Origin of the sequence: Streptomyces sp. NPDC048483 (assembly GCF_040651455.1) — a bacterium.
In the GTDB taxonomy this organism is placed as follows: Bacteria; Actinomycetota; Actinomycetes; order Streptomycetales; family Streptomycetaceae; genus Streptomyces.
Window position 1 is genome coordinate 1 of the sequence record NZ_JBEZJZ010000026.1, and the last position, 55598, is coordinate 55598.

The following is a 55598-nucleotide window of genomic DNA, read 5'->3' on the forward strand; positions in this document are numbered from 1 at the left end:
ACTCATAATCGAGTCCCGGTCCGAATTTCGGCATGCCGAAATCGTTCCCGGTGAGGGGCCGTGCAGTAGTGGTGTGCCGCGAAGCGGCGGGATGGTCGCCCGGGGCCTGTCGGCTCCGGGGCAACTCGGAGAACACTACACGAGGGGGTGGGGTGCTTCAAACCCGTGCGGAGTGGGGGGTGTGCCGGTACTTTGGGGCCCATGACTGCGCATGCGCTCGTACAGCAGTGGTGGCCCGCCTGACGGCGGCCGACCACCTGCGCATGCATGACCACGGCCGCCGCTTCGGCGGCCGTTCGCGTATCTCCATCTCGTAGCCGGCCGCTGAGGTCGGCGGCCCCGTGACGTATCGGCGAAGTAGACGACGTAGGGGAGAGATGGATGTTGGGTACGCGGGCGAGCGGTGCTGCCGGGCCTCGGATCTTCAGTGGGGTGCAGCCAACGGGGCATCTGACGCTGGGGAACTACCTGGGGGCGATGCGGCGGTGGGCCGAGGTGGATCAGCACCGGGCCGAGGCGTTGTTCTGTGTGGTGGACATGCATGCGTTGACCGTGGAGCACGATCCGGCACGGGTGCGGCGGCTGAGTCGGCAGGCGGCGACGTTGATGCTGGCGATGGGGCTGGATCCGGAGCGGTGCACGGTGTTTGTGCAGAGCCATGTGGATGAGCATGCGCGGCTGTCGTATCTGATGGAGTGCACGGCCGCCGATGGCGAGATGCGGCGGATGATCCAGTACAAGGAGAAGGCCGCGGCGGCGGCGCTTCGGGGCGAGAGCGTGCGGGTGTCGTTGCTGACGTATCCGGCGTTGATGGCGGCGGACATCCTGGCGTACGGGACGCAGGAGGTGCCGGTCGGGGCGGACCAGGCGCAGCACGTCGAGCTGACGCGGGATCTGGCGGAGCGGTTCAACCAGCGGTACGGGCCGACGTTTGTGGTGCCCAGGGCGACGCATCCGAAGGTGGCGGCGCGGGTGATGGATCTGCAGGAGCCGACGTCAAAGATGGGGAAGTCGGGGCAGGGACGGAAGACGGGGGTGGTTTATGTGCTGGATGAGGCCGAAGTGGTGCGGAAGAAGGTGATGCGGGCTGTGACGGATGGGGGGAGTGATGTGGCGTACGAGCCGGATGAGCGGCCGGGGGTGGCGAATCTGCTGAATGTGCTGGCGGCCTGTACGGGTGGGGACCCGGAGAAGCTGGCCGGTGCGTACGGCTCGTACGGGACCTTGAAGAAGGACGCGGCGGACGCGGTGGTGGAGGTGTTGCGGCCGGTGCGGGAGCGGCATGCTGCGCTGGCTGCGGATCCGGCGTATGTCGATGGTGTGTTGCGGGATGGGGCCGAGCGGGCTCGGGGGCTGGCTCGGCCTCGGGTGGATGCGGCGTATCGGGCTGTGGGGCTGTTGGCGTAGCGGCCGGCCGTGGCGGGGTGGCCGTCTCCCTGGGGGACGGCCACCCCGTCGTGGGGCTGTTCGCTCGGCGCGGGTGCCGGGGTCAGCCTTTACCGGAGGCCAGTTCGCGGCTGCGGTCCCGGGCGGCTTCCAGGGCGGAGATCATCGCGGCGCGGACGCCGTGGTTTTCGAGTTCGCGGATGGCGTTGATGGTGGTGCCGGCCGGGGATGTGACGTTCTCGCGGAGTGTGACGGGGTGTTCGCCGCTGTCGCGGAGCATCACGGCGGCGCCGATGGCGGCCTGGACGATCAGGTCGTGGGCCTTGTCGCGCGGGAGGCCGAGGAGGATGCCGGCGTCGGTCATCGCCTCGACGAGGAAGTAGAAGTAGGCCGGGCCGGAGCCGGAGAGGGCCGTGGCGGCGTCCTGCTGGGTCTCGGGGACGCGGAGGGTCTTGCCGACGGTGGAGAAGATCTCCTCGGCGAGGGTGAGGTGGGCGGCGGTGGCGTGGCTGCCGGCGGAGATGACGGACATGGCCTCGTCGACGAGGGCCGGGGTGTTCGTCATGACGCGGACGACCGGAGTGTGGGTGGCGAGGCGTTCCTCGAAGTACGAGGTCGGAATGCCTGCGGCGCCGCTGATGACCAGGCGGTCGGCGGGGACGTGCGGGGCCAGTTCCTCGAGGAGGGTGCCCATGTCCTGGGGTTTGACCGTGAGGATCAGGGTGTCGGCGGACTTGGCGGCCTCGGCGTTGCTGACCGCCGCTACGCCGTAGCGGTCGTGGAGTTGGGCGGCGCGTTCCTGGCGGCGGGCGGTGACCAGGAGGTCGGAGGGGGCCCAGCCGCCGCGGATCATTCCGCTGAGGAGGGCTTCGCCGATTTTTCCGGTGCCGAGGACTGCGACCTTCTGGGTCATCGCGCGGGGTTGCCTTTCCGCTGGTGTGGGGCCTGTGTGGTCATCCTCGCATCGTGGGGGGTGCGGGTGGGGGTGCGTTTCGCTGGGTGGACCCGTTGGGGGCGGCCACCACGCCGTGGGTGTGTGGTCAGGGCGTGCGGCGGCGGAGGGTGGCCGCGCCCAGGACGAGGACCAGGAGGGCGCAGGCCGTGACGGTGGCGGTGTCGCGGACGAAGGCGGTGGTGATGTCGGGGTGGGTGAGGACCTCGGTCATGCCGTCGACGGCGTAGGTCATGGGGAGGACGTGGGAGATGGCTTCCAGGACCGGATGCATGGTGTCGCGCGGGGCGAAGAGGCCGCAGAGGAGGAGCTGGGGCATCAGGACGGCCGGCATGAACTGGACGGCCTGGAATTCGGAGGCGGCGAAGGCCGAGACGAAGAGGCCGAGGGCCGTGCCGAGGAGGGCGTCCAGGACGGCGACGAGCAGGAGCAGCCAGGGGGAGCCGACGATGTCGAGGCCGAGGACCCAGACGGAGAGAGCGGTGGCCACGGTGGACTGGAGGATCGCCAGGAGGCCGAAGGCCAGGGCGTAGCCGGTGATCAGATCGGCCTTGCCCAGGGGCATGGCGAGGAGGCGTTCCAGGGTGCCCGAGGTGCGTTCGCGGAGGGTCGCGATGGAGGTCACCAGGAACATCGTGATCATCGGGAAGATGCCGAGGAGCGAGGCACCGATGCTGTTGAACGTGGCCGGGTGGGCGTCGAAGACGTAGCGGAGGAGCGTGATCAGTGCGCACGGGACGATGAGCAGCAACGCGAGGGTGCGGGGGTCGTGGTGCAGCTGGCGGAGGACCCGGGCAGTGGTGGCGAGGGTCCGGGACGCCGAGAGGACGCGGGGCACCGGGGCGGGGGCGGTGGTGGTCATGGGGTGGGCTCCTCGGCGGGGATGGGGGGCTGGGGGCCCTGGGCCGCCGCTCGGGCTTCGTCGACGAGTCGGAGGAAGGCGGCCTCGACGGTGGGGGCGCCGGTGCGGTCGCGGAGGGCGTCGGGGGCTTGGTCGGCCAGGATCCGGCCCTCACGCATCAGCAGGAGGCGGTGGCAGCGCTCGGCCTCGTCCATGACGTGGGAGGAGACGAGGAGGGTGGCCGCGCGGTCGGTGGCGAGGGTGTGGAAGAGCGTCCACAGGTCGCGGCGGAGGACGGGGTCGAGGCCGACGGTCGGCTCGTCCAGGACGAGGAGTTCCGGGGTGCCGAGGAGGGCCACGGCCAGGGAGACGCGGCTGCGCTGGCCGCCGGAGAGGTTGCCGGCCAGGGCGTCGGCGTGGCGGGTGAGGTCGACGTCCTCGATGGCGCGGGTGACGGTGGCGCGGCGGGCGGCGCGGCCGGGGTGCAGTACGGCGGCGAAGTAGTCGAGGTTCTGGCGGACGGTGAGGTCGTCGTATACAGCCGGATTCTGGGTGACGTAGCCGATGCGGGGGCGCAGGCGGGGGTGGCCGGCGGGCCGGCCCAGGACGTCGAGGGTGCCGGTGACCTTGGCCTGGGTGCCGACGACGGCCCGCATCAGGGTGGATTTGCCGCAGCCGGAGGGGCCGAGGAGGCCGGTGACCTGGCCGCGGGGGACGGCGAAGGCCAGGTCGTCGAGGACAGTGCGGCCGCCTCGGGCGACGGTGAGGTGGCGGGCGTGGACAGCCGGGTCCGAGGCCGGCCGGTCGGCGGGGGCGGGCAGGTCGGCAGGGGCGCGGGAGTAATTCATCACGCGATGAATAATCCTGCTGGGTGGGGTGGACGTCAAGCGGTTGAGGGCGGCCACCGGTGCCGAGGGGCGCTTGGGGAGCCGGGCCGCGCTCCGGCGGGCGCCGGGTTGATCGGAGCTGATCATTCCTATTCGGTAGTTCCGGGTTTACAGGGCGGTTACATGCCGAGTTGCGGCAGAGCGTGTCCTCTTGGACACAATGGAGGGCACTGTCCAGCCACACCGAAACGCGCCGGAACGCGCCGGAATCGGAAGGGGCGATGATGACCGACAGTCGGATTCGCGGTCTCGGCCGGTTCCTTTTGATGATGGTGATCGCCGTTCTCGTCGTTCCGGCCGGCGCCGCAGGGGTGTACAGGCAGGCGTACGGCCAGGGCGCAGCGGTCTCGCGGACCGAGGCCGACGGGGCCCGCGCCCCGACCACCACCCCGGTGGCGCACGCATCCCATGACCATCCGGAAGCCGCCACCGACCGCAGCCGGCCGCGCCGTGGCGCGCGGTCGGCCGCCGCCGTGTCCGCGGCGGCGCCGCAGTCCACTCCCCTGTCGACCGCCGGCCCCGTACGCGACGGCGACGGGCTGCCCGTGTCCGTACCGCTGACCGGGCATCAGGCCGTCCCCCTGTCGAGATCCGGCGAACTGTCGGGCCGCCATCACGTCTTCCGCTGCTGAGAGCCACGAGCCGAGCTGCCCCAGGGCCTTCCCCGGCCCGCGCATTTTCCGACGGATCCAGCCGTCACGTTCATGGCGTCATGTCGCGCGCGCCCGCATGCGCGCCGCCGCGTCGCGCGCCACCGCATCTCGTCACGCTGGAGGCACCCTCATGCAGAAATTCCGGCAGATGTTCTCGAATTCCCCGCGGAAATCCGGCCGCATATCCGGGCGGCTGTCCCGGCGGATGCTGCCCGTCTGGCGGGCCGACTTCACCGCGTCGCTCGTGGTCTTTCTCGTCGCCGTCCCGCTGTGTGTCGGGGTGGCCGTCGCCTCCGGGGTGCCGGCCGAGCTGGGGCTGGTCACCGGGATCGTCGGGGGGCTGCTCACCGGGCTGCTTCCCGGAAGCAGTCTGCAGGTCAGCGGGCCGGCCGCCGGGCTGACCGTGCTGGTCTACGAGGCCGTGCAGGAGTACGGGCTCGGCACGCTGGGGACACTGGTGCTGGCCGCCGGGATGCTTCAGCTGGTCATGGGGGCGCTGCGGCTCGGGCGGTGGTTCCGGGCCATCTCCGTTGCGGTGGTGCAGGGGATGCTGGCGGGCATCGGGCTGGTGCTGATCGGCAGCCAGCTGTACACCCTGGTGGATGCGAAGGCGCCCGGTAACGGACCGGCCAATCTGGCCGGCCTGCCGGAGCTTGCGGCCGAGACGGCCGGGTCCGACACCGGGCTTGCGGCGCTGGCTGTCGGCGCGGCGACCATTTTCGTCCTGCTGCTCTGGCCGCGCTGGCGGCGGGCGGCGGAGCTGCTGCCCGCGGCCCTGGTGGCGGTGGTGCCGGCGTCGGCCGTCGTGTTCGTACTGGATCTGCCGGTGGCCCGCGTCGAGGTGGAGGGCCTGCTGGAGGCCGTACAGCCGCCGGGTCTTGCCGACATCGGGCGGCTCGCCGAGATCGGGGCGCTGGGCACGGTGCTGGCGTTCGCGCTGATCGCGTCGGCGGAATCGCTGTTCAGCGCGGCCGCGGTGGACCGGCTGCACGACGGGCCGCGGACGGACTACGACAAGGAGCTGATGGCCCAGGGGGCCGGCAACGCGGTGTGCGGGCTGCTCGGGGCGCTCCCGATGACCGCGGTGATCGTCCGCAGCGCCGCCAATGTGCGGGCGGGCGCACGGACCAAGGCCTCGCGGGTGCTGCACGGCGTCTGGCTGCTGGTGTTCGCGGCGGCGTTCCCGGCGGCCCTGGGGGTGGTGCCGGTGGCCGCGCTGGCCGGCGTCCTGGTGCATGCGGGCTGGAAGCTGATCCCGGTGCGCGAGCTGCGTCCCCTGTGGCGGGAGCACCGGGGCGAGGCGGTGGTGCTGGCGGCGACGGCGGTGGCGATCGTGGCCACCAACATGTTCGAGGGGGTGCTGCTGGGGCTCCTGATGGCGATCGCCAAGTCGGCGTGGGAGACCTCGCACGTCCACCTGGAGATCGTGGGGATGGACGGCGCCGATGCGGCAGAGGAAGCCGGCGTGACTCCCGCGTCCCAGCGGCCCGTTCGCGTACGGGCCGTCGGGCATGCCACGTTCCTGCGGCTGCCGAAGCTGCTCGACCAGTTGGAGGCGCTGCCCCGGGACCGGGAGATCGAGCTGGATCTGTCCGGGCTGCGGCATCTCGACCATGCCTGTGCGGCCGCGCTCGGCAGCTGGGCCGAGCAGCGGCGCCCGGCCGCGGCGGGGAGCGGCGGCGGTGGACGGCCACCGGGCGGCGCACATGCCGTTCGGAGGACGTAGGCCGGACCGGCCGGACCGCCCAGGAACGGAACCCTTTGCTCCATAACGGCCGCTAAAGGAAAGGACCGGCGTTCCGCCGGAAAGGGCCATAGGGTCGGGGGACTTGTTGACCTTCGACCCTGGGAGTGCTGTGACAACCCGCCGGCCCCTGCGTCACTGCGGTGCGACCGCCGCGCTGTCCGTCGCCCTGCTGCTGTCCTCCTGTACGGGAGGGGCCGCCAAGGGGGCGGCGGGCTCCGGCGGGGTCGGTGACCCCCTCTTCCCGTCGCTCGGCAACGGCGGTTATCAGGTCACCCACTACGGGCTCGCTCTCGACTACGACGTCAAGAAGCGGCATCTGGACGCGACCGCCCGGATCACCGCCAAGGCCCAGCAGAATCTGCGGTCGTTCAAGCTCGATCTGCGGGGACTGGAGGTGTCCGGCGTGCAGGTCGACGGCGAGGACGCCGCCTTCTCCCGCAAGGGCCACAAGCTGACGGTCACGCCGGGCGCCGGGCTCGAGAAGGGCGCCACCTTCCGTACCACCGTCACCTACCGCGGGACCCCGCAGGAGATGACGGACCCCGACGAGTCGCACGAGGGATGGGTCAAGACTCCTGACGGCGCGTTCGTCGCCGGGGAGCCGGGAGGGGCGATGACCTGGTACCCGGTCAACAACCACCCCAGTGACAAGGCGACCTACGACTTCACGATCACCGTGCCGGCGAAGTACACGGCCGTCGCCAACGGGGAGTTGCGGTCGAAGAAGACCGCCAAGGGCCGGACGACGTACGTATGGCACAACGGCCTGCCGATGGCCAGCTATCTGACGACCGCCACCATCGGGAACTTCCGCTTCACCGAGTCCCGTACGGCCGACGGGCTGCCGCTGTACGAGGCGGTGGATCCGGCGGAGGAGGCCGGCAGCAGGAAGGTGCTGAACCGGCTGCCGGAGATCATCAAGTGGGAGCGCGGGCTGTTCGGCCCGTACCCCTTCCGGTCCGCGGGCGCGATCGTCGACAACACCCCGGAGCGGATCGACTGGCAGGCCCTGGAGAGCCAGACCAAGCCGATCTACGCCGGCGCGCCGGACACCGTGACCGTGGTGCACGAGATGTCCCACCAGTGGTTCGGCGACTCGGTCACGCCGAAGACCTGGCAGGACACCTGGCTCAACGAAGGCTTCGCGACCTACGCCGAGTGGCTGTGGGACGAGCACGAGGGCGGCAAGACGCCCCAGCAGCAGTTCGACGCGCTCTACAAGAAGGGCAAGAAGGACAAGCTCTGGGCCTACCCGCCGGGCAGGCCCGGCAAGGCGGCGCAGGTGACCGGTGATCCCGTCTACTACCGCGGCGGCATGGTGCTCCAGCAGCTGCGGAACGCCGTCGGCGACAAAACGTTCTTCCGGATCCTCAAGGAGTGGCCGGCCGAGCACCGCTACGGCACCGCCGATTCGGCGGAGTTCATCGCCTTCTGCCAGGAGCAGACGGACAAGGACCTGAAGGAACTCTTCGACGTCTGGCTGTACGGGAAGGGCAAGCCGGACCGGACGTTCTGAGGAGGCCTCCGACGCCCGGCAGGTGCGGCCAGTGCAGAGGCCGCTCCCCCGGCCCCTCGCCCGGCCCCTCCCCCTCTCTCACCCGATCCAGGGGACGAGGCGGACGGCGCCGGGGCGGCGGGCGGCCAGCCGCAGAAAGGCCACGGCAGAGCGGCAGACCCGTTCCTTGACCCGGGCAGCCGGACGGCCCGTCAGCACCCGCTCGCGCGGTGAGTCGTCGGGCCGTACGGACTGGATGAGCCCGTCATGCCGGCCCAGGCTCACGCACTGCACCATGAACGAGAACGCCAACGGGCGGGGCTCGGCGCCGCGCGACTCGGCGGCGATCGCGGCGGCGGCGTGCGCGCCGGTGGGCAGGGCGGTGGCGCAGGCCATCCGCAGGGCACCGGCGCGGCGGGCGTGGGCGGCGGCCGCGTCGCCCGCGGCGTAGATGTCGGGGTGGCTGACGGAGCGCAGCGCGGCATCGACGCGGAGGCGGCCGGTGGCCGGGTCGGTGTCCAGGCCGGCGTCCTTGGCGAGGCCATCGGCGGCGGTCATGGCAGCCGTCCACAGCACGGCTTCGGCGTCGACGGCGTCCGCGTCGACAACATGGCGGCCCTCCTCGACCTGTACGTGCAGGCGGTCCAGGACCGTACGGACATGAGCGCGGCCGCGGGCGGAGAGGCCGGCGCCGATCTCGCCGCCGGTGAGCAGGCGCACCGCCCACTGCGGGTGGGATTCGGCGATCTCGGCGGCCATTTCGATGCCGGTCAGGCCGCCGCCGACCACGGCCAGCGTGCCTGGTGTGTCCAGCAGGCGCTTGTGGAGCGCGGTGGCGGTCTCGGCGGTAAAGCCCCGTTCACCCGCGCCGCGAGGGTCGGTGTGGCTGCCGAGGGCGTAGACGAGGCGGTCGTAGAGGAGGGTGCGGCCGGAGTCGGTGTGGACGGCGCGGGCATCCGGGTCGAGGGACGTGGCGCGGGCGGTGAGGTGCTCGACGCCGGTGCCGCGCAGCATCCGGGCGCGGGAATGGCTCACGTCGGGGCGACCGGCGGCCAGTTCGTGCACCCGCACCCTCTCCGTGAACCGATCACTGGGATCGACGAGAGTGACCTGCGCGTACGGAGCGAGGCGGAGGGCGGCCATCATGCCCGCGTAGCCGCCGCCGAGGACGACGACCCGCTGCCCTGGCCGCCGGTTCGCCACGATCTTCATGCTGTCCTCCTGGGACGAGAATTCCGGGGCGCCGCGGCTGGGTGCAGCGGCGCCGTTGCGTGTGCCGGAAGGGGGACGGTGTGGGGTGGTGGGGTGTGACATCGGGTGCCCGATGGATTTCCCACGGATGCCCAAAATGACGCCGTCAGCAAGAAGTTGATGGCATGTCAGCCCTGCCCTCACGGTCACGTGCTCACCGTCACGTGCACACCGTCACGCCCTCACAGCTGATCGAAGTCGAGATGGCCGAGCTTGTCCGGGTTGATGACGGCGTCCACCTCCGTGATCCGACCGTCGTGGACCGTGAAGGCGAAGACGCCCGTGCGGTCGCCCGCGGTGTCGACGAGGACCAGGCCGGTGGCGCCGTTGACGTCCCGGAGCCCGAGCCGCACCGTCGACGGGTCGAAGCCGCGAGTGACCATGCCGAGGACGTAACGGGCGACCTTGTCGCGGCCCAGCACGGGGCGGCGGGCGGCGGACACCCTTCCGCCGCCGTCGGAGCGCCAGACGACCTCGGGGTCGAGTACGGACAGCAGCGCCTCGAAGTCGCCGCCCATCACGGCGGACAGGAACGCCTCGACGGTGCGCCGGTGTTCCGCCGGGTCCACGGTGCGGCGCGGGGCCTCGGCGCGGACCCGCTTACGGGCGCGGGAGGCCAGCTGCCGTACGGATTCCGGGGTGCGGCCGACCGCCTCGGCGATCTCCGGGAAGGGGACCGCGAAGACGTCGTGGAGGATGAAGGCGGTGCGTTCGGCGGGGGTGAGGCGTTCCAGGACGGTCAGCAGGGCCATGCCGACGGATTCGTCGAGGGTGACCCGGTCCTCGGGGGCGGCACCGATGGCGTCGCCACCGGTGGCGTCGGCACCGGCGAGCAGCGGCTCCGGGAGCCAGGGCCCGACGTACCGCTCGCGGCGGGCGCGGGCCGAGCCCAGCAGGTCGTAACAGATGCGGCTGACCACGGTGGTGAGATAGCCGCGCGGGTTGGCCACCGGCGGGTCGTCGGGCAGCGACTGCCAGCGCAGCCAGGTCTCCTGCACGGCGTCGTCGGCGTCGGTGACGGTGCCCATGATCCGGTAGGCGACGGCCCAGAGCCTGCTGCGCTGCTCCTCGAAGTGGGCGAGCCGGTCGTCGGCCATGCCCTCGGTGTCGTGCGGGTTCGTCACGGGTTGCTCCTCTGCCTCGCTGTTCCGTCGTCGCCCTTAGGACGACCCCGCCGGGCGGAGTGTGACAGTGAGGTCGACCCCGTACTCCTCCTGGACGATGCCGCCCGGGAAGACGTCCAGGAGGGCGGCCCGTTCATCCTCCAGGACGGAGGCGGCCGTTACGGGGGCGAGGACGGCGAACTGTGAGTGGCTGCCGAGCATCGCGAGGTGGGTGTCGAGGGGCACCGGCCGGATCCAGTCCACCGCCCGGAATGCGGGGCGCAGGCCGTGGCGGCGGAAGAGGGTGTCGGGGTCGTCCGTGACGCGGTGGCGGTCGTAGCCGGGCAGCCGGCGGGCGAGCCGGGCGTCCTGGTCGACGGCCCAGCCGGTCTCCCGGTGGGGGATGTTCCACCAGAGGGCGAGCGCGCCGCCCGGGCGCAGTACGCGCATCGCCTCCGGGACCGAGCGGGCCGGGTTGGTCCAGTGCCAGGCCTGGGCGTAGCAGACCAGGTCGAAGGCGGCGGCGTCGGAGAAGGGCAGGGCGTCGCCGGTCGCCCTCACCAGCGGGGTGGCGGGGAGGTCGGCACGCAGCTGGGCGGCCATTCCGGCGCCCGGTTCGACGGCGGTGACCTGGGCGCCGCGCGCGGCCAGCAGCGCGGTGGCGATGCCGGTGCCCGCCCCGACGTCCAGCACCCGTGCCCCCTTGAGCGAGCGGCCGGCGCGCTCCTCGATCGCGTCGAAGAGCTCCGGGGGATAGCCGGGGCGCGATGCCGCGTACTGGGCGGCCACCGCATCGAAGGAGCGGGCGCGGGCGGCACGGGTGGGGGGCCGGGACGAGCGTTCCTGGTGGGGGCGTTGGGGCATACGGGTCATCCTGCCTGCGATACGGGGCGGGCGCCCGGAATTGATGAACCGTTGGCCCTCCACCGGCATGCGTGAGGGCCGCTGCGCCGGAGCGCGGCGGCCCTCATGCGGTCAGCGACCGCGCCGGCCTTCCGGTGACTGCGCGGCAGGCCTCAGTCCTTGAGCGGGTTGGAGACCAGGTCGACCAGGTTTTTGCGCGGGTCGGACGCGACGTACCGGTTGAACTGCGCGAGACAGGAGAGCACCAGGAGACGGCTGACGCGGGGGTCATGCACCGTGACCACGTAGCTGGAGCGGATCCCGGCGGGCCGGGAGAACTCGAAGCCTGCGGACTCGTCCGACCGGAACCGCAGGCGGTGTGAGAGGACATTGTTGACCTGTGCGGCGTCGAAGGCCATCCGCAACGGGGAGGCGTGACGCAGCCGACTCCCGGCGCCCGCCGGCTCACCGGCCAGTTCCCCCAGGTCGTGCTGAGCGAATGTCCAGCGGTCCGCGCCGTTCGTGCGGCTTTTGCGCTCCACGGTCCCCACCGTCGTGCGGTCGGGCAGCAATGCCTTCCACTCGTTGACGTACCCGACGCACTCCGTCAGACCCGGTCCTGCGGTGACGGTGTAGGGGCGCACGCCCTCGTAGTGCACCTCCCTGTGCATACGCGCCACCGGCTCCCGCTGCCCGTCCACCTTGACCAGGAAGGTGGTGTGGGCGCGGGCGTACTCGACACTGACGGTGAAGGAGCCGAGCGACTGGATCACGGACGTCGCCCCTTGGCCGCCTCGCCGAGCGGCCGGTTGGCCGCGTCCTCGGTGCCCGCCCGGCTCAGCTTGGCGATGAGGTGTTTGATGTCGTCCACTTCCGATCCCGCTCGGAGCTGCTCGTAGATTTCCCGGGTCACCTCGTCCTGGCGCTCGGTCTTGCTCTCCAGCAGGTCGTCGCCGAGCCGGTCCGTGGCCGCCAGGCGCTCTTCGTCGGCGGGGTCCAGCGGCGGGTGGGACGGGCCGGGGTACTGGGCTGGGAAGGAATCGTACGACGACATGGTGCGCTCCCTGCGGGGCGAAGGGTCAGGAAAGGTCAGGAAGGGGGACGGCGTCGGCCGGGCGGACCCGGCCGAGTGCGTCAGGCCGCGGGGAGCATGCCGATGCGTGCGGCGCCCGCGGTAGCGCTCCAACCGCCGCTCTTTTCGAACTCGAAGCCCCGCTGCTCCACATCGTTGATGAGGCTGTCCACCGTCGGCATCGGGGAGTGCAGCGCCTCGCTGACCTTCTTGACCGATTCCTCGATCCCCTTGATCGCCGCTTCGATCGCCTTGTAGATGCCCTCGATGATGTTGATGGCAGTGATGATCTTGCTGATGATCTTGTACATCTTGTAGAGCTTGTAGGCCGAGTAGATGCCGACGCCGATGTCTGCCAGCGGATCCTCGGGACCGAGCCCGACAGCCTCGATGGCCGCGTCACCCGCCAGCATCTCCGCGCCCTCCTTGGCGAGCGCCTCGATCTCCTCCTCGATCAGCTCATTGAGCTTCCGCAGCGCCTGGTGGACGAGGACGATGACGATGTCGTAGCCGACCTTGTACGCCTTGGCCACCGTCTTGGCGGCGTCCCCGACCCCACCGATGCCCATCGTCCACCGGAACAGGTAGGAGTCGAAGGCGGTGCCGGTGTCCCCCTTCCACTCGCTCCCGAGGGCCCAGGAGCCCTTGCGAAGGGTTCCGGCGACGGTGTAAGCGGCCTCGCCCATGGTGTCGTAGGCCTCGTGCAGAGACATCAAGCGGCCGTAGTCACCGGTCAGGGGCTTGAGGAGGAGTTCGACCAGGCTCTGCCCGGTGAAGAACTTGAATACCTTGTCGGCGGTCTTCAGTTCGCTCTTCAGGCCCAGCAGCCTGAGCTGGTGGTGGATGTTCTTCGCGGTGGCCTCTTCCGCGTTGACCGGCTCCTTGAGGGACACCGCCTCGTCGGTGAAGTTACCGACCCGGGAGGCGCCCGGGAGGCTCGCGATGTTCGGGAAGTGGGAGATCGCTCCCGGGTAGATGGCGTGCAGGTCCGTCATGGCCTGATGGTCGGCCGAGGCGTAGTCGCTGCTCGTCCGGTGAACCTTGTCCCCGATGACACCCATGCCCCGATGGCACTGGGCGAGCTTGCCGGAGAAGAAGTCGGCCGTCTGCGGGACGAGCAAACGCAGGGGCAGAAGAAGGCCGTCCAGGTCATCGTCTTTACTGCAGTGGTGGCTGGTATAGCTCTGAATGTCGTGGAGGTGATGGGCCTGTTTGGCCGTCAGGCCGGAGTATTCATGGAACTCGTCCTGTGATGGCGCATGAAATCCGGACATCAAGGGCCTCCCCGTTGGGTGTTGCATGGAATGCGTCCGGCCATGCCGGAAAAAGGCACGCAGCCGATGACCTGCTGCGTGTCCTGCGAACCGCGGTTCACCACGAGACTAGGCATCCCAGGTCGTGGCCTGACCATGGGTTTCCCTTGACGGAGTTTTCGGAACTTCAACGATTGTTTAATTATCCATTTACGGCCCTATTGCATTCGGGGCGGTGGCCAACCGGCCGGCACTCTTTGTGGCAATAAGGGCCGTGTGGTGATGCGGGCCAGGATGCCGCGCTGTCGAGGTTGGTCACTTGACGGCACAACCCGGCCAGCGGTCAGCCGGCCCGACCGACAAACGGCCTAGCGGCACTGGACCAACAACGGCCTAGCGGCGCTTCTTGCCCTTTGGCTTGGGCTGCTTCGCGGCCGGGTTGCCGGTGCGGGCGTTGCGGCGGCGCTCGTGGCGTTCGCGGGCCGCCTCGTACTCGGCGCGGCGGAGTTTCTCTCCGGGGGCCTCGGTCAGGCTGCGGCAGAAGTAGGCCAGGAGGGAGCCGATGAAGCCGATGAGCATCAGACTCTGGGCGGATTTGTCGGCGGCGCTCGCGGTGGACGGATCGGGGCGCCGGACGAAGCCCTCCCAGGTGCGGCGGAACGCGAGAGCGCTGCAGACGGCGAAACCGGCGACGACGAGGATGCTGACGAGCGGGCCGACGTTGCCGAATTCCAGACCCTGGAAAGCGAAGCGCAGGACGAGCGCCCCGACGGCGGCGAGCACGAGCGAACCCACCGCGACACCGGCCCGGCGCAGGGCGTAGCCGCCGTCGTGGTGGACCCAGGTGGTGCCGAAGAACCGGATCTCCTCGGGCTCCGGGCCGCCGGCTCCCTCGTCGTCCCGCTTCGGGCCGCCGGGCGTCTGCTCATCACTATCACTCATGGCATCGATTATCCGTTGCGTGAATCTCAGCGATTCCTTCGCTGATCATCTTCCTGCTTCATCGACCGCCGCCGACTCCGGAGAGTGAGGTCTTACGTGGTCTCCACGAGGCGTTTTTCCTCTCCGGGGAACTTCCCGGCGAGGGTTTTGATGTCAGTCTTGCTCGGTGCGCATCGCGGCGAGGAGGTTGCCGGCCGCGTGGTGATCTCTGTCGTGGACGGCGCCGCATCCGGGGCAGACCCAGGTGCGATCTGGCGGACGAACTTGCCGAACCCGGCATCACTGATGGCGCGGGCCAGCCTGCGGTTTTTGACCATGCCCTGGACGTTCAGGGTCTCCACGGCGATGGCCGACCTGGTTCTCGTCAGCCTGGTGGTGGTCTTGTGCAGGAAGCCCCTGCGCCGGTCGGCGACGCGCAGGTGGAGCTGCGCGACACGGCGCCGGGCCTTGGCCCGGTTGTTGGAGTCCTCCTTGCTGCGGGCGAGTTTGCGGTTGGCCCGCTTCAGGGCACGCTGTGCGGCCTTCAGCGGCTTCGGAGCGTGGATCTCTTCGGTGCTGCCGTCGCTGTTCTTGATGACCGCGAACGTCTTCAGCCCGAGATCGATCCCGCACGCCGGGGCCTCCTCGGCGGCCTGGTGCCGCTTGTTGATGTCGTCGCGGTCCACCTCGATCTGAAAGGAGACCCACCACCGTCCGGCCTGCTCGCGTACGGTCGCGCCGAGGATGCGGGCGTGGCCGGCTGCCATGCGGTCGGTGAGCCAGGACATGTTTTCTCGGGTGGCCACGTCGCCGATGGCAGGCAGGCGGACAGTGCAGGCATCGAGCGGCTTGGCGCGGTCGGCGTCGTAGCGGAAACGGGAGCCGTGCTGACGCTTGCGCCACTTCGGCCAGCCCAACCGGACGCCGTTGCGCTTTCCGGCACGGGAGTCGAAGTAGTTCTTCAGCCCTGCAGCACGCACCCGGCAGGCTTCCTTCGGCACACGAGAGGACATCTTGCCCTCGGAGAACCACGGGTAGCGCTCCGGATGGGCGGTTCGCCCTTCCTTCTCCACCGCCGGCGCCGACCACGGAACCTTGGTGAGCTGATTCTCCGGGATGCCGTAGGTCTTCAGTGACGCCCCATGAGGGCCGCCTGCTCCGAGGTGGGGGCCAGTTCGAACCGAAGCCCCTGCTGATGACGCACCTGACCAGCCTATAGACCACCACTGACAACCGGCCCGCCGGCAACACAACTTGAGGGACACAGTGCTTCGATGACCAAGCTCCCAGCAGATAGCAGCCCCGGCGACGGGAGCCGGGGCCGGAGAGCGGCCCCGGCGGCCCCAGCGGCCCCGGCGGCCCCGGCGGCCCCGGCGGCCCCAGGCTCCCGCGGGGTTCAGTTCATGCAGCTCTGCGTGACCATCCCGCTGCTGCCGGTGCGGACGTAGGCGTCGGAGACGTACTCGCCCGGTGCGATGTTGTCCCAGATGTTCGAGGTGCCGTACGGGCCGCTGACCCGCTGGCCGCGGGTCTGGCAGCGGATCTGGATCCGGGCGCCCTCGGCCAGCCGCCGCACGACCGGCGTATCGGTGCCGGGGCCCTGGCGGACCTTGAGACGGTAGCCGGGGGCGGTGGCGTAGGAGCTGTGGTGCAGGGCCGCCCGGGCGGCCGGCGCGGTGCCGTCCGCGTCGCCTGCGGTGCTCGCGTCCGCGCTGTCGTCCAGGCTGCCGACGATCGCGTCCAGGTCCAGGTAATCGTCCCGATGATCCTGTGTGGTCATTTCGTGTTCCCCCGTTGGTGACTCATGCGTTCCTGTTGGTGCCCGTTCCGCCGGGCATTTTCGGACGTGCAACGGGCACGCTAGCAAGCCTCGTTCATCTCGCACGTGGCATCGACTAGGCTCCGCGCGTCGCACCTGCGACCGAATTGCACACGGCAGGACACGGGGGTGGAGCGATGCCGCCGCTGCGTGATTCCGGGGCCGGCCCGGAAGCGGAGCGTCCGGAATACGCCGGTCACTATCGCCTGGAGGCACGGCTGGGCTCCGGCGGTATGGGCGTGGTGCATTTGGCGCGCTCGTCCTCGGGGCTGCTGCTCGCGGTCAAGGTCATTCACGCGGAGTTCGCCCAGGACCCGGAGTTCAGGGGGCGGTTCCGACAGGAGGTGGCGGCCGCCCGCCGGGTCAGCGGGGCCTTTACCGCGCCGGTCGTGGACGCCGATCCGGACGCCGAACGGCCCTGGATGGCGACCCTCCACATTCCTGGCCCGACCCTTTCCGACCATGTGAAACGGAAGGGGCCGATGGCACCCGACGAGGTGCGCCGACTGGCCTGTGGCCTCGCCGAGGCGCTGCGCGACATCCATCGCGCCGGGGTCGTGCACCGCGATCTGAAGCCGGGAAATGTTCTGCTGGCCGCCGACGGCCCGAAAGTCATCGATTTCGGTATCTCGCGTCCGTCGGACAGCGAAATGCGCACCGAGACCGGCAAGTTGATCGGCACTCCCCCTTTCATGGCGCCCGAGCAGTTCCAGCGGCCACGCGAGGTGGGCCCGGCGGCGGATGTGTTCGCACTGGGGTCGGTGCTGGTCCATGCGGCGACCGGGAGCGGCCCGTTCGACTCGGAGAGCCCGTACCTGGTGGCGTATCAGGTGGTGCACGACGAGGCGGATCTGACCGGCGTACCGGATGAGCTGGCGCCGCTGATCGAGAGCTGCCTGGCGAAGGATCCGGCCGACCGGCCGACGCCGGACCTGCTGATGCGGCTGCTGCACAGCGAGCTGGACCCCGAGCTCCATGCCGGTCTGCCCACGGAGCTGCACGACCGGCTGCTCGCGCCGGCCCCGGCTCCGGACGCGCGGATACCGGCCCAACGGCAGCCGGTCCGCGCCGAGTCCGCCCCGTCGCGGGCCGAGGCCACCCATGTCCGGGCCGGTTCGGTGCTCCGCAGCGGGGTCGGTACGGACGCGGAGACGGATACGGGGGCGGACGCGGGGTCGGCTGCGGAATCGGCTGCGGGGGCGACCGCACGGGGCGGCGTCCACACGGATTCCCCCGCTTCCCGTCCGGGCTCCCCCACCTCCCGTGCGGATTCCCGTACGGGCACCGCCGCAGGCGACGCCGCGCCCTCCGCAGGCGCCCCGGCCACCCGCCCGGCCCGCCGCCACTGGCCCCTCTGGGCCGCCGTGGCACTGCTCCTCGCCGGTGCCGGCGGCTTCATGGGCGTACGCGCGCTGATGCCCGGCGCCGCGGACCACGACCCCGCGCTACAGACCCATCCGCCCAGCGAGCCCCGCACCGCCTTCCACCCCTGGCGGACCACGCTCCTCAAGCGCCCGGCCGGCCACCGCGCCGAGATCCCGTTCTGCACGGCCGGCTCCGGCGCCGTCTTCTGCACCCAGCCCGGGGTGCGGGCCGCCCGCCTGGACGCGGACACCGGGCGCGTGGTGTGGCGGAGCACCGGCGGACCCGCCACGGCGCGGGCGCCCAGGCCGCCGGTCCTGTCGGGCGGACTGCTGTATGTCTTCTCCCCCGACAGCAAGCGGGTGACGGCGCTCGACCCGTCGGTCAAGGGGAAGGGCGCCGTCCGCTGGAGCCAGGACCTGACCCGGTACGAGGGCGGGGCCCGCGTCGTCGGCGACCGCGTCCTGCTCGCCGACGGGGACGGCACGGTGACCGCGCTGGACAGCGCGACCCACCGGCAGCGCTGGCACAAACGCTTCGCCGGCCACCAGCAGGCCTTGTTCACCGCCTTCGGCGACGCCCGTACCGCCCGTACCGCCTACGCCGCCGACAACGCCGTCGACAGCTCCCACACCCAGGTCACCGCGATCGACCCGGAGGACGGTTCGGTCCACTGGGCGCGGCGGCTGCCCGGCTCCCTCACCCTGGCGGGCACCGGCTCCTCCGGCACGCTCTACTTCATCGCCGTCGACCCGCAGTCCCCCTTCATCACCACCGCCGTCGTCAGCTACGACCCGCACACCAAACGCACCCGGCGCATCCCCCTCACCGCCCCGCTCGAGGGCACCGTGGCGGCCGTGGTGCGCGGCGAGACGGTGTACCTCCTGGCCGAGGGCGGCTCACTGCGGGCCGTCGGCGAACGGGCCTGGGACGTGGAGACCTCGGTCAGCCGGGTCTCGGCGCCCGTGGTCAGCGGCAACCGCCTGTACTTCACCGCGGGCGACGGACGGCTGCTGGCCCTCGACACCCGCAACGGCTCCCTGCTCGGGCAGACCCCGCCACAGCTGGCCGCCGACCGCCACAACGGCTTCCTGTCGTCCCTGCCCGCCCCGGTGGTGGATGCCCGCGGCGGCCAGATCTACGCGACGGCGCCCAACGGGACGGTTTTCGGGACGGCGACCAAGGACCCGGCCGACTGGTGACGGCCGGACCGTAGAGCGGCATGGCAACAGCAGGCGCACGCCTCGCGCCGGAATCCTGGCACCGTGGTGGCAGCTTCCGGGGTGCCCTTGTCACACTTCGCGTGTGTGCCGATGTGGCACGCCGGGGAGATGTACGGGCTGATGTCCGCGGGCCGTCGGCCGGCCGTCTCAGGCCGCCGCCAGGTCGTACGTATCAACGTCGGTGCCGATGCCCGTGTCGGTATCCGTATCCGTGAGTACGTAGGGGCGTACGGAATTCCGCGTGTCCAGCAAAGGCCTGTTCTCGGCCGCGTCGCGGGCGTAGGGGCTCTTGTGACGCGGGAGGCGGCTGCGGTGGTGCCCCAGGGGCGGGGCGGGGGCCGGCTGCGGGGTGGCGGTGGCACGGTGCCTGCCGCCTGCGGGGAGAAGCAGCGCAAGGAGTCGCCGTCCGAGGCGCGGTACGAGGCGCGCAGTCACCGGTCCACCGCCCTCTTCAGCACGCCGATGAGCTGGTACGTCGTCTCCAGGTTGCACCGCCCCAACTCGACCAGCACGCGGGGCCGTTCGTAGCTGTACGACACCGGGTCCAGCCCCAGCGACGGCAGCACGATGCCCGCCCGCGCGAGCGCCGCCGCCAACTCGTCGCATGCCGCTGCCGCTTCTGCCAACTTCTCTGCCGTCATGGTGCCGTTCCTGTCTGCCGTCTGCCGTTTCCGTATGTGAAGCACCGGCACGCAACTACGCTGCGTGGTCCGGGCGTTACGAGAATGCACCAGGAGAAGGGCGCAAATGCCCCTTGCGGGCCCGTAGTTCCACGCCCCGGACCGCAAATTCCACACCTTCCACGGAGGAGGAGCGCCCATGCCGCAGAGGAGAACGGTCACGGGTCGGAGCCAGGAGCCGCGCCGACGGCTTGCGGAAGAGCTGCGCTTACTGCGCGTGCAGCGAGGGGAGAGCCTGCGGCAGCTCGGCAAGGCGCTGGGCTGGGACTCGTCCCTTTTCGGGAAGATGGAGAAGGGGCAGACGATCGGGGGCCCGGAGGTCGCCGAGGCACTTGACCAGCACTACGGGACGCCTGGACTGCTGCTGGCGCTCTGGGAGTTGGCGGCCGCGGATCACACCCAGTTCAAGGAGCGGTACCGCCGCTACATGTACCTGGAGCGTGAAGCGGTGAACCTCTGGCATTACGGGGTCAGCACCCTGCATGGGCTGCTGCAGACGCCGGGCTACGCACGCGAGCTGCTCTCGGCTGGAGGCCTCAGCGGCGACGCACTAACGCGGCAGGTGGATGCTCGCACAGGACGCTGCGAGGTGCTGCACGCAGACAATGCGCCGCAGTTCCGCACCATCCTGTCCGAGACTGTGCTGCGCACGCCGCTGGCCGACGCCAACGAGTGGCGGAGTCAGCTTGAACACCTCGTGGCCATGGGGGAGCGGCCGAACATCACCGTTCAGGTGGTGCGCTATAGCGTCGGACTCCACGCCCTGTCGAACACCGACACCATGTTCCTGCGGCTCCCGGGCGGCCGCACCGCGACATGGGTGGAGACCGGATATTCGGGCGAACTCGTCGAGGAATCGGCTTCCGTCGAACGGCTGCAACACGCGTACGATGCGGTTCGCGACCTGGCGTTGAGCCCGGCCGACTCACGGAAGTTCATTGTTCAGATGTTGGAGGAAGTGCCGTGCGAACCATCGACCTGAGCACCGCCACCTGGCGCAAGTCCAGCTACAGCAACCAAGACGGCGGCGCCTGCATCGAGGTCGCCGACGACTTCCCCACTGTCGTCCCCGTCCGCGACAGCAAGAACCCCCACGGCCCCGCGCTCCTCTTCGAGCCGGCCGCCTGGTCGTCGTTCGTCACCGCCGTGAAGGGCGGGGCGCTGCCCGGCGTCTGACGCACCAAGCCCCAAATAGACCGGCCCCCGTCACTGACGCGACGGGGGCCGCTGCCTGGTTTCCCGTTCCGTCAACCATGATCCCTTGACCCCTGAGCCACGGCCTCGGGAGCATCGAGTACAACGCCGCGAACCAGCGGCACGGCAGAGGGGAACCGGTGACCATGAAGGTGACCAAGCTGGTCAGTACGTGCGACAAGAAGGATTGCCCGACGCTGTACGCGACGGACCGCGACACCCTCCTGGTACAGGGGGAAACCCCGACCAACCACGGCTTACGGATTCCCGCTCACGAAACCCTCGTGGAGATCCCGATCGACCTCATTCGGAAGGCCATCCGTGACCAGCTCATCTAAGACCCTCGGAGACCTCTTCGACACGTTCGAGCAAGAGGCGTTCCGGCTGGAATCCCTGGACGACTACAGCAACTCCGGGAATGTCGACGCCTATCGGACGTTCCTGTCCGGGCAACCGCAACCACAGGACTACAACTCCCGCTGGGTGGCTGAGCTTCGGTCGCATACGAGCCAGGGAAAGCGCATTCATCGCGTACACATCGTGACCCGCCCGCTGACGGACTATCTCAGGTTCGAACTCGGGTGGGGGTATCAGAAGAACATGACCGGCGGGGAAGAGTTCTTCATCCTCGACGTCACCGAACAACCCAACCCGCTGGCGGGCGTCCCCGATTTCTGGCTTTTCGATGCAGAGAGCGCCGCCGTCATGCGCTACGACGATCACGGCGCATTTCTCGGGGCTGATGTGCTGCCGCCCGGCCGCGCGGCAGAGTTCGTCGGCCACCGGGACGAAGCGCTCGCCCGTGCGGTGCCGTTCACTGATTGGTGGGCCAAGCACGGCGAATGAACAGAGCACAGCTCGGGGCCGCGCTGCGGGCACTGCGCATGGCATCCAAAAAGGAGGCCAAAGCAGTGGCCCGCAGCGCACTCATGTCGCCGTCCAAGCTTTCCAAGATCGAGAATGCAAAGCTGTCGCCGAGCCCGACCGACGTCGAACGCATCCTGAGCGCAATCGGCGTATCCGACGAGGTCAAAGCGGAGTACACGAACGCGGCACGCGCCGCCGCGACCGAGGTGACCGCCTGGCGGCTGCTGCAGCGGGCCGGCCTCCACAAAGGTCAGCAGGCCACCAAGGCGCTCGAAGCGCAGATGACGACGCTTCGGCTCTTTCAGTCCGCCCTGGTTCCCGGACTGCTCCAGACACCGGAATACGTCAAGGCCGTTCTGCAGCGTCACGACCTGAGCGAGGATTCTCTGGCGCGCACCATCGCCGGGAGGATCGACCGTCAAGCCGTCCTCTACGACGGCACCAAGTCATTGCACTTCATCATCACGGAACCGGTTCTCCGGTGGCGGATCGTCTCGCCGCAGATGATGGCCGCTCAGCTTGACCGGATCGTCTCCATTTCCCGGCTGTCCCACGTGGACATACGAGTCGTCCCCCTCGAAGTGCGGCAAAACGATGTAGCGAACCACTCTTTCGTCATCCGGGATGACCGCATGGTTACGGTCGAAACGGTTCACGCAGAAGTGACCGTGACCGACCCGCGGGACGTCGACCTCTACGTTCGAAAGTTTCAGGGTTTCGAGCAGATGGCCCTGTCCGGCGATGGAATGCGCGACATGGTCGAACGCATCAGGGACGGATTCTTGCGGGAACAGGAAACACGCTAGGCCGTGCGCTGACCGCTGCCGAAGATATATCCGTGCCGACAGACGGTCGGCACGCGGCAGACGATCAGGAAGGCACACCGATGCACAACGGAACCGACCTGTACGCACTCACCATCGATGGCGCCGTATTCACCACAGCATGCGGAGGCAACACCCACCCGGACGGGGAATCCTGCGTGACCCTCGCGCGCATCGGCCCGGACGCCTGGGCAGTTGGCGACAGCAAGCGACCGGGTAGCGAGCCCCTCCGATTCACCACGGCTGAACTGGACGCGGCGGGTCTCAACCCAGCGCGGTTCGGGCTCTCGGCCTGACGCTGCCCCTCAGCTCCAGCCGGTCTCGGCCCTTCCCCGGGGGGGGGCCGAGACCGGCTTGGTCCCAACAACCCCATCTGAGCCGAACGGGACGACGACTGTGCACCACCATGGGTATCTGTGGACGGGCCCGAAACAGCGCTTCGACGAAGAGGGCCTACGGCGGCCTCCGCATCCCGAGCCGCCCCCGGCAGCAGGGCCTGACGACGGGGAGCGCTACCGGCTGCACGATCGGTACCGGGACGTTGTAGCGGAATTCCCGCATACCAACCTTCCCCCCATCGAGACAGCTCACTGGCTGATGAAGCCCGTGACCTCCGTCCTGGGGACATGGGAAGGGGCGCGAGAGGCAGCAGCCTGGCTCGGGGAGCAACTGGCGCAGTACGCCCCTCGCTTCGATTCCGGCGCTCACCGAGGCACAGCCCATCTGGCCACACTCGGCAGCTCTGCCGCAGAGCGACTCGGATGGGGTGGTGACGTGTCTCTGGGCTTCTACCTCGAACGCCCTTCGTTCCTGTCGCTGGCCTTGGTGACGTGCTCTCCGAACCGTTCCCTTCCCGAACTGCGCTGTCCCATCGGGTAGCCGAAACACAAAGGACCCCGCCCGCCGGTAAATCCAGCGGACGGGGCCCGTACGGCTCCCGCGCGACTGCGTCGGCTCAGCCGAGCTTGCTCACAACGCTCAGCCGAGGTTGCTCACATCGCGCACCGCGCCCTTGTCCGCGCTGGTTGCCATCGCCGCGTACGCCCGCAGGGCCGCCGAGACCTTGCGCTGGCGGGACTTGGGGGCGTAGACGCCGCCCAGGGCCTCGCGGCGGGCCGCCAACTCCTCGTCGCTGACGAGGAGTTCGATCGTTCGGTGGGGGATGTCGATACGGATCCGGTCGCCGTCCTCGACGAGCGCGATGGTGCCGCCGGAGGCCGCCTCGGGCGAGGCGTGGCCGATGGAGAGGCCGGAGGTGCCGCCGGAGAAGCGGCCGTCGGTGACCAGCGCGCAGGCCTTGCCGAGGCCGCGGCCCTTGAGGAAGGACGTCGGGTAGAGCATCTCCTGCATGCCGGGGCCGCCCTTGGGGCCCTCGTAGCGGATGACGACGACGTCGCCTTCCTTGATCTGCTTGGTGAGGATCTTGTCGACGGCCTCTTCCTGCGATTCGCAGACCACGGCCGGGCCCTCGAAGGTCCAGATGGACTCGTCGACGCCGGCGGTCTTCACGACGCAGCCGTCCTCGGCGATGTTGCCCTTGAGGACCGCCAGGCCGCCGTCCTTGGAGTAGGCGTGCTCGACGGAGCGGATGCAGCCGCCCTCGGCGTCCACGTCGAGGGACTCCCAGCGCTCGGACTGGGAGAAGGCCGTGGCGGAGCGCTTGCAGCCGGGGGCCGCGTGCCACAGTTCGAGCGCCTCGGCGGAGGGGGAACCGCCGCGCACGTCCCAGGTCTTGAGGTGCTCCGCGAGCGAGGCGGAGTGGACGGAGTGCACGTCCTCGTTGAGCAGTCCGCCGCGGTAGAGCTCGCCGAGGATGGCGGGGATGCCGCCGGCGCGGTGCACGTCCTCCATGTAGTACGTGCCGCCGGGGGCGACGTTCGGCGCGACCTTGGCCAGGCACGGGACGCGCCGGGAGACCTCGTTGATGTCCTTGAGGTCGTAGTCCAGCTCGGCCTCCTGGGCGGCGGCGAGCAGGTGGAGGATGGTGTTGGTGGAGCCGCCCATGGCGATGTCGAGGGCCATGGCGTTCTCGAAGGAGGCGCGGGTGGCGATGTTGCGCGGCAGGACGGACTCGTCGTCGTCCTCGTAGTAGCGCTTGGTGATCTCCACGACCGTACGGCCGGCGTTCTCGTACAGGGCGCGGCGGGCGGTGTGGGTGGCGAGCACCGAGCCGTTGCCGGGCAGGGAGAGACCGATGGCCTCCGTCAGGCAGTTCATCGAGTTGGCGGTGAACATGCCCGAACACGAGCCGCAGGTGGGGCACGCGTTTTCCTCGATGCGGAGGACGTCCTCGTCGGAGACGTTGTCGTTGACGGCGTCGACGATGGCGTTGATCAGGTCCAGCTTGCGGACCGTGCCGTCCACGAGGGTGGCCTGGCCGGCCTCCATGGGGCCGCCGGAGACGAAGACCGCCGGGATGTTCAGGCGCATGGCGGCCATCAGCATGCCCGGGGTGATCTTGTCGCAGTTGGAGATGCAGATCAGCGCGTCGGCGCAGTGCGCCTCGACCATGTACTCCACCGAGTCCGCGATCAGGTCGCGGGAGGGCAGGGAGTACAGCATGCCGCCGTGGCCCATGGCGATGCCGTCGTCGACGGCGATGGTGTTGAACTCACGGGGGACGGCACCCGCGGCCAGGATGGCGTCGGAGACGATCCGGCCGACCGGGGCGAGGTGGGTGTGTCCGGGCACGAACTCGGTGAACGAGTTGGCGACCGCGATGATCGGCTTACCGATGTCCGAGCCCGCTACACCCGAGGCCCGCATAAGGGCGCGGGCGCCCGCCATGTTGCGGCCATGGGTAACGGTCCGGGACCTCAGCTCGGGCACGATGGTCACTCCCTCGGGATACGTACTACGGACGGCAACGGCGCCATACAGCAGCTGATCCCGAGGTTACGCTCTTGATCCAAGATCCGGACACTGACTCCGGTATGTGAGATGCCTGACCGCAGTACGGACACCGCCGGAGCGGCCGCCCGGCCGTACCGCCGGCCCCTGGACTGCGGACCTACTCGTCTAGGGCTGGGTCAGATACCGCTGAAGCGTCGGCGTCACCATCGCGACGATCTCCTCCAGGTCCGCGGACGCCATCGGCTCCATCTTGATGACGTAACGGAGCATGGCAATGCCGATCAGATGGCTTGCGGCCAGCTGCGCCCGGAACTCCGGGTCGGGGACGTGCAGTTCGCCCGCCACCCGCTGGAGGAGACGGCGCTCGACCAGGCCGCGCAGCACGGTCGCCGCGGTCTCGTTGGTCAGCGCCGAGCGCATGATCGCCAGCAGCGGCGGCCGGCTGACCGGGTTCTCCCAGATGCTGAACATGAAGCGGGCCATCCGCTCGCCCGCGCCGGCCTCGCCGCCGCCCGCGATCGCGTCCGGGATGGTCAGCGCGGGGGCGAAGGACAGCTCGATGGCCGCCGCGAAAACCTGCTCCTTGGTGCCGAAGTAGTGGTGCACCAGCGCGGCATCCACCTCGGCCGCCTTGGCGATGCCGCGTACCGACGTCTTGTCGTAGCCGCGCTCGGCGAATTCCGTACGGGCCGCCGCCAGGATCCGCTCGCGGGCGCCGGGTCCCTCGGCCGCCTCGGCGCGGGCAGGGCGGCCCCGGCGGCGGGCGGGCTTCACGGGCTCCTCCGAGGGTGCCCCGCTCATGCCGATACCTCGCTGCGCCCGCTCACGACCCCGGCACCCAGGTGGGCGAGGCCAGATGCAGCCGGGTGAAGGCCAGTGCCTCGGCGAGGTCGGCCTCGCGCTCGGCGGCGGACATCGCGCGGCGGGTGTTGACCTCGACGACCACATGCCCGGCGAAGCCGGTGGCCGCCAGCCGCTCCAGCACCTCGGCGCAGGGCTGACTGCCGCGCCCCGGCACCAGGTGCTCGTCCTTGGCGGAGCCGTTGCCGTCGGCGAGGTGGACATGCGCCAGCCGGTCGCCCATCCGCTCCACCATCTTCACCGCGTCATTGCGCGCCGTGGCGGTGTGCGAGAGATCGACGGTGAAGTGCCGGTAGTCGTCGTTGGTGGGGTCCCAGTCCGGGGCGTACGCCAGCATCTCGCGGTCCCGGTAGCGCCACGGGTACATGTTCTCGACGGCGAACTTCACCTCCGTCTCGTTCTCCATCCGCCACACGCCGCGCACGAACTCCCGGGCGTAACTGCGCTGCCACCGGAAGGGCGGATGCACGACCACCGTCGAGGCGCCCAGCTTCTCCGCGGCGTTACGGGCCCGCTGGAGCTTGACCCACGGATCGGTGGACCACACCCGCTGCGTGATCAGCAGACACGGCGCGTGGATGGCCAGCACCGGCACCCCGTGGTAGTCCGACAGCCGGCGCAGCGCCTCGATGTCCTGGCTGACCGGGTCGGTCCACACCATGACCTCGACGCCGTCGTAGCCCAGGCGCGCGGCGATCTCGAAGGCCGTCGCCGTCGACTCCGGATACACCGAGGCCGTGGACAGGGCGACCTTCGCATCGGGGATGCGCACCACTGGCTCTGTCACGAGGGACAGCGTACGGGCCAAGGCTGTGCCCCGGGCACGAGGTCCGGGCCGCCGCGTTACTCCGTCGCCGGAGCCGGCAGATGGTCCAGCCGCCGCAGGATGACGCCCTCGCGCAGCGCCCACGGACAGATGCCCAGCGTCTCGACCCCGAACAGGTCCATCGCCGCCTCCGCGACCAGTGCCCCGGCCAGCAGCTGCCGCGAGCGGCCCTCGGACACGCCGGGCAGCGCGGCCCGCTCCGCCGCCGCCATCCCGGCCAGCCGCGGCACCCACTCCTCCAGATTCTTGCGGGTCAGCTCCCGCTGGACGTACAGGCCCTCGGCCGAGCGCGCGGCGCCCGCGATCCGGGCCAGCTGCTTGAAGGTCTTGGAGGTGCCGACGACGTGGTCGGGCGTTCCGTAGCGGGTGAATTCGCTCACTACGCGGGCGATCTCGGCCCGTACGCGGCGGCGCAGCGCCCGTACGGCCTCCGTGTCCGGCGGGTCGCCGGGCAGATCGCGGTTGGTCAGCCGGCCCGCGCCGAGCGGCAGGGAGACCGCCACATCCGGCTCCTCGTCGAGCCCGTACGCGATCTCCAGCGAGCCGCCGCCGATGTCCAGTACGAGCAGCCGCCCCGAGGACCAGCCCAGCCAGCGGCGGGCGGCGAGAAAAGTCAGCCGCGCCTCGTCCTGGCCCGAGAGCACCCGCAGCTCCACGCCGGTCTCCGCGGCGACCCGGCGCAGCACGTCCTCGCTGTTGGTGGCCTCGCGGACCGCGGAGGTGGCGAACGGCAGCACGTCCTCGACGCCCTTGTCCTCGGCCACCTGGAGCGCTTCCAGGACGGTGGCCACCAGCCGCTCCACCCCGTGGTCGCTTATGGCTCCGTCGTCGAGGAGTTCGGCAAGGCGCAGCTCCGCCTTGTGCGAGTAGGCGGGCAGCGGGCGTGCGCCGGGGTGTGCGTCCACCACCAGGAGATGGACTGTATTCGAACCCACATCGAGGACACCGAGTCTCATGAGGGGAAACCTACTGCCGCGGCAGGTATCTCTTGCGGCCCGCCTTAGGCTGGAGTCGTGGCAAAGACGAAAAAGGCGAAGAAGACGAAGCACACCAAGCAGGAAAAAGCGGTGGCCGCCGGGGCGTCGCCCGACGAGGTGGGCCTCGACTTCGCCCGTGCCTGGGTCACGTTCCCCGACCCGGCCGACGACGAGCAGGTCTTCCGCTGCGACCTGACCTGGCTGACCTCGCGCTGGTCCTGCATCTTCGGCAGCGGCTGCCAGGGCATCCAGGCGGGCCGGGCCGACGACGGCTGCTGCACGCTCGGCGCGCACTTCTCGGACGAGGAGGACGAGGAGCGGGTGGCCAAGCATGTGGCACGTCTCACGCCCGACCTGTGGCAGTTCCACGACGTCGGCACGCAGACCGGCTGGACCGAGGAGGACGAGGACGGCGAGCGGCAGACCCGCCGCTGGCAGGGCTCGTGCATCTTCCAGAACCGCCCCGGCTTCGCGGCCGGCGCGGGCTGCTCGCTGCACATCCTCGCGCTGCGCGAGGGCCGCGAACCGCTGGAGACCAAGCCCGACGTCTGCTGGCAGCTGCCGGTGCGGCGCACCTACGACTGGATCGAGCGGCCCGACGACACCCGGATCCTCCAGGTGACGATCGGCGAGTACGACCGGCGCGGCTGGGGTCCGGGCGGCCATGACCTGCACTGGTGGTGCACCTCGGCGACCTCGGCGCACGGCGCGGGCGAGCCGGTCTATGTCACGTACAAGCCGGAGCTGACCGAGCTGATGGGCAAGAAGGGCTACGCCAAGCTCGCCGAGCTGTGCGAGGAGCGGCTGGCGGCGACGCTGCCGATGGCGCCGCATCCGGCGGATCCGAAGCCGGCGGGGGCGAAGGCTTCGGAGGCGAAGAAGTAGGTCGGGGCGGGGGCCCTGGGCCCCCGCCGGAGTGCTGCACGCCTGGCCGTGACGACCGCCGCCCGCTGGGCCGCGATCGCGATAAAGGAGATGCCTCACCCCGGCACCCCGCCGTAATGCGCCCTCCCGGAAGTTGCCTATTACTTCGGGAGGGCACGATGGGGTCGATGGGGTCGATGAGCTTGACGGGTTCGACGGGTTCGACGGGCTTGACGGACTCGATCGGCTTGATGGTTCCGGAACTGGTCAGCACCTGGGTGTCCGGCTGGGCCGTGTCACGCGGCACACCGCCGCCGCTGGAGAAGCCCTGGGGCTTCTCCAGCGAGGTGGGCGATCCGGACCACGGGCGCCATGTACTGCCCGCCGCCACAGAGGCCTCGGTACGCCGGGCCGCCGCGTCCGTGAACGTGCCGCACACCTGGCTCAAGGTCCCCATGGAACCGGATGAGGTCGCGGGCTGGCTCCCCGAGGGCTGGGTCGTGGACAAGGAGGAGACGGGCCATCTGATGGCCGTGGAGCTGAGGCCTACGGACCCGGCGCCACCCGAGGGCTACACCGCGTCCGTGGAGACCCGGGACGGTGTCACCTACGTCCAGGTGCGCGACGCAGCAGGCGGACCCGCCGCCACGGGGCAGATGGCCGTCCTCGGACAGGCCACCGTCGTGGGCCGCGTGGTGACCGAGGAAGCCCACCGCCGCCGCGGCCTGGGGGACTTCGTGATGCGCACCCTCGCCGACCACGCCGCGGCCGAGGGCGCGAGCCTCGGCATCCTGGGCGCGACCGACGACGGACGCGCGCTGTACGAGACGCTGGGCTGGAGGAGGCACACGTCGCTGGCGGCGTGCGTCTGCCGGGCCTAGGGGTGCGTGTACCTGGCCTGGGGGCTCGGGGTGGGGGGGCTCGGGGCGGGGGCCCTAAGGGGCGGGGGCCCTAAGGGGCGGGGGAACAGATCACCTAGGGGGTGTGAGCGCCCCCTGCGGGGCCACAACGTGACCGGGCCGGGCGGTATTCCAGGAGTTCCCGAGGTCCCGAGGTCCCGAGGTCCCGAGGTCCCGAGGTCAGCGGGCGGGGTTTGCCGTGGTGGACGGCTGCGGAGTCGGGGACGTGCTGGGCGGCGAGTCCGTCGGCTGCGGCGTCGGGGTCGGGTCCGTGGGCGTCGGGGTCGGTGCCGGCGGGGTCGGGGTCGGCTTCGGTGGGGTCGGCGTCGGGTCCGTGGGTGAGGGGGCGCTCGGGTCGGGGTCCGGCTCGGTCACGCCGTGGCCCTCCATCGTGACGGCGGTGCCGCCGGGCTCGATCGCGATACGGGTGCGCCAGTGGCCCTCGGGCTCCCGGTCGTGATCGACATAGACCGTGATCGTCGTGGACTCCCCCGGCCGCAGCACCCCGGCCGTATGGCTCATCTGGATCCAGGGCGCACCGGCCGACGCCGTCCAGCGCACCGGGGCCCCGCCGGACGCGCTGAGCGTGATGACCGTCGTCCCGCCGCTCGGCTGCGCCGTGACGGTCAGCCGCCCGGGCCCGGTCCGGTCCCGGGCGGGCCCGGGCAGCCGCAGCGGGGTGCCGTCCGCGCCGATCACCTGGGCCGACACATCGGACGTCGCGCCGGGCGAGAAGGCCGGGCCGGGGGTTGTTTGGGCGTTGCCGGCGTTCTCGTAGCGGCGGCCGTTGAGCCGGCCGCCGTCGCTCTCGGGCTCATTGGCCGTCACCGCGGGGGTGCCGTCCGTCGTCTCCTCGGTCGGCGGGGCCTGGCGGTACGCGGCCCATACGGCGAACACCGGCGCGGCCAGCACGGTCGCGACGACGGTGGTGGTCAGCGCCCGGTTGCGCAGCCGTCGGCGGCGGGCCGCCCGGTCGGTGGGGCCTACGGGGAATCCGCTGCGGTCATAGCGAGGAGAACCGTTTGCCCCAGGCACCCGGCCCGCGCGCCCGCCGCCCGCCGCCACGCCCGCGCCCGCCACGCCCTCCGCACGCCCCGACCGCGACCGCCGGGCCGCCGCCATCGCGGCCGACACCGCCTCCCGCGGCGCGGCGACCAGCGGCAGCGAGCCCGCCGCCGCGGGCGCGGTTCCCGGCCACGGCCCGGTGGCGGTGGCCCGTTCCGCGGTCCGCCGGCACTCGGCGCAGTCGTCCACATGCCGCACCAGCTCCCGGCGCAGCGCCGCGCCCAGCAGCATCTGGGAATCGCCCGCCACCTGCGCGACCTCGGGACATCGGCCACGTTCGACGACGGCCAGCGCGGCCCGGGTCCGCTCGACCTCGCAGCAGGCGGCGGCCAGCAGCACACGGGTGGCGGCCGGTTCGGCGCCGAGCACCGCCGCGACCTCGCCCGACGGGAGGTGGTGGCGTACCGAGAGCTCCAGCACCTCGCGCTGCTCGGGGGTGGTCCCGGCCGCCTCCGGCCAGGCCAGCGCGGCCAGTTCGCGCTGCCGCGCCTCGGCGTCGGCGGCGGTTTCGGCGTCGGCGTCGCCGCTGCGTTCCGCGAGGCGGCGCAGGCAGGCCCAGCGGGCCAGGGCGTAGAGCCAGGGGCGGTAGAGGTCCGGGGCGGACGGGCGCCGGCCGTGGTGCCGCTCGGCCAGCGCCAGCGTCTCGCCGAGCACCGCGGTGGCCGCGTCGTGCTCGCACAGGACGGACAGGCAGTAGGTGAACAGCCCGTCCAGATAGGCGTCGTAGCGAATCTGGCGGTCCTGGCGACCGGACCGTTCCCGCGGCTGCGCGCCGCGCGACCGGTGTGCGCCGGTGGTGTGCGTGGGGTGCTCAGGCCTGCTGCTCATCACCCGGCGACGGTAGGCGGATGATGCAGCCGCTCTCGCTCCCCTTCGACACTTTTAACCCGTACGGGTGACCATCTCCCTCAAAAGGGGACACCAGCCCGGATTCCCGGCCGCACGCCCCACCCGGTCGGCGCAACGGCCGACGGCGGCAGGCGTTGTCGGTGCCCGCCGATACGGTGACCCCATGGCAACCCGTAAAACGTCGGCCAAGGAGCGCCCCTCCTACCGTTGCACCGAGTGCGGCTGGACCACCGCGAAGTGGCTCGGCCGCTGCCCCGAGTGCCAGGCATGGGGCACGGTCGAGGAACACGGCGGCGCCCCCGCGGTGCGCACCACCGCGCCCGGCCGGGTCACCACCGCCGCGGTGCCCATCGCCCAGGTCGACGGCAGGCAGGCCGCCGCCCGCACGACGCACGTGCCCGAGCTGGACCGCGTCCTCGGTGGCGGGCTGGTCCCCGGCGCGGTCGTCCTCCTGGCGGGCGAGCCGGGCGTCGGCAAGTCCACCCTCCTCCTGGACGTCGCCGCCAAGGCCGCCTCCGACGAGCACCGCACGCTCTATGTCACGGGAGAGGAGTCCGCGAGCCAGGTGCGGATGCGCGCCGACCGCATCGGCGCGCTCGACGACCACCTCTATCTGGCCGCCGAGACGGACCTCTCCGCCGTCCTCGGCCACCTGGACGCCATCAAGCCGTCCCTCCTCGTCCTCGACTCCGTCCAGACCGTCGCCTCCCCGGAGATCGAGGGCGCGCCTGGCGGTATGGCCCAGGTCCGCGAGGTCGCCGGCGCCCTGATCCGGGCGTCCAAGGAACGCGGGATGTCCACCCTCCTCGTCGGCCATGTCACCAAGGACGGCACCATCGCCGGGCCCCGCCTCCTCGAGCACCTCGTCGATGTCGTCCTCCACTTCGAGGGCGACCGCCACGCCCGCCTCCGCCTGGTCCGCGGCGTCAAGAACCGCTACGGCACGACGGACGAGGTCGGCTGCTTCGAGCTGCACGACGAGGGCATCACGGGCCTCGCCGACCCCTCCGGCCTCTTCCTCACCCGCCGCGACGAGCCGGTGCCCGGCACCTGCCTGACCGTGACGCTGGAGGGCCGCCGCCCCCTGGTCGCCGAGGTCCAGGCGCTGACCGTCGACTCCCAGATCCCGTCCCCCCGCCGTACGACCTCCGGCCTCGAAACCTCCCGGGTCTCGATGATGCTCGCCGTCCTGGAACAGCGCGGCCGGATCAGCGCCCTGGGCAAGCGGGACATCTACAGCGCGACGGTCGGCGGCGTGCGGCTCACCGAACCCGCCGCCGACCTCGCCGTGGCCCTCGCGCTCGCCAGCGCCGCCAGCGACACTCCCCTGCCCAAGAACCTGGTCGCCATCGGCGAGGTGGGCCTCGCGGGCGAGGTCAGACGGGTCACGGGAGTCCAGCGCCGCCTCTCGGAAGCCGCCCGGCTCGGCTTCACCCACGCCCTGGTCCCCTCCGACCCCGGCAAGATCCCCGACGGAATGCGGGTCCTCGAGGTCGCCGACGTCGGACAGGCGCTGAGTGTGCTGCCCAAGCGGGTACGCCGGGAGGCCCCACGAGAGGAGGATGTGCGCCGGTAGACTTTGCCCTGGTCTCGCCCGTCACCGCAGTCGTGTTGCCGACCGGGACCCCGGCGTACTCTCGCTGAGTACGTCATCGCAGCATGGGCCGGGCGGCCTGCGGACCGATTGACCTTGCGACGGAGGAGTGCAGTGGCAGCCAACGACCGGGCATCGGCTTCCGGCAGGTCCGGGAGCTCCGGCACCGATCGCCTGATGCGCGCCTCGCTGAGCGCCGTCGCGCCCGGCATGGCCCTGCGCGACGGCCTGGAGCGCATCCTGCGCGGCAATACGGGCGGCCTGATCGTCCTCGGCTTCGACAAGACCGTCGAGTCCATGTGCACCGGCGGCTTCGTCCTCGACGTCGAATTCACCGCCACCCGCCTGCGGGAACTGTGCAAGCTCGACGGCGCCCTCGTCCTCGACAAGGACATCACCAAGATCCTGCGGGCCGGCGTCCAGCTCGTCCCCGACGCCTCCATCCCCACGGAGGAGACCGGCACCCGCCACCGCACGGCCCAGCGCGTCTCCATCCAGGCGGGCTTCCCGGTCGTCTCGGTCAGCCAGTCGATGCGCCTGATCGCCCTGTATGTGGACGGCGAGCGCCGTGTCCTCGAGGAGTCCGCCGCGATCCTCTCCCGTGCCAACCAGGCCCTGGCCACTCTGGAGCGCTACAAGCTCCGCCTGGACGAGGTCGCCGGCACCCTCTCCGCCCTGGAGATCGAGGACCTGGTGACGGTACGGGACGTCACCGCCGTCGCCCAGCGCCTCGAAATGGTCCGCCGGATCGCCACCGAGATCGCCGAGTACGTCGTCGAGCTGGGCACCGACGGCCGCCTCCTCTCCCTCCAGCTCGACGAGCTGATCGCCGGCGTCGAGCCCGAACGCGAGCTGGTCGTCCGGGACTACGTCCCCGAGCCCACCGCCAAGCGCTCCCGCACGGTCGCCGAGGCGCTCGCCGAGCTGGACGCCCTCACCCACACCGAACTCCTCGAACTCCCCGCCGTCGCCCGCGCGTTGGGCTACAGCGGCGCCCCCGAAACCCTCGACGCCGCCGTCTCCCCCCGCGGCTTCCGCCTCCTGGCCAAGGTCCCCCGCCTCCCCGGCACGGTCATCGACCGCCTCGTCGACCACTTCGGCGGCCTCCAGAAACTCCTCGCCGCCAGCGTCGACGACCTCCAGGCCGTCGACGGCGTCGGCGAGGCCCGCGCCCGCTCGGTCCGCGAGGGCCTGTCGCGGCTGGCGGAGTCGTCGATCCTGGAGCGGTACGTCTGAGGGGTGCCTACCGCCGGCCCCCTCTTCACGGCACCGCCCCTAGCGGAGCGCCGCCGCCTCCTTCTCCGCCGGCAGCCCGATCGCCGGGCGGTCCGGACGCAGTGGCGCCTCCCCGCCGATGCGGCGCAGCCAGGCCCATGTGTCGGCCACGGTTTCGCTGACAGGGCGACAGCGCAGCCCGGCCGCCAGGACCTTGGACACATCGGAGCCGTAGAGCGCGTCCCGTACCTCGCCGGGCGGCAGCCAGACGGGGAGCTCGGTCCAGGGGGCGATGCCGGCGGCGAGGACGTCCTCCGGAGGCGTCCAGCGGAGTGCGGCGTCCGCCCCGGTGGCCGCCGCGCAGCTCTCCAGCAGCTCGCCCATCGTGGCGTGTCCCAGCTCGCTGACCAGGTTGTACGGGCCGTCGAGGCCGTCCCGTACGGCATCGAGCGTCCACTCGGCGAGGTCGCGGGCGTCGATGTACTGGAGGGGCAGGTCGCGCGGGCCGGGGGCGAGGACGGGGCCGCCGCGGGCGATGCGGCTCAACCACCAGGTCAGGCGGCCGATGTTCTCGTAGGGGCCGAGGATCAGGCCCGCGCGGACCAGCAGCGCCCGGTCCCCGAAGGCGTCGAGCGCGGCCAGTTCGCCGCCCCGCTTGTCCGTCGCGTAGGTGTCGGCATCGGGGGCGTCAGGGGCGTCGAGAGGGGCCGCCACCACCGGGGACCGCTCGGTGAGCCGGCCCGTGGGCGGGAACGCGTACACCGAACAGCTGGAGATGTACGCATACCTCCCGGCCCGCCCCGCCAGCAGCCGCGCCGCATCCCGTACGGCCGACGGCGCGCCGCTCCAGGTGTCGACGACAGCGTCCCACTCGCCCTCCTCCAGCGCCGCGAGCCCCGCCGGGGCGCCGCCGCGGTCGCCCTGCAGGGCCGTCACACCCTCCGGCGCCGCATGCCGACCACGGTGGAACACGGTCACCTGCCAACCGCGGGCCGTCGCCGCCTCGGCAACCGCGCGCCCCACGAACTCCGTCCCGCCCAGAATCAACAGCTTCATGACAGTGACTGTGCCGCACCGGCCCGGCCCGGGTTGGCCTGCTCGCTCTGAGCGGAATGACGTTCGAAGGAGGGAAGTTGGGGAACGCCGCCCACCCCCGGCTCAGCCCTTGGCGAGCTCGAACTTCGCCTCCACCGGGTCCAGCCCCGGCACCTTCGCCTCGACGACGTACTTCCCGGCCGGCACCGCGGCCGCGCTCGGCGTCGCGCACTGCGGGGCGCTGGCCCGGCGGTCCCACTCGACGGTGCGTTCCACGGAGCCCTTGGCCGGCACCTTCAGCAGGGCCGGGCTGGTGCCCGCGGGGCAGTCGTTGGAGGCCCACACCCGGTCGTCGCCCGCGGAGTCCTTGATCGTCAGCACCGCGGCCTTACGGCCCAGATCGACCTTGCAGGCGGAGCCGGCGGAGTTCTTGACGGTCAGCTCGAACTGCGGCTTCTCACCCGGCTTGTAGGTGTGCTTGATGCTGCGCAGCGTCAACTCGGCCCCGTCGGTGGTGCAGTTGAGGAGCGGGGAGTCGACCGGCACGGGCCTGCCGCCCGAGCCCTGGCCGATGGGGCCGCCGCCGGAGCCGCCGGAGCCGCTCGCTCCGTTGTCGCCGTCGTCCGCCCCGGACGCGCCACCCGAGCCGCCCGAGCCCGACTCGCCGCCGGATCCGCCGCGCCCACCCGGCTTTTGACTGATCGCCGGCCCGCTGCCGGAGGGCCCCGGCGTGATGGACGTCGCGGGCCCCGGTCCGTGCGCCGTGCCCTTGCCGCCCTTGCCGCCGGTCTCCTCGGTGTCCCCGCCCATGCTGAGGACCCACACCACCACGAGGGCGAGCAGTGCGACGATGGCCAGCGCAACGGCCCTCCGCCGCCAGTAGATGGAGGAGGGAAGCGGCCCGATCGGATTGCGCAGTGATCCCACGCGGAAACTCTACGAGAGATCAGCGCACAGACCGGCCAGTACCCGCCGCATGACGCCGCAACTTTTCCCATCATCAGCCCGCAGACGGCCCGGAGGCGACCCGAAGACGGCCCGTCGGACAGCCGGTGTGGGGTGAAAAGGACCATGAAGACCGGCTACGGCGTCCCGGCCGGCCGCCACTCCTCCTTGTGTCCGAATCCCTGGGCGTTGTCGATCAGCCGCAGCCAGTCGGGCCGCAGTTCCCACAGCGTCGTCCGTTCCAGGGCGGGGCGCAGCCGCTCGCTCTCCAGGACGAAGGGGAAGCGGTCGGTGTAGACCCGCCAGCCGGCCGCCCGCTCGTCGTCCCCCAGCGGCCGGCAGCGGCCCCGTCCCTGAAGGCCCGTCAGCCCGTCCCACTGCTGACCGTCCTGCTGCGCCGTGAAGGCGACGCGCCCCTCACCGGGCCCGGCGAGGGCCCGCCCGTGCCGCGTACCGGTCGAGGTGACGAAGTAGAGGACGGGTCCCGCGGCCGCGTCGGCGTCCACGGCGTACAGCACCGCGGCCGCCTGCGGCCCGTCCTCGTCCGCGTACGCCAAGGTCATCGTCGTGTGCCCGGTCAGCGCCCGCCGGATCGACGGCGGACATGCACGTTCAGTCATCTGCGCATCCTCCCTCCCCGCACCCCTCCCTGCCCCCCTCTTCACCGCCCGCATTCCTCCCTCCCCGCTCGCTCGCGTACCGCCGGTAGCGGCCACCCGTACGTACCGGGCCGTCCCGCATGCGGGTGGGCGCGGGGCCGCGCGGGGCGGGGCGTTTCTTGGGCGGGCCCGGGCGTGCCAGGATCGGTGGTGCCATGACTTCGACGCCTGCGACAACCACTGCCATGACCGCCGCCGCCGAGACCGCCTCCGCCGCTTCGGCCGCGGAGGCCGCCGACGGGACCGGGCTGCACGGCCCGGTCACCGACTGGTTCGACGAGCACGCCCGCGATCTGCCCTGGCGCCGCCCCGAGGCGGGCGCCTGGGGCGTGATGGTCAGCGAGTTCATGCTGCAGCAGACGCCGGTCAGCCGCGTGCTGCCGGTGTACGAGCAGTGGCTGACCCGCTGGCCGCGCCCCGCCAACCTGGCCGCCGAGGCGCCGGGCGAGGCGGTGCGCGCCTGGGGCCGGCTCGGCTATCCGCGGCGCGCGCTGCGGCTGCACGCCGCCGCGTCCGCCATACAAGAGCGGCACGGCGGTGACGTACCGCACGAGCACGGCCAGCTGCTGGCGCTGCCCGGTGTCGGCGAGTACACCGCCGCGGCCGTGGCGTCCTTTGCGTACGGACAGCGGCACGCGGTGCTGGACACCAATGTGCGCCGGGTCTTCGCGCGCGCCGTCACCGGCCGCCAGTACCCGCCGAACGCCACCACGGCCGCCGAACGCAAGCTGGCCCGCGCCCTGCTGCCCGGGGACGAGCAGCTGGCGGCGCGCTGGGCCGCGGCCACGATGGAACTGGGCGCCCTGGTGTGCACGGCGCGCGGCCCCGAGTGCCACCGCTGCCCGATCGCGGCGCAGTGCGCCTGGCGGCTGGCCGGGTCCCCGGCGCACGAGGGACCGCCGCGGCGCACCCAGACATACGCCGGCACCGACCGCCAGGTGCGCGGCAAGCTGCTGGCCGTACTGCGCGAGGCGGTCGCGCCGGTGCCGCAGCAGGTGCTGGACGCGGTGTGGGACGAGCCGGTGCAGCGCGCCCGTGCGCTGGACGGGCTGGTCTCGGACGGACTGGTGGAACCGCTGGGCGGCGGCCGCTACCGGCTGCCGCACGCGTAACGCCCGACCGCGCGCACCCTTGACCCGCGTGGCCAAAAACGGCCCCAATCCGGCTTGATTGGGGCCGTCCGCCTTTAGAGGGGGCCCCTCATCCCCCGGGAGGATGACCCGCACCGCACCGCCCTCAGCCCAAGGTATGACCCCCGAGGGGCTGTTACACAACCGCAGGATTTCCGTGCATTCGCTGTGGGGGCGACGCACATTACGTCGCAACACCCCCTCCGTAGCGTCTTCCTCGTGCTGGAGATGACCGCCAGCGCATTCAACGGTGGGAACGCAAGCGGATCGGAGGCGTCGGGAAATGGCGACCAGCGGCGGCAAGGTACTGGACTTCGAAGAGTATGTGCGTACGCGGCAGGAGGCCCTGCTGCGCAGCGCCCGGCGACTGGTGCCGGACCCGGTCGACGCCCAGGATCTGCTCCAGACGGCCCTGGTCCGCACCTACGGCCGCTGGGACGGCATCGCGGACAAGTCGCTGGCCGACGCCTACCTCCGCCGCGTCATGATCAACACCCGTACGGAGTGGTGGCGCGCCCGCAAGCTGGAGGAGGTGCCCACCGAGCAGCTCCCCGACGCGAGCGTCGACGACGGCACCGAGCAGCGCGCCGACCGGGCCCTGCTCATGGACATCCTGGGAGTGCTCGCGCCCAAGCAGCGCAGCGTCGTGGTCCTGCGGCACTGGGAGCAGATGAGCACCGAGGAGACCGCCGCCGCGCTCGGCATGTCCACCGGTACCGTCAAGAGCACCCTGCACCGTGCGCTGGCCCGGCTGCGCCAGGAGCTGGAGTCGCGCGACATCGACGCCCGGATGCTGGAGCGCGACGACCGCGACCGGGAGCGCTGCGCGGCCTGACCCACGGCTCGGGCACCCTGGGGCAGGGCAGCCTTGCGGCACGCGCGGTACGTCTCACAGCTTCCCGCGCGACAATCAGCAGCACGGCACAATACGAACAGCGCCGGGACCGGCGGCTGTGCGAGCGGCACGGTGAGCAGGAGCGGATTGTCCAGGAACAGGTTGACCGGGGGGTTGACCAAAGGCGGCGCGGCCACGGCGGGGGTGGCCGCCGTCGGCCTTCTGCTGGCCGGATGCAGTCCCGGTGGTGACGGCGTACGGACCGAAGGGACCCCCAGCAGCACCCCCGGCCCCAAGGGCACACTGACCGCCTCCCCCGCCCCGAGATCGACCGCCAACCACAAGAAGGTCGACGTGGTCAAGCTGCTGAAGAGCAGCCCCGAGGTCGGCGCCGAGGTGAAGAAGTCGCTCGCCGAGCCGTGCTCGGAGGACGCGTACCCGGTCGACTGGAGCCATGCCTCCCTGACCGGCAGCACGTCCACGGACATCGTCGTCAACGTCATGGCCTGCGCGGATTCCGTAGGCATCGGCGCGTATGTCTTCCGTGAGCGGGGCGGCGCCGACGACGGATATGAAATCGTGTACCACAACGAGCAGCCGACGGTCTCGGCCGGGGCCGACGAAGGCGAGCTGGAGGTCTCCACGCAGACCTATGACGCCGACGACCAGGTGTGCTGCCCGTCGGGCGAGGATGTGCTGAGGTACCGCTGGTCCGGCCCCGGCCACGGCTTCACCCCGCACGGCCCCAAGCACCACACCGACTACAGCGAGACCACCGTCGACCGCACCAAGATCGACGACGGCACGGCAACGGAGGGTTGAGACAACCGCATGGCCGACACCCATGTGCTCTTCGTCGAGGACGACGATGTGATCCGCGAAGCCACCCAGCTCGCACTCGAGCGGGACGGCTTCGAGGTCACCGCCATGCCCGACGGGCTCGCGGGCCTGGAGGCATTCCGCGCCAACCGCCCCGACATCGCCCTGCTGGATGTGATGGTGCCGGGCCTGGACGGCGTCAGCCTGTGCCGCCGCATCCGCGACGAGTCCACCGTCCCCGTCATCATGCTCTCCGCGCGCGCCGACTCCATCGACGTGGTGCTCGGCCTGGAGGCCGGCGCCGACGACTACGTCACCAAGCCGTTCGACGGCGCGGTGCTGGTCGCCCGGATCCGCGCCGTACTGCGCCGCTTCGGCCACGCCAGCGGCCCGGACGGCAACGGCGCCGGCGCGGCGGACGAGCCCGTCGAGGCCGTACTGCGCTTCGGCGACCTCGAGGTCGACACCGAGGGCATGGAGGTCCGCAAGGCCGGCGAGAACGTCGCCCTCACCCCGACCGAGATGCGCCTGCTGCTGGAGTTCTCGCACGCGCCCGGTACGGTCCTCTCCCGCGACCGGCTGCTGGAGCGGGTCTGGGACTACGGCTGGGGCGGCGACACCCGCGTCGTGGACGTCCATGTCCAGCGGCTGCGCGGCAAGATCGGCCAGGACCGGATCGAGACGGTCCGCGGCTTCGGCTACAAGCTGAGAGGCTGACACCCGCGGTGGTCAGGCTGGCCCTGCGGACGGGGCTGAGGTGGAAGCTCAGCGCGGCGATCGCGCTCGTCGGGGCGCTGGTCGCGATCGCGCTGAGCCTTGTCGTGCACAACGCCGCCCGGCACTCCATGATCGACAGCAGCCGCGACCTGGAGGTCGAGCGGCTCAACATGGCCCAGAAGATGTTCGAGTCGAACAACCGGCCGCAGTTCGGCGCGCGGATCGACGACCCGGACCTGCCCAAGCTCCTCGAGGCCGAGGTCATCGCCGGGGGCGAGCGCGCCACCTACTTCCAGGAAGACGGCCGGGCCACGCCCGAGGTGTGGGCCGCCTTCCCGCTCGGCGACGGCCATGTGCTGTCCGTCCACGAACCCTTCCGCAACCGGGACGTCCTCGACGACCTGGACCAGGCGCTGCTCATCGGCTCGACCGCGGTCGTGCTCGGCGGCTGCGCACTGGGCGTCCTGATCGGCGGCCAGCTCTCCCAGCGGCTGCGCAAGGCGGCCGCCGCCGCGGGCAAGCTCGCCGAGGGCGACACGGCCGTCCGCATCCGCGACGAGGTCGGCGGCCGCATCCGCGATGAGACCGACGATCTGGCCTGGGCCGTGGATGCCATGTCCGACGCCCTCCAGCAGCGCATCGAGGCCGAGCGCCGCGTCACCGCCGACATCGCCCACGAACTCCGCACCCCCGTCACCGGCCTCCTCACCGCCGCCGAACTCCTGCCCCCCGGCCGCCCCTCGGAACTCGTCCGGGACCGCGCCCAGGCGCTGCGCACCCTCGTCGAGGACGTCCTGGAGGTCGCCCGCCTCGACGGCTACGCGGAGCGCGCCGAACTCCAGGACGTCGCCCTCGGCGAATTCGTCTCCCGCCGCGTGCGCTCCCTCAGCCAGGACGTCACCGTCGAGGTCATACGGGACGCCGATGTCACCACCGACCCGCGCCGTCTGGAACGCATCCTCGGCAACCTGATCGCCAACGCGGCCCGCCACGGCAGACCCCCCATCGAGGTCACCGTCGAGGGCCGCGTCCTGCGTGTCCGCGACCACGGCCCCGGCTTCCCCGAGGCCCTCCTGCGCGAGGGCCCCAGCCGCTTCCGCACCGGCAGCACCGACCGCTCAGGCCGCGGCCACGGCCTCGGCCTGACCATCGCCGCCGGCCAGGCCCGCGTCCTCGGCGCCCGCCTCACCTTCCGCAACGCGGACGAACTGACGGACGGCTCGACGGGCGCGGTGTCGGTCCTGTGGCTGCCGGAGAACGCACCGACGAGTACGGGGAGCTTCCCGGTGATCCACCTGCCGGATCGCTGACACCGACACCCACCTACTGCCGGATGGTGACGAACCGCTCACAGTCCGGAATCGCCCCACGTAGCGCTGCCCCGTACTGGGGTTGCGGCGGGCAACCTGCAAGCAGTGGTGGTGAGTTGCGCGCCTCCCCGGAAGGACCCCGACGCATCGGCGAGCGTCCCGTGCGTTTACGGCGCGGAGTTGCGCTACCGCAGCAACAGGATTGACCTGAGCTTTGCTACCTGGCGCAAGAGCGTCTACAGCAACGGCGAAGGCGTCGAATGCCTCGAGCTCTCGGACAACCTCCCCGGCCTCGTCCCCGTCCGGGACAGCAAGGACCCGCACGGCCCGGCGCTCGCCTTCCCGGCCGCCGGCCGGTCGCCCTTCGTCGCCGCCGTCAAAGGCGGGTCGCTGTACGGATCCTGACGGGCGCTCAGAAATACGGAACGGCCCCCGCCGAAGCGGGGGCCGTTCCGTGCGCCGAGAGGCGGGGCCGGATCAGACGGCCTCCACCACCGGCACTCGCTCCGCCGTGCCGTCCGCGGCCGCGCCGCCCTCGGGCGACTTGGCGGCGGGGCCGCCCCGCAGCGGGATCTCCTTCAGGAACCAGGCTGCCGCGAAGCCGATGACGCTGACCACCGCGCCCCAGAGGAATACCTGGTGCGTACCGGCCGACACCGCATGCGCATACGCGTCCTTGACCACCGGCGGCAGCTTGGGCAGGCTCTTCGGGTCCATCTGGGCGCCGCCGCTGGTCATCTTCTCGCCGGCCTTGCCCAGCCGCTCGACCATCGTCGTCTTCACCTGGTTGGTGAAGATCGCGCCGAGGATCGCGACGCCGAACGAGCCGCCGATCGTACGGAAGAGGGTGGCCGACGAGGAGCCGACGCCCATGTCCTTCATCTCGACGCTGTTCTGCGCGACCAGCATCGTGGTCTGCATCAGGAAGCCCATGCCGGCGCCCAGCACGATCATGAACAGGCTGGAGGTCAGCCGGGTGGTACCGGTGTCCATCAGGGACAGCAGCGCCATCCCGGCCGTGAGCAGCGCCCCACCGCCGACCACGAACATCTTGTACTTGCCGGTCTGGGTGGTCACCCGGCCCGCGATCAGCGAGACCACCAGCAGACCACCCATCAGCGGCAGGAGCAGCAGCCCCGAGTTGGTGGCCGAGGCGCCCTGGACGCTCTGCTGGAACAGCGGCAGGAAGGTCATCGACCCGAACATCACGAAACCGACCAGGAAGCCGACGACGGTGATGAGCGAGAAGTTGCCGTTGCGGAAGATGTGCAGCGGCAGGACGGGCTCACCGACCTTGCGCTCCACGAAGACGAAGGCCGCCAGCGCGACGATGCCGATCCCGCCGAGGCCGAGGATCTGCCCCGAGAGCCAGTCGTACTCGGTCCCGCCCCAGGTGGTGATCAGTACGAGCGCGGTGATCCCGATGGTCAGCAGCGCCGCACCCAGGTAGTCGACCCGGCCCTGGGCCCGCTTCTTGGGCAGATGCAGTACGGCGGTGACCATGGCCAGCGCGATCGCACCGAGCGGCAGGTTGATGTAGAAGGTCCAGCGCCAGCCGAGGTGGTCGGTGATGGTGCCGCCGACCAGCGGACCGCCGACCATCGCGACGGCCATGACGCCGGCCATCATGCCCTGGTACTTGCCGCGCTCCCGCGGCGGAATCAGATCGCCGATGATCGCCATGACGCCGACCATCAGACCGCCCGCGCCCAGCCCCTGGACCGCACGGAAGCCGATCAGCTGGCTCATGTCCTGGGCCATGCCGGACAGCGCGGAGCCGATCAGAAAGAGGACGATGGACGTCAGGAACACGCCCTTGCGTCCGTACATGTCGCCGAGCTTGCCCCAGATCGGGGTCGACGCGGCGGTGGCGAGCGTGTAGGCGGTGACCACCCAGGACAGGTGCTCCATCCCGCCCAGCTCGCCGACGATCGTGGGCATCGCCGTACCCACGATCATGTTGTCCAGCATCGCGAGCAGCATCGCGATCATCAGCGCGAACAGCACCACCCGCACGCTGGCGGGCCGCTTCCCCTCGTTCGCCTCGCTGGGTATTGCTGCCTGTATGTCCCCCGCTGGGGCCGCTTTCTGCGACATCCCCGTCCTCACTCCCGCACTCCTACTTACTTGCCGCCCGGCTAGTTCAGTACAGTACGAGAAGGTAGGCGGCTAACTAGCCGGGCGTCAAGTAAGTTTCTTTGCCGCCCCTCCGGGCAGCCCTCCGACCAGCAGGAACCACGCACAGACCACGCAGAACTACGCAGAACTACGCAGCAATCACCGCAGGAGAGCACCATGGGCACACCGCACTCGCGCCGGGGGAACACCCGTCAGCGCATTCAGGACGTCGCTCTGGGGCTGTTCTCCGAGCGGGGCTACGAGAAGACCTCGCTGCGCGAGATCGCCGAGAAGCTCGAGGTCACCAAGGCGGCGCTCTACTACCACTTCAAGACCAAGGAAGACATCGTCATCAGCCTGTCGCAGGACCTGTGCGGTCCCATCGACGAGCTGATCGCCTGGGCCGGGACGCAGCCCCGCACCCTCGCCACCAAGCAGGAAGTGATCCGCCGCTACAGCGAATCCCTCCGCGCCTCCGAACCCTTCTTCCGCTTCATGCAGGAAAACCAGGCGGCCGTGCGCGACCTCGCCATCGGCGACAGCTTCAAGGAGCGCATGCACGCCCTCTTCGGCCTGCTCAGGGAGCCCGAAGCGGAGCTGACGGATCAGGTGCGCTGCATCACGGCACTGTTCTCCATGCACGCGGGCATGTTCGCGCTGCAGGACGTCGAAGGCGACCCCGAGGAGAAGCGCAAGGCCATCCTCGAGGTCGCCACAGAACTGGTCACGGCGGCAAACCCGCCGAACCGCCGGCCAGTCCGGCCGGATTCAGCTCAGACGGCGTCGCCGTGAGCCCGCAGGAATCCGGTCGGCTCGATGCCCGACCCGTAGTTGGGACCGGTGCGGACCTCGAAGTGCAGGTGAGGACCGGAGGAGTTGCCGGTGCTGCCGGACAGCCCGATCTGCTGGCCCTTGCCGACCTGCTGGCCGGGCTGGACCTGTATCTGTGACAGGTGCGCGTACTGGGTGTACATGCCGTTGGCGTGCTTGATCACGATGGCGTTGCCGTACGCCGGGCCGTCACCGCCACCGTTGGGGCCGGCCTTGACGACGGTCCCGTGGAACGCGGCCTTCACCGGGGTGGCGCTCGGCACGACGAAGTCCTGACCACTGTGGCTGTGCGACCACATGTTGCCGGCCAGACCGAAGGTCGAGCCGAGGACGTACTTGTCGACCGGCGTCATCCAGGCGTTGGCCTTCTTGGCCGCGTCCTTCTTGGCCTTCGCGGCGGCAGCCTTGGCCTTCACCGCATCGGCCTTGGCCTTCGCGGCGGCAGCCTTGGCGTCGCTGACCGCCTTGACCTGTGCCTCGGCCTGCTTGGTGACCGTGGAGCCGACGTTCGCGCTCAGGTGCCCCAGGCTCGAGTCGGCGGCGTTGGCGACACCGGCGCCCATCGCGGCGGCAACACCGAGGCCACCGGCCACGACGGCGACGCGATTGCGCAGCACGGACTTCTTCGCGGAGTTCTTGGAATTACGGATGGCGGCGAACTTGGACATGCGGGTTTTTCCTCCAGCGATGTGGAATCAAGGAATTGATTGGCTTCACCGGCTGCGGACCGGGTTGGCCATTCCTTGGTAACCCGACTGGGAAGCGGTGCCAAGGGGCCGTTTCTACTACCGGGTGCCGTATCCGGGCCGGTGTAATTCACGCCATTGCGGGGTGATGGAAACCGGTCGACGACGGCCCCTCCGCGAGCCATGGATGCCACCTGACCTGGCCTTATATGATCCGCGAGCGGGCGGCCGCCGATCCTCCGCCCGGCACGCCAATAACCCCGCCCCGAAGCCGAATGACGCCCCTAATTCCTCTAGTAGGCAGCAAATTCCATGTGCGCCATGTCACCGCGGCAAAAGGCCGGGCGCGTTATTTGTGACCTGGCTAACGTGACGTGGATTACTCGTCGGCCCGAGAAATAGCCGAATACGCCACCTGCCCGCCCCCGGGCGCGTAACCTGGCTCCGACGACGTCAGCAGCCATGGGGGAGGCCGCCCGCACATGGAACCGGCAGCAGTGGGGATACGGCTCGCGTCGAGCGTGGTCGCGCCGCTCGTGAAGAAGCTGTTCGTCAAGGAGGGGCCGGGCGCCGGGCTGGTCTCCGGGCCCGTACGGATATCCGGCCTCGTCTCCTTCAAGGGCGAGAAGCGCACCCTCACCGACGAGGATCTGCACAAGCTCGCGGCGGAGCTGGTGAGCCGGGCCCTGCGGGCCGCCCGGCCCGGCGAGCGCCCGTTCCCCGAGGACGAGGAAACGGCCGTGGCCGACGCCCTGGCCACCACCCTGAGCGGCCTCGGCGAACTCGCCATGGACGACGTACAGGCCGTCTTACTCGGCCACGGCGCCCTCGCCGAACGCCTGACGGCCGCCGCCCCGGAGACCACCCGCCACCTCTCCCGCGACGCCGAGCTGATGCACCACACCCTCCTCAGCACGGCCTGCCTGCACATCGTGCACTTCTTCACCCAGCGGTCGACGTTTGTGGCCCGCACCCTCGTCGAACAGAGCCGGAGCCTGGACGGCGTCATCACCAAGATCGACGCCTTCCTCGAAGGGCACCCCTCCCCACAGGCCGCCGACACCGCCTTCGAGCGCACCTACCTCGCCTACATCGCCCGCAAGCACAGCCGCCTGACCATCTACGGCATCGACCTCGCCCACTCCCCGGACCGGTGGCCGCTGGACTCCGCGTATCTGAGCCTGGGGGCCACGAGCCGTCAGGCAAAGATCAACTTCTCCAGGATGCCGACCTGGGACCTCCCGCCCCGCCCGCCCCAACGCGCCGACCAGGCCCTCGCCGACTTCGACCGGGTCCTGCTGCGCGGCGTCGCCGGCTCCGGCAAAAGCACCCTCATCCAGTGGCTCGCCGTCTCCTGCACCAAGGACCCCGCCGACACCCCCCTCCCCCACCTCTACGGCCGCATCCCCTTCGTCCTCCCCCTGCGCACCCTCACCCGCTCCGGCGCCGCCCTGCCCACCCCCGACCACTTCCTGTCCGCCGTCGGCTGCCCGGTCGCCGGCGCCCAGCCCGACGGGTGGGCCGAGCGCGTACTGACCTCCGGCCGCGCCCTCCTCCTGGTCGACGGCCTGGACGAGATCCCCGACCGCGAGCGCCGGGGCGCCCGCCAATGGCTGCGCGACCTGCTGGACGCCTTCCCCGACAACCTGTGGCTGGTCACCACCCGCCCCTCCGCCGTACGCGAGGACTGGCTCGCCGCCGACGGCTTCGACGAACTGACCCTCACCCCCATGGGCCACGACGAGGTGACCGCCTTCATCGGCCGCTGGCACGCCGCGGCGCGCGAGGACGCCGAGGACACCGAGCGCCTGGACGCGTACGAGCAGTCCCTGCTGTCCGCGGTCCGCACCAAACAGGATCTGGGGCAGCTGGCCACCAACCCGCTGATGTGCGGGCTGATCTGCGCACTCCACCGGGACCGGCGGGGCTACCTGCCGCACGGACGGAAGGAGCTGTACGACGCCGCCCTCGGGATGCTGCTGTCGCGGCGCGACCGGGAACGGGACATGGGTGCGCCGACCGGCATCGAGCTGGGGGACGAGCCGCAGGTCCAGCTGCTGCAGCGCCTCGCGTACTGGCTCATCCGCAACGGTCGCACGGAACTCGTCCGCGAGCGGGCGGAGCAGATCATCGCCGATGCGCTGCCGTCGGTGCCCGCGGCGGCGGCGCAGGGGGATGCCGCGGCCGTCTTCCGTCATCTGCTGTTACGGAGCGGTCTGCTGCGCGAACCGACGCCCGGGTCGGTGGACTTCGTCCACCGCACCTTCCAGGACTACCTGGGGGCCAGGGCCGCCGTCGAGGAGGGCGACTTCGGGCTGCTGGTCGAGCATTCCGTCGACTCCCAGTGGGAGGACGTGATCCGGATGGCGGTGGCGCATGCGCGGCCGCGCGAACGGGCGGAGATCCTGCGGGGGATGGTCGAGCACGGCGACGGCATCCGGAGCGCCCGCACCCGCCTGCGGGTCCATCTGCTGGCGATGGCCTGCCTGGAGCATGCGACGGAGCTGGATCCGCATGTGCGGGACGAGGTGTACGAGCGAGCCAGGGCGATCCTGCCGCCCCGCTGCCGCGAGGAGTCCGAGCTGCTGGCCGAGGTGGGACCCATGGTCCTGGAGCTGCTGCCCGGCCCCGATGGCCTGGAGAACGACGAGGCGCAAGAGGTGGTTGCCAGCGCCGCGCGCATCGGTTCGGAAGCCGCTCTGGAGGTCCTCAAGCGCTTCCGGAAGCACCCTGCGGGGAACGTACACCTCGAACTTGCCTTGTCCTGGTCGTCTTTCGACACCGAACGCTACGCCCAGGAGATCATCCGACATTTGGGCAGAAACGTGGAACTCACGGTGAGCCGCCCCGCCGAGCTGCGCGCCCTCGACGCCCTCGGCGGTTGGCCACTCATCGGCATCAACGGTCCGTATCGAGAGAGCCACCTCCGCAACGAGCTGGCTCACCGGCCCATCAGACATCTGATGCTCCGGGACAACTGGGAGATCAGCGACCTCGCCTTCCTTCACGACTTCCCAGAACTCAATTCACTGTCACTCCAGAACTGTCCCGCAGTTGTCAGCCTCGCCCCGCTCGCGGACCTGCCCTTGCGTTCGCTGTCCGTCAGCGGTTGGGGATCCAGCGACGTGCGCAGCCCCGGCGGTCTCGATCGCCTACGCCATCTCACTTCGCTGACGCTTATGGCCCCGCTTCCACCAGAGGGGCTGGCCGCCTTGCCGGCAGATGCCCCGCTGACCAAGCTTCATCTCGGGGAGCGGATCGGCACCGACTTCAGACGCGTGACGACCTGGCCGCAGCTGAATGCCATACAACTGCGGCGTATTGCCGAAGATTTCACCGATAACCAGTGGCAAGCGCTCACCCATCTCACTGAGCTGGAGCACTTTTCCTTCGGCCTGGACACCGAAGGCGCCCCGCTCCGCATTCCGTATGGTCTTCAGCTGCCGCAGGTCAAGACTCTCAGTCTCCTCAACACGGACCGCCGCCCCGTCTCCGAACTGAGCCGCATCCTGCGCGCCGCCCTCCCGGCCTTCCCCGGCATCCGGAAACTCCAGCTCTACGGCATGATCGACGCCCCCATCGACCTCTCACCGCTCTCGGCCCTCCCCGACCTCCAGGAGGTCTACCTCTCCTACCTCCGCCCAGAGAACGCCAACTCCCTCCCACCCCACGTAAAACTCACCCTCTTTCCACGCCCCCGCACCTAACCGCAGCCACAGCCACAGCCGTTACGGGGAACCCCATGGCGCCCATGCACCCCACCGACACCGCCTTCGAAAGCCACTACGCCCACTCCACCGCCACCACCCACAACCACCTCACCATCTTCGGCATCGACCTCGCCCACTCCCCCGACAGCTGGCCCCTCGACGCCGCCTACCTGGGCCTCCAGTGCGAGCCTGACCCCGGTACCCAGGACGACGAACCCCCGACGCGCGCCGACCAGGCCCTGGCCGACCGCCCCCGGATCCTCATCCGCGGCGTGGCCGGGTCCGGCAAAACCACCCTCCTCCAGTGGCTGACCGTCGCCACCGCCCGCGACGAGCTGCCCGACGCGCTGGCGGGGCTGAGGGGACGGGTCCCCTTCCTCCTCCCCGTACGCCGCTTCGCCCGCGACGGCATCCCCGAACCGGCCGCCTTCCTGGCAGCCACCGGCTTCCGGGACGCCGCGGCACAGCCCCCCGGCTGGGCCGAGCGCGTACTGGAGGAGGGGCGCGCCCTGCTCCTCATCGACGGGATCGACGAAGCGCCCGAGAGCGACCGCGAAGAGGTACGGACCCGCCTGCGCGACTGGACCACCCGCTACCCGGGCAACGTCTGGGTCGTCACCTCCCGCCCGTCCGCCGTACCGCACGACTGGCTCGCCGCCGAGGGGTTCACCGAACTCTCCCTCGCACCGATGAGCCGGGAGGACGTCGCCGCCTTCATCCAGCGCTGGCACCGGGCCGCCGCCCAGCAGAACCCGGCCGACCTCGACCGCCTCGGGCACTACGAGCACACGCTGCTCAACGCCGTCCGCATCACCCGCGACCTGGGCCGGCTGGCCACCAACCCGCTCATGTGCGGGCTGCTGTGCGCCCTGCACCGCGACCGCCGCGGCTATCTGCCCAACGGCCGTAAGGAGCTCTATGACGCCGCGCTGTCGATGCTGCTGGAGCGCCGCGACCGGGAGCGGGCGATGGTGGCCACCGACGGCGTCCAGCTGACCCGGCAGCCCAAGATCCAGCTGCTGCAGAAGCTCGCCCACTGGATGCTGCTCAACGGGCGGTCGGAGATGGACCGGGACACGGCCATCGCCACGCTGACCGAGCATCTGCCGGCCATACCGGACGCGGCCCGCCAGGGCGGCCCGGAGGACGTCTTCCGCCATCTCCTCAACCGGACGGGACTGCTGCGGGAGCCGACGCCCGGCACGGTCGACTTCGTCCACCGCACCTTCCAGGACTATCTCTCCGCGCGAGCGACCATCCAGCGCCACGACTTCGCGCTGCTTCTCGACCACGCCCACCACGACGCCTGGGAGGACGTCATCCGGATGGCCGTGGCCCTGGCAAGGCCCGATGAGTGTGCGGCCCTCCTGGACGGCCTGCTGGCCCCGCACGCGGGCATACGGGCCGCCGAGGCCCGGCACCGCAAGCTGCTGGCGGCCGCCTGCCTGGAGCACGCCACCGAGCTGGACCCGGACGTCCGCGCCCGCGTACAGCGCTTCACCCGGGACATGGTGCGGCCCAGCACGCCGCCCGCGGCCCGCGCGCTGGGCTGGATCGGGCCGATCGTCCTGGAAATGCTCCCCGATCCCGTCCAGGCCTCCGACGACGAGGCATATCTCCTCGCCATCACGGCCACCTCCATCGCGGACGATATGGCGATCGACTATCTGACGGGTCTGCGCGACCGCCAGCACCATGACATCCGGGCGCAGCTCGCGGGGGCCTGGAGGCATTACGACACCGCTCGCTACGCCCGCGAGATCATCGCCCATCTCGAACCGGCCGAGCTGTATTTCCCGGTGGCGGATATCGAGGAATTGCATACGCTGCGCCGACTGGGCGGCCGTCCGCATCTTCGAATCGCCGGGTATTTCACCCCGGACCAGCTGATCGAGGGCATCGCCCCGGCGGAAGGCCTGACCCGGCTGTGGCTCGCCTATGACCTCGGCATCTCGATGGAATGGCTGTCCGCATTCCCAAAGCTGGAAATCCTGCAGATCGGCCGCCGCATTCCCCCGGTGACCGGCGTCCCGGACGGCATCCGCGTCATACAGCTCTAGCCGGCCGCGTCCTGCAGGTCTGGCCGGCCTCTCGCCGGCCGGCCTCTCGCGGGCCGGTCTCTCGCGGGCCGGTCTCTCGCGGGCCAGCGTCTCGTCGGCCGGTCTCTCGTCGGCCGGTCTCTCGTCGGCCGGTCTCTCGCGGGCCGGCGTCTCGCCGGCCGGTCTCTCGCGGGCCAGCGTCTCGTCGGCCAGCGTCTCGTCGATCCCGTGGCGCACCACGGGAATACCCCCCACCCACCCCACGTTGAGGCCCCGAAGGGGGCGCTGGTGACCCCTACGGGATCTGTTCGCCCGCCCCCTAAGGGCCCGGCCCCACCCGCTCATACGGGAACTGCCCCGGAGCCGCACAATGCGGTTCCGGGGCAGTTCCCGTTGTACGAGGCGCCTTAAGCGTCCTTGCTCAGGTTCGGGCCCGAGCCGCCGGCGGCGGACTCGATCGGCGGGGCGTCGGGCAGGGCCGACTTCTCCTCGCCGCGGAAGGTGAACTTGGCGGTGTCACCCTCGCCCTCGACATCGACGACCACGATGTGGCCCGGACGCAGCTCGCTGAAGAGGATCTTCTCCGAGAGGGCGTCCTCGATCTCGCGCTGGATCGTGCGGCGCAGCGGACGGGCGCCGAGCACCGGGTCGTACCCGCGCTTGGCCAGCAGCGACTTGGCCTCGCTGCTGAGCTCGATGCCCATGTCGCGGTCCTTGAGCCGCTCGTCCACCTTGGCGATCATGAGGTCGACGATCTGGATGATGTCTTCCTCGGTCAGCTGGTGGAAGACGACCGTGTCGTCCACACGGTTGAGGAACTCGGGGCGGAAGTGCTGCTTGAGCTCTTCGTTGACCTTGTTCTTCATCCGCTCGTAGCTGGACTTGGTGTCGCCCTGGGCCGCGAAGCCGAGGTTGAAGCCCTTGGAGATGTCCCGCGTGCCGAGGTTGGTCGTCATGATGATGACCGTGTTCTTGAAGTCCACGACCCGGCCCTGGGAGTCGGTCAGGCGACCGTCCTCCAGGATCTGCAGCAGGGAGTTGAAGATGTCCGGGTGGGCCTTCTCGACCTCGTCGAAGAGCACGACGGAGAACGGCTTGCGGCGCACCTTCTCGGTGAGCTGGCCGCCCTCTTCGTAACCGACGTAGCCGGGAGGCGAACCGAACAGCCGGGAGACGGTGTGCTTCTCGCTGAACTCCGACATGTCGAGGGAGATCAGCGCGTCCTCGTCGCCGAACAGGAACTCCGCCAGCGTCTTGGACAGCTCGGTCTTACCGACACCGGACGGGCCGGCGAAGATGAACGAGCCGCCGGGACGCTTGGGGTCCTTCAGGCCGGCACGGGTACGGCGGATGGCCTGGGAGAGCGCCTTGATGGCGTCCTTCTGGCCGATGACGCGCTTGTGGAGCTCGTCCTCCATGCGGAGCAGGCGGCTGGACTCCTCCTCGGTCAGCTTGAAGACCGGGATGCCCGTCGCCGTCGCCAGGACCTCGGCGATCAGATCCTCGTCCACCTCGGCGACGACATCCATGTCGCCGGCCTTCCACTCCTTCTCCCGCTTCGCCTTGGCGGCCAGGAGCTGCTTCTCCTTGTCGCGCAAGCCCGCGGCCATCTCGAAGTCCTGCGAGTCGATCGCGGACTCCTTCTCCCGGCGCACATCGGCGATCTTCTCGTCGAATTCGCGCAGGTCCGGCGGCGCGGTCATCCGGCGGATCCGCATCCGGGAGCCGGCCTCGTCGATCAGGTCGATCGCCTTGTCCGGCAGGAAGCGGTCGGAGATGTAGCGGTCGGCAAGAGTGGCGGCCGCGACCAGGGCCGAGTCCGTGATGGAGACGCGGTGGTGCGCCTCGTAGCGGTCCCGCAGGCCCTTGAGGATCTCGATGGTGTGGGGCAGCGACGGCTCCGCGACCTGGATGGGCTGGAAGCGGCGCTCGAGGGCCGCGTCCTTCTCCAGGTGCTTGCGGTACTCGTCGAGCGTGGTGGCACCGATGGTCTGCAGCTCGCCTCGCGCCAGCATGGGCTTGAGGATGCTGGCGGCGTCGATCGCGCCCTCGGCGGCACCCGCACCCACCAGGGTGTGGAGCTCGTCGATGAACAGGATGATGTCGCCCCGGGTGCGGATCTCCTTGAGGACCTTCTTCAGGCGCTCTTCGAAGTCACCCCTGTAGCGGGAGCCGGCGACCAGTGCACCGAGGTCGAGGGTGTAGAGGTGCTTGTCCTTGAGGGTCTCGGGCACCTCGCCCTTGACGATGGCCTGCGCCAGTCCTTCGACGACCGCCGTCTTGCCGACGCCGGGCTCGCCGATGAGGACCGGGTTGTTCTTCGTACGGCGGGAGAGCACCTGCATGACCCGCTCGATTTCCTTCTCGCGCCCGATGACCGGGTCGAGCTTGGTCTCGCGAGCGGCCTGCGTGAGGTTGCGGCCGAACTGGTCCAGGACGAGCGACGTCGAGGGCGTGCCCTCGGCGGGGCCGCCGGCCGTGGCGGCTTCCTTGCCCTGGTAGCCGGAGAGCAGCTGGATGACCTGCTGCCGCACCCGGTTGAGATCGGCGCCCAGCTTCACCAGGACCTGGGCTGCGACGCCCTCGCCCTCGCGGATCAGGCCGAGCAGGATGTGCTCCGTGCCGATGTAGTTGTGGCCGAGCTGGAGGGCCTCACGGAGCGACAGCTCCAGGACCTTCTTGGCACGGGGGGTGAAGGGAATATGCCCGGACGGAGCCTGCTGGCCCTGCCCGATGATCTCCTCCACCTGCTGGCGGACCGCCTCGAGCGAAATCCCGAGGCTCTCCAGGGCCTTAGCGGCGACACCCTCACCCTCGTGGATCAGGCCCAGGAGGATGTGCTCGGTGCCGATGTAGTTGTGGTTGAGCATCCGGGCTTCTTCCTGAGCCAGGACGACAACCCGCCGCGCGCGGTCGGTGAACCTCTCGAACATCGTTAATCGCTCCTCAGAGCGGTCAGGCAGTTAGGGGTCGGTCCCCTCCCTGTCCTTCCGCATGCTAGTCCCGCACGGCGGGACAGCTCATTCCAACTGCCGACACCCGTCCGGATCCCCCCCGCTCCGGGCGGGGAAATTTATTGCCGAACAGCTGACATCTGCTCCAACTCGATGGTGCGAGACGATGTTCCCGCAGGCCAGGCATATACGCTCTTCGCCACTACGCCCGTGGCGAACGCACCCTTGGCCGACACGCCCACCGCATCCCGCCGCCAACCGCAGCAGAGCGCCTTTGAGCGCCGGTCACACGGTCTCTTCCCACTGTGACTGTCTTACCCGCTGCTACTGACACTCCATGCAGCGCGGGCTTCCCCCATCCGCTACGGGCGAACATCAACGCGCCACCGAATGCATCGCTCCACCCCTGCGCAGCTACGTTACGTATCCATACCTCGACCCAGCGTAACTTCCTGTGGTCCGTGCAGTTGCACCGGATATGGCCCGCGCGCTCCCGCGACCCCGCACCCCTCTTGCCGCCGTCCGACGGTGGTACGAGGAGGAGATGGGCTGGCCGACCGCCGGCACGGAACCGGCGGAGCTGCTGGTGGGTCCGCGCTTCGACGTCCTGGAGATGCCGGCCGACGCGGGGGGCGCCGTACTGCGGCGGCTGCCGCACACCGGTCCGGTGGCGCTGCTGCGCGCCGGACGCGACGGGAATTGCGTCATTGATCGGCCGAAATTGCTCATGCTCATCGCGGCCGGCGGCGCCGAGGAACTCCCGGAAATCCTGGAATGGCTCGAGTGGGGTGCGCTGGCACCGGATCTCGGCGCACGCGGGGCCGGAGAGCGGATGCCCGCGCCGGCCCTCCCCACGCACCCGTACACCGCCGGGTTGGCGTCATCGCACGGATTCGGCGCGCGGGAGGCCGCAGGATGGTTGCGGCCTCCCCGGCCTGGGCGCGCGGCGGAGAATTCCCTGCCCACCACGGGGATCGGGGCAGGGAGCGGAGACGTTGGGGGCGCCCCCGACCTCGTGCGACTCGTGAGCGCGGCGGCAACGGAGTGCCATCGTGCCCGGTTGCTGCGTGCTCGTAATGCCCAATCGGATCGCGCTATCGGCGATCAGCCGTTGGCCTTCTCGAATGCCTCGCGAATGTCGGCGGGGACGCGGCCACGGTCATTGACGTTGTAGCCGTTCTCCTTCGCCCAGGCGCGGATCTTCGCGGTGTCCCCGGAGCCGCCCGCCGCGGCAGTGCGGGCCTTGCCGCGGGCACCCGCAGAGCGCCCGGCACGACGACCGGCCTTCACGAAGTCGGCAAGCGACTCGCGAAGCTTCTGGGCGTTGGCGTCGGTGAGGTCGATCTCGTAGGACTTGCCGTCGAGAGCGAACGTCACGGTCTCGTCGGCCTCGCCACCGTCGAGGTCGTCGACAAGAAGAACCTGAACCTTCTG

At 70.6% G+C, this 55598-nt stretch carries 52 protein-coding genes and 2 pseudogenes (1 of these 54 running past the window's edge); 27 read left to right on the forward strand and 27 right to left on the reverse strand.

Annotation, left to right across the window (positions count from 1 at the left end):
* Positions 1 to 381 precede the first annotated feature (381 nt).
* Positions 382 to 1407: a tryptophan--tRNA ligase gene (gene trpS, locus AB0D04_RS16215; RefSeq protein WP_362703307.1), complete on the forward strand. Its 1026-nt coding sequence runs from the start codon at positions 382 to 384 to the stop codon at positions 1405 to 1407.
* Positions 1408 to 1489: 82 nt separating this feature from the next.
* On the opposite strand, the gene proC is transcribed toward trpS, so the two are convergent.
* The 3 genes from proC to AB0D04_RS16230 form a co-directional block, all read right to left on the reverse strand.
* On the reverse strand, positions 1490 to 2299 hold the full coding sequence (proC, locus tag AB0D04_RS16220) for a pyrroline-5-carboxylate reductase (protein WP_362703308.1): 810 nt from the start codon (positions 2297 to 2299) through the stop codon (positions 1490 to 1492).
* 127 nt (positions 2300 to 2426) lie between these two features.
* Positions 2427 to 3200 carry an ABC transporter permease gene (locus tag AB0D04_RS16225; RefSeq protein WP_362703309.1) on the reverse strand — a complete coding sequence of 258 codons (774 nt, stop codon included), beginning with the start codon at positions 3198 to 3200 and terminating at the stop codon, positions 2427 to 2429.
* A complete protein-coding gene (locus AB0D04_RS16230) occupies positions 3197 to 4027 on the reverse strand; it encodes an ABC transporter ATP-binding protein (protein WP_362703421.1) in 831 nt (276 codons plus the stop codon). Before AB0D04_RS16230 ends, AB0D04_RS16225 begins: the two co-directional genes overlap by 4 nt.
* A gap of 260 nt (positions 4028 to 4287) precedes the next feature.
* Here AB0D04_RS16230 and AB0D04_RS16235 point away from each other — a divergent pair, with 260 nt between their 5' ends.
* The 3 genes from AB0D04_RS16235 (at position 4288) to AB0D04_RS16245 (ending at position 7982) form a co-directional block, all read left to right on the forward strand.
* Complete coding sequence (locus tag AB0D04_RS16235) at positions 4288 to 4698, forward strand: hypothetical protein (RefSeq protein ID WP_362703311.1); 411 nt, start codon at positions 4288 to 4290, stop codon at positions 4696 to 4698.
* Between the two features lie 226 nt (positions 4699 to 4924).
* Complete coding sequence (locus tag AB0D04_RS16240) at positions 4925 to 6445, forward strand: SulP family inorganic anion transporter (protein WP_362703423.1); 1521 nt, start codon at positions 4925 to 4927, stop codon at positions 6443 to 6445.
* A gap of 130 nt (positions 6446 to 6575) precedes the next feature.
* A complete protein-coding gene (locus AB0D04_RS16245) occupies positions 6576 to 7982 on the forward strand; it encodes a M1 family metallopeptidase (RefSeq protein WP_362703313.1) in 1407 nt (468 codons plus the stop codon).
* Between the two features lie 78 nt (positions 7983 to 8060).
* On the opposite strand, the gene AB0D04_RS16250 is transcribed toward AB0D04_RS16245, so the two are convergent.
* The 6 genes from AB0D04_RS16250 to AB0D04_RS16275 all read right to left on the reverse strand — a co-directional run bounded on the left by AB0D04_RS16250 (position 8061) and on the right by AB0D04_RS16275 (position 13291).
* The gene (locus AB0D04_RS16250; protein ID WP_362703315.1) at positions 8061 to 9173 is read right to left on the reverse strand and encodes an FAD-dependent oxidoreductase; all 1113 of its coding nucleotides are present in this window, start codon (positions 9171 to 9173) and stop codon (positions 8061 to 8063) included.
* Positions 9174 to 9394: 221 nt separating this feature from the next.
* The gene (gene sigJ, locus AB0D04_RS16255; RefSeq protein WP_362703425.1) at positions 9395 to 10309 is read right to left on the reverse strand and encodes an RNA polymerase sigma factor SigJ; all 915 of its coding nucleotides are present in this window, start codon (positions 10307 to 10309) and stop codon (positions 9395 to 9397) included.
* Positions 10310 to 10372: 63 nt separating this feature from the next.
* Positions 10373 to 11179 (reverse strand): methyltransferase domain-containing protein, encoded by an 807-nt coding sequence (locus AB0D04_RS16260; RefSeq protein ID WP_362703316.1) that lies wholly within the window; start codon positions 11177 to 11179, stop codon positions 10373 to 10375.
* A 152-nt stretch (positions 11180 to 11331) separates the two neighbouring features.
* Positions 11332 to 11931 carry a hypothetical protein gene (locus AB0D04_RS16265; RefSeq protein ID WP_362703318.1) on the reverse strand — a complete coding sequence of 200 codons (600 nt, stop codon included), beginning with the start codon at positions 11929 to 11931 and terminating at the stop codon, positions 11332 to 11334.
* Entirely contained in the window at positions 11928 to 12212 is a 285-nt protein-coding gene (locus tag AB0D04_RS16270) for a hypothetical protein (RefSeq protein ID WP_362703319.1), read from the reverse strand. The genes AB0D04_RS16265 and AB0D04_RS16270 overlap by 4 nt, the downstream gene beginning before the upstream one ends.
* An 80-nt stretch (positions 12213 to 12292) precedes the next feature.
* A complete protein-coding gene (locus AB0D04_RS16275; RefSeq protein WP_362703321.1) occupies positions 12293 to 13291 on the reverse strand; it encodes a hypothetical protein in 999 nt (332 codons plus the stop codon).
* A 6-nt stretch (positions 13292 to 13297) separates the two neighbouring features.
* On the opposite strand from AB0D04_RS16275, the gene AB0D04_RS16280 reads away from it, so the two are divergent.
* A complete protein-coding gene (locus AB0D04_RS16280) occupies positions 13298 to 13483 on the forward strand; it encodes a hypothetical protein (RefSeq protein ID WP_362703323.1) in 186 nt (61 codons plus the stop codon).
* A gap of 393 nt (positions 13484 to 13876) precedes the next feature.
* Here AB0D04_RS16280 and AB0D04_RS16285 read toward each other — a convergent pair whose 3' ends face one another.
* The 4 genes and pseudogenes from AB0D04_RS16285 to AB0D04_RS16300 form a co-directional block, all read right to left on the reverse strand.
* The gene (locus AB0D04_RS16285) at positions 13877 to 14425 is read right to left on the reverse strand and encodes a hypothetical protein (protein ID WP_362703325.1); all 549 of its coding nucleotides are present in this window, start codon (positions 14423 to 14425) and stop codon (positions 13877 to 13879) included.
* A 153-nt stretch (positions 14426 to 14578) separates the two neighbouring features.
* Positions 14579 to 14656 (reverse strand): annotated as a pseudogene (locus tag AB0D04_RS16290) (hypothetical protein); the annotation flags it as partial.
* A gap of 77 nt (positions 14657 to 14733) precedes the next feature.
* Positions 14734 to 15417 (reverse strand): annotated as a pseudogene (locus AB0D04_RS16295) (transposase); the annotation flags it as partial.
* 383 nt (positions 15418 to 15800) lie between these two features.
* The gene (locus AB0D04_RS16300; protein WP_362703327.1) at positions 15801 to 16184 is read right to left on the reverse strand and encodes a peptidase; all 384 of its coding nucleotides are present in this window, start codon (positions 16182 to 16184) and stop codon (positions 15801 to 15803) included.
* Between the two features lie 176 nt (positions 16185 to 16360).
* Here AB0D04_RS16300 and AB0D04_RS16305 point away from each other — a divergent pair, with 176 nt between their 5' ends.
* A complete protein-coding gene (locus AB0D04_RS16305) occupies positions 16361 to 18787 on the forward strand; it encodes a serine/threonine-protein kinase (protein WP_362703329.1) in 2427 nt (808 codons plus the stop codon).
* Positions 18788 to 18955: 168 nt separating this feature from the next.
* Here AB0D04_RS16305 and AB0D04_RS16310 read toward each other — a convergent pair whose 3' ends face one another.
* Together AB0D04_RS16310 and AB0D04_RS16315 are read right to left on the reverse strand one after the other, a co-directional pair.
* Positions 18956 to 19243 carry a hypothetical protein gene (locus AB0D04_RS16310; protein ID WP_362703330.1) on the reverse strand — a complete coding sequence of 96 codons (288 nt, stop codon included), beginning with the start codon at positions 19241 to 19243 and terminating at the stop codon, positions 18956 to 18958.
* Complete coding sequence (locus AB0D04_RS16315) at positions 19240 to 19449, reverse strand: hypothetical protein (protein WP_362703331.1); 210 nt, start codon at positions 19447 to 19449, stop codon at positions 19240 to 19242. The genes AB0D04_RS16310 and AB0D04_RS16315 overlap by 4 nt, the downstream gene beginning before the upstream one ends.
* A 178-nt stretch (positions 19450 to 19627) precedes the next feature.
* Here AB0D04_RS16315 and AB0D04_RS16320 point away from each other — a divergent pair, with 178 nt between their 5' ends.
* The 7 genes from AB0D04_RS16320 to AB0D04_RS16350 all read left to right on the forward strand — a co-directional run bounded on the left by AB0D04_RS16320 (position 19628) and on the right by AB0D04_RS16350 (position 23252).
* Positions 19628 to 20470 (forward strand): helix-turn-helix transcriptional regulator, encoded by an 843-nt coding sequence (locus AB0D04_RS16320; RefSeq protein WP_362703333.1) that lies wholly within the window; start codon positions 19628 to 19630, stop codon positions 20468 to 20470.
* A complete protein-coding gene (locus tag AB0D04_RS16325; RefSeq protein ID WP_362703334.1) occupies positions 20452 to 20664 on the forward strand; it encodes a DUF397 domain-containing protein in 213 nt (70 codons plus the stop codon). The genes AB0D04_RS16320 and AB0D04_RS16325 overlap by 19 nt, the downstream gene beginning before the upstream one ends.
* A gap of 164 nt (positions 20665 to 20828) precedes the next feature.
* Positions 20829 to 21020 (forward strand): hypothetical protein, encoded by a 192-nt coding sequence (locus AB0D04_RS16330; RefSeq protein ID WP_362703427.1) that lies wholly within the window; start codon positions 20829 to 20831, stop codon positions 21018 to 21020.
* Complete coding sequence (locus AB0D04_RS16335) at positions 21004 to 21528, forward strand: DUF6879 family protein (protein ID WP_362703335.1); 525 nt, start codon at positions 21004 to 21006, stop codon at positions 21526 to 21528. Before AB0D04_RS16330 ends, AB0D04_RS16335 begins: the two co-directional genes overlap by 17 nt.
* Positions 21525 to 22355, forward strand: coding sequence for a helix-turn-helix transcriptional regulator (locus tag AB0D04_RS16340; protein WP_362703336.1), 831 nt, complete (start codon positions 21525 to 21527; stop codon positions 22353 to 22355). The genes AB0D04_RS16335 and AB0D04_RS16340 overlap by 4 nt, the downstream gene beginning before the upstream one ends.
* Before the next feature lie 80 nt (positions 22356 to 22435).
* Complete coding sequence (locus tag AB0D04_RS16345) at positions 22436 to 22669, forward strand: DUF397 domain-containing protein (RefSeq protein ID WP_362703429.1); 234 nt, start codon at positions 22436 to 22438, stop codon at positions 22667 to 22669.
* 100 nt (positions 22670 to 22769) lie between these two features.
* Complete coding sequence (locus AB0D04_RS16350) at positions 22770 to 23252, forward strand: hypothetical protein (protein WP_362703338.1); 483 nt, start codon at positions 22770 to 22772, stop codon at positions 23250 to 23252.
* A gap of 99 nt (positions 23253 to 23351) precedes the next feature.
* Here the strand turns inward: AB0D04_RS16350 and ilvD are convergent, their stop codons facing one another.
* The 4 genes from ilvD to AB0D04_RS16370 all read right to left on the reverse strand — a co-directional run bounded on the left by ilvD (position 23352) and on the right by AB0D04_RS16370 (position 27869).
* On the reverse strand, positions 23352 to 25202 hold the full coding sequence (ilvD, locus tag AB0D04_RS16355) for a dihydroxy-acid dehydratase (RefSeq protein ID WP_362703340.1): 1851 nt from the start codon (positions 25200 to 25202) through the stop codon (positions 23352 to 23354).
* 189 nt (positions 25203 to 25391) lie between these two features.
* Complete coding sequence (locus AB0D04_RS16360) at positions 25392 to 26027, reverse strand: TetR family transcriptional regulator (protein ID WP_362703341.1); 636 nt, start codon at positions 26025 to 26027, stop codon at positions 25392 to 25394.
* 22 nt (positions 26028 to 26049) lie between these two features.
* On the reverse strand, positions 26050 to 26874 hold the full coding sequence (locus tag AB0D04_RS16365) for a sugar phosphate isomerase/epimerase (protein ID WP_362703342.1): 825 nt from the start codon (positions 26872 to 26874) through the stop codon (positions 26050 to 26052).
* Positions 26875 to 26930: 56 nt separating this feature from the next.
* Complete coding sequence (locus tag AB0D04_RS16370; protein WP_362703344.1) at positions 26931 to 27869, reverse strand: Ppx/GppA phosphatase family protein; 939 nt, start codon at positions 27867 to 27869, stop codon at positions 26931 to 26933.
* Positions 27870 to 27926: 57 nt separating this feature from the next.
* Here AB0D04_RS16370 and AB0D04_RS16375 point away from each other — a divergent pair, with 57 nt between their 5' ends.
* Together AB0D04_RS16375 and AB0D04_RS16380 are read left to right on the forward strand one after the other, a co-directional pair.
* Positions 27927 to 28775 (forward strand): hypothetical protein, encoded by an 849-nt coding sequence (locus tag AB0D04_RS16375; RefSeq protein WP_362703345.1) that lies wholly within the window; start codon positions 27927 to 27929, stop codon positions 28773 to 28775.
* A gap of 209 nt (positions 28776 to 28984) precedes the next feature.
* Positions 28985 to 29635 carry a GNAT family N-acetyltransferase gene (locus AB0D04_RS16380; RefSeq protein ID WP_362703346.1) on the forward strand — a complete coding sequence of 217 codons (651 nt, stop codon included), beginning with the start codon at positions 28985 to 28987 and terminating at the stop codon, positions 29633 to 29635.
* 198 nt (positions 29636 to 29833) lie between these two features.
* Here the strand turns inward: AB0D04_RS16380 and AB0D04_RS16385 are convergent, their stop codons facing one another.
* Positions 29834 to 31546: a sigma-70 family RNA polymerase sigma factor gene (locus AB0D04_RS16385; RefSeq protein WP_362703348.1), complete on the reverse strand. Its 1713-nt coding sequence runs from the start codon at positions 31544 to 31546 to the stop codon at positions 29834 to 29836.
* 184 nt (positions 31547 to 31730) lie between these two features.
* Between AB0D04_RS16385 and radA the strand changes: the two genes are divergently transcribed.
* Positions 31731 to 33143, forward strand: a complete 1413-nt coding sequence (radA, locus tag AB0D04_RS16390) for a DNA repair protein RadA (RefSeq protein ID WP_362703349.1) — start codon at positions 31731 to 31733, stop codon at positions 33141 to 33143.
* A 132-nt stretch (positions 33144 to 33275) separates the two neighbouring features.
* Positions 33276 to 34397 (forward strand): DNA integrity scanning diadenylate cyclase DisA, encoded by a 1122-nt coding sequence (disA, locus tag AB0D04_RS16395; protein ID WP_362703350.1) that lies wholly within the window; start codon positions 33276 to 33278, stop codon positions 34395 to 34397.
* Between the two features lie 39 nt (positions 34398 to 34436).
* Here the strand turns inward: disA and AB0D04_RS16400 are convergent, their stop codons facing one another.
* The 3 genes from AB0D04_RS16400 to AB0D04_RS16410 form a co-directional block, all read right to left on the reverse strand.
* Entirely contained in the window at positions 34437 to 35432 is a 996-nt protein-coding gene (locus AB0D04_RS16400) for an NAD-dependent epimerase/dehydratase family protein (RefSeq protein ID WP_362703351.1), read from the reverse strand.
* Positions 35433 to 35534: 102 nt separating this feature from the next.
* Complete coding sequence (locus AB0D04_RS16405) at positions 35535 to 36338, reverse strand: hypothetical protein (RefSeq protein ID WP_362703353.1); 804 nt, start codon at positions 36336 to 36338, stop codon at positions 35535 to 35537.
* A 155-nt stretch (positions 36339 to 36493) separates the two neighbouring features.
* Positions 36494 to 36976, reverse strand: a complete 483-nt coding sequence (locus AB0D04_RS16410; protein ID WP_362703355.1) for a pyridoxamine 5'-phosphate oxidase family protein — start codon at positions 36974 to 36976, stop codon at positions 36494 to 36496.
* A 194-nt stretch (positions 36977 to 37170) separates the two neighbouring features.
* Here AB0D04_RS16410 and AB0D04_RS16415 point away from each other — a divergent pair, with 194 nt between their 5' ends.
* The 6 genes from AB0D04_RS16415 (at position 37171) to AB0D04_RS16440 (ending at position 42231) form a co-directional block, all read left to right on the forward strand.
* Positions 37171 to 38127 (forward strand): A/G-specific adenine glycosylase, encoded by a 957-nt coding sequence (locus tag AB0D04_RS16415; RefSeq protein ID WP_362703357.1) that lies wholly within the window; start codon positions 37171 to 37173, stop codon positions 38125 to 38127.
* 301 nt (positions 38128 to 38428) lie between these two features.
* Positions 38429 to 38980 carry a SigE family RNA polymerase sigma factor gene (locus AB0D04_RS16420; protein WP_362703358.1) on the forward strand — a complete coding sequence of 184 codons (552 nt, stop codon included), beginning with the start codon at positions 38429 to 38431 and terminating at the stop codon, positions 38978 to 38980.
* Between the two features lie 162 nt (positions 38981 to 39142).
* Positions 39143 to 39802 carry a hypothetical protein gene (locus tag AB0D04_RS16425; protein WP_362703359.1) on the forward strand — a complete coding sequence of 220 codons (660 nt, stop codon included), beginning with the start codon at positions 39143 to 39145 and terminating at the stop codon, positions 39800 to 39802.
* Between the two features lie 9 nt (positions 39803 to 39811).
* Entirely contained in the window at positions 39812 to 40516 is a 705-nt protein-coding gene (gene cseB, locus AB0D04_RS16430; RefSeq protein ID WP_362703360.1) for a two-component system response regulator CseB, read from the forward strand.
* A gap of 8 nt (positions 40517 to 40524) precedes the next feature.
* Entirely contained in the window at positions 40525 to 41826 is a 1302-nt protein-coding gene (gene cseC / locus AB0D04_RS16435; protein WP_362703362.1) for a two-component system sensor histidine kinase CseC, read from the forward strand.
* A 180-nt stretch (positions 41827 to 42006) separates the two neighbouring features.
* Positions 42007 to 42231 carry a DUF397 domain-containing protein gene (locus AB0D04_RS16440; RefSeq protein WP_362703363.1) on the forward strand — a complete coding sequence of 75 codons (225 nt, stop codon included), beginning with the start codon at positions 42007 to 42009 and terminating at the stop codon, positions 42229 to 42231.
* 72 nt (positions 42232 to 42303) lie between these two features.
* On the opposite strand, the gene AB0D04_RS16445 is transcribed toward AB0D04_RS16440, so the two are convergent.
* Positions 42304 to 43818, reverse strand: coding sequence for an MDR family MFS transporter (locus AB0D04_RS16445; protein ID WP_362703431.1), 1515 nt, complete (start codon positions 43816 to 43818; stop codon positions 42304 to 42306).
* 303 nt (positions 43819 to 44121) lie between these two features.
* Between AB0D04_RS16445 and AB0D04_RS16450 the strand changes: the two genes are divergently transcribed.
* On the forward strand, positions 44122 to 44736 hold the full coding sequence (locus AB0D04_RS16450) for a TetR/AcrR family transcriptional regulator (RefSeq protein WP_362703364.1): 615 nt from the start codon (positions 44122 to 44124) through the stop codon (positions 44734 to 44736).
* Here AB0D04_RS16450 and AB0D04_RS16455 read toward each other — a convergent pair.
* Positions 44718 to 45443: a M23 family metallopeptidase gene (locus AB0D04_RS16455; protein ID WP_362703365.1), complete on the reverse strand. Its 726-nt coding sequence runs from the start codon at positions 45441 to 45443 to the stop codon at positions 44718 to 44720. The genes AB0D04_RS16450 and AB0D04_RS16455 overlap by 19 nt on opposite strands.
* Positions 45444 to 45943: 500 nt before the next feature.
* On the opposite strand from AB0D04_RS16455, the gene AB0D04_RS16460 reads away from it, so the two are divergent.
* Positions 45944 to 49168: an NACHT domain-containing protein gene (locus tag AB0D04_RS16460; RefSeq protein ID WP_362703367.1), complete on the forward strand. Its 3225-nt coding sequence runs from the start codon at positions 45944 to 45946 to the stop codon at positions 49166 to 49168.
* Positions 49169 to 49203: 35 nt separating this feature from the next.
* A complete protein-coding gene (locus AB0D04_RS16465; protein ID WP_362703369.1) occupies positions 49204 to 51231 on the forward strand; it encodes an NACHT domain-containing protein in 2028 nt (675 codons plus the stop codon).
* 386 nt (positions 51232 to 51617) lie between these two features.
* Here the strand turns inward: AB0D04_RS16465 and AB0D04_RS16470 are convergent, their stop codons facing one another.
* Positions 51618 to 54143, reverse strand: a complete 2526-nt coding sequence (locus AB0D04_RS16470) for an ATP-dependent Clp protease ATP-binding subunit (RefSeq protein ID WP_362703371.1) — start codon at positions 54141 to 54143, stop codon at positions 51618 to 51620.
* 499 nt (positions 54144 to 54642) lie between these two features.
* Here AB0D04_RS16470 and AB0D04_RS16475 point away from each other — a divergent pair, with 499 nt between their 5' ends.
* Positions 54643 to 55338 carry an SCO3374 family protein gene (locus AB0D04_RS16475; RefSeq protein ID WP_362703372.1) on the forward strand — a complete coding sequence of 232 codons (696 nt, stop codon included), beginning with the start codon at positions 54643 to 54645 and terminating at the stop codon, positions 55336 to 55338.
* Here the strand turns inward: AB0D04_RS16475 and AB0D04_RS16480 are convergent.
* A protein-coding gene (locus AB0D04_RS16480; protein ID WP_362703432.1) for an Lsr2 family protein crosses the window boundary here: on the reverse strand, positions 55269 to 55598 show its 3' portion. 6 nt of this gene lie beyond the right edge of the window; only the last 330 of its 336 coding nucleotides appear in the window; the start codon falls outside the window, past its right edge; the stop codon is at positions 55269 to 55271. The two genes, AB0D04_RS16475 and AB0D04_RS16480, sit on opposite strands and share 70 nt — an antisense overlap.

Excerpts from the sequence above, each read along its gene's own strand:
- trpS (WP_362703307.1), top strand. The coding sequence starts at position 382 with ATGTTGGGTACGCGGGCGAGCGGTGCTGCCGGGCCTCGGATCTTCAGT.
- proC (WP_362703308.1), bottom strand. The coding sequence starts at position 2,299 with ATGACCCAGAAGGTCGCAGTCCTCGGCACCGGAAAAATCGGCGAAGCC.
- AB0D04_RS16225 (WP_362703309.1), bottom strand. The coding sequence starts at position 3,200 with ATGACCACCACCGCCCCCGCCCCGGTGCCCCGCGTCCTCTCGGCGTCC.
- AB0D04_RS16230 (WP_362703421.1), bottom strand. The coding sequence starts at position 4,027 with ATGAATTACTCCCGCGCCCCTGCCGACCTGCCCGCCCCCGCCGACCGG.
- AB0D04_RS16235 (WP_362703311.1), top strand. The coding sequence starts at position 4,288 with ATGATGACCGACAGTCGGATTCGCGGTCTCGGCCGGTTCCTTTTGATG.
- AB0D04_RS16240 (WP_362703423.1), top strand. The coding sequence starts at position 4,925 with ATGCTGCCCGTCTGGCGGGCCGACTTCACCGCGTCGCTCGTGGTCTTT.
- AB0D04_RS16250 (WP_362703315.1), bottom strand. The coding sequence starts at position 9,173 with ATGAAGATCGTGGCGAACCGGCGGCCAGGGCAGCGGGTCGTCGTCCTC.
- sigJ (WP_362703425.1), bottom strand. The coding sequence starts at position 10,309 with ATGGCCGACGACCGGCTCGCCCACTTCGAGGAGCAGCGCAGCAGGCTC.
- AB0D04_RS16260 (WP_362703316.1), bottom strand. The coding sequence starts at position 11,179 with ATGCCCCAACGCCCCCACCAGGAACGCTCGTCCCGGCCCCCCACCCGT.
- AB0D04_RS16270 (WP_362703319.1), bottom strand. The coding sequence starts at position 12,212 with ATGTCGTCGTACGATTCCTTCCCAGCCCAGTACCCCGGCCCGTCCCAC.
- AB0D04_RS16275 (WP_362703321.1), bottom strand. The coding sequence starts at position 13,291 with ATGGGTGTCATCGGGGACAAGGTTCACCGGACGAGCAGCGACTACGCC.
- AB0D04_RS16280 (WP_362703323.1), top strand. The coding sequence starts at position 13,298 with ATGGCACTGGGCGAGCTTGCCGGAGAAGAAGTCGGCCGTCTGCGGGAC.
- AB0D04_RS16285 (WP_362703325.1), bottom strand. The coding sequence starts at position 14,425 with ATGAGTGATAGTGATGAGCAGACGCCCGGCGGCCCGAAGCGGGACGAC.
- AB0D04_RS16300 (WP_362703327.1), bottom strand. The coding sequence starts at position 16,184 with ATGACCACACAGGATCATCGGGACGATTACCTGGACCTGGACGCGATC.
- AB0D04_RS16305 (WP_362703329.1), top strand. The coding sequence starts at position 16,361 with ATGCCGCCGCTGCGTGATTCCGGGGCCGGCCCGGAAGCGGAGCGTCCG.
- AB0D04_RS16315 (WP_362703331.1), bottom strand. The coding sequence starts at position 19,449 with ATGACGGCAGAGAAGTTGGCAGAAGCGGCAGCGGCATGCGACGAGTTG.
- AB0D04_RS16320 (WP_362703333.1), top strand. The coding sequence starts at position 19,628 with ATGCCGCAGAGGAGAACGGTCACGGGTCGGAGCCAGGAGCCGCGCCGA.
- AB0D04_RS16330 (WP_362703427.1), top strand. The coding sequence starts at position 20,829 with ATGAAGGTGACCAAGCTGGTCAGTACGTGCGACAAGAAGGATTGCCCG.
- AB0D04_RS16340 (WP_362703336.1), top strand. The coding sequence starts at position 21,525 with ATGAACAGAGCACAGCTCGGGGCCGCGCTGCGGGCACTGCGCATGGCA.
- AB0D04_RS16345 (WP_362703429.1), top strand. The coding sequence starts at position 22,436 with ATGCACAACGGAACCGACCTGTACGCACTCACCATCGATGGCGCCGTA.
- AB0D04_RS16360 (WP_362703341.1), bottom strand. The coding sequence starts at position 26,027 with ATGAGCGGGGCACCCTCGGAGGAGCCCGTGAAGCCCGCCCGCCGCCGG.
- AB0D04_RS16370 (WP_362703344.1), bottom strand. The coding sequence starts at position 27,869 with ATGAGACTCGGTGTCCTCGATGTGGGTTCGAATACAGTCCATCTCCTG.
- AB0D04_RS16385 (WP_362703348.1), bottom strand. The coding sequence starts at position 31,546 with ATGAGCAGCAGGCCTGAGCACCCCACGCACACCACCGGCGCACACCGG.
- radA (WP_362703349.1), top strand. The coding sequence starts at position 31,731 with ATGGCAACCCGTAAAACGTCGGCCAAGGAGCGCCCCTCCTACCGTTGC.
- AB0D04_RS16400 (WP_362703351.1), bottom strand. The coding sequence starts at position 35,432 with ATGAAGCTGTTGATTCTGGGCGGGACGGAGTTCGTGGGGCGCGCGGTT.
- AB0D04_RS16410 (WP_362703355.1), bottom strand. The coding sequence starts at position 36,976 with ATGACTGAACGTGCATGTCCGCCGTCGATCCGGCGGGCGCTGACCGGG.
- AB0D04_RS16415 (WP_362703357.1), top strand. The coding sequence starts at position 37,171 with ATGACTTCGACGCCTGCGACAACCACTGCCATGACCGCCGCCGCCGAG.
- AB0D04_RS16420 (WP_362703358.1), top strand. The coding sequence starts at position 38,429 with ATGGCGACCAGCGGCGGCAAGGTACTGGACTTCGAAGAGTATGTGCGT.
- cseB (WP_362703360.1), top strand. The coding sequence starts at position 39,812 with ATGGCCGACACCCATGTGCTCTTCGTCGAGGACGACGATGTGATCCGC.
- AB0D04_RS16445 (WP_362703431.1), bottom strand. The coding sequence starts at position 43,818 with ATGATCGCGATGCTGCTCGCGATGCTGGACAACATGATCGTGGGTACG.
- AB0D04_RS16450 (WP_362703364.1), top strand. The coding sequence starts at position 44,122 with ATGGGCACACCGCACTCGCGCCGGGGGAACACCCGTCAGCGCATTCAG.
- AB0D04_RS16455 (WP_362703365.1), bottom strand. The coding sequence starts at position 45,443 with ATGTCCAAGTTCGCCGCCATCCGTAATTCCAAGAACTCCGCGAAGAAG.
- AB0D04_RS16460 (WP_362703367.1), top strand. The coding sequence starts at position 45,944 with ATGGAACCGGCAGCAGTGGGGATACGGCTCGCGTCGAGCGTGGTCGCG.
- AB0D04_RS16465 (WP_362703369.1), top strand. The coding sequence starts at position 49,204 with ATGGCGCCCATGCACCCCACCGACACCGCCTTCGAAAGCCACTACGCC.
- AB0D04_RS16470 (WP_362703371.1), bottom strand. The coding sequence starts at position 54,143 with ATGTTCGAGAGGTTCACCGACCGCGCGCGGCGGGTTGTCGTCCTGGCT.
- AB0D04_RS16475 (WP_362703372.1), top strand. The coding sequence starts at position 54,643 with ATGGCCCGCGCGCTCCCGCGACCCCGCACCCCTCTTGCCGCCGTCCGA.